The following is a 57671-nucleotide window of genomic DNA, read 5'->3' on the forward strand; positions in this document are numbered from 1 at the left end:
AAACAAACAACAAACACACAAAACACACGCCAACACGAACTCCCACGCAGGGGGTAGTGTTACACAGTGTGAGATTAAATCTCTGTCTACATGAAATGAACCGCCCTCGGAAAAATCCGAGGGCGATCATATTAGGACTTGAAAAGGGAAGCAATCCGCGCGAACAAGCCCGGACCCTGAGCAGCCTTAATTTCTTCCGGCGTATGCTGCTTATCGCACCACTCGCTACGGGGAACACCACGCTTCACCTGGGCAACATGCTGGCCGCAGCCTGCCCACGTAGTCTTGCCACAAATCTTACATTGAACTGGACGACACATAGTAATTTCCTTCGGTATTTTCTTTAAAAATACATATAAACACATCCTTCTGTGTGCTAGTGTAGCAAAGTTTTCACACTCTGGAATAGGGGAGCAGATAAGCGCATGCAGGATTTACGTCAAAGAAGAGTAAAATAAGACTAAAGATATTAAGGAGTAAGCATGCGCGTATCACCACAATACTCAGCAACCTACCGCGTAGAAGTAGATGAAACCCAAGCCAAACTAGCCGACGTAGTAAACGTAGTCACCGGCACCGAAGCCTCCATTACCGGTCTGGACGTAATCGACTCAGACAACGGCGAACTCAGCTTCGACCTCACCTGTAACACTAAAGACTCTGCACATCGTCGTGAAATCCTCGAACTACTGCAAGAACTACACGGTGTAACGGTTGTATCCGTGCAAGATGCGACCTTCCTGGCGCACGTAGGCGGTAAACTCTCAGTCGAACCAAAGACGCCAATCCGTAACCGCGCAGACCTCTCGCGCGTCTACACCCCCGGCGTTGCCCGCGTATGTACCGCAATCCACGACAACCCAGCGAAGTCCTTCTACTTCACCCAACGCGCAAACACCGTCGCAGTCGTCTCAGACGGTACCGCAGTGCTGGGCTTAGGTGATATCGGCCCAGAAGCTGCCCTGCCGGTAATGGAAGGTAAAGCAGCCCTCTTCAAACAGTTCGGCAACGTAGACGCCTGGCCAGTAGTATTAGCAACCAAAGACGTAGACGAAATCGTCAACATCGTCAAAGCTATCGCCCCAGGATACGGCGGCATCAACCTCGAAGACATCTCTGCTCCACGTTGCTTTGAAATTGAAGCGCGCCTGAAAGCAGAACTAGATATTCCAGTATTCCACGACGACCAGCACGGAACCGCAGTAGTTGTACTGGCCGCCCTCATGAACGCCCTTAAAGTCGTAAATAAGCGGATCGAGGACGTTCGCATTGTCGTCTCTGGCGTTGGTGCTGCCGGCACAGCAATCATTAAACTGCTGCTCGCACAGGGGGCGAAAGATATTGTCGGATACGGGCGCACCGGCGCACTCGCCGCAGACGAAACCGAAGGCATGAACCCAGCACGAAAAGAACTCGCCGAAATCACCAACCCACGCCTAGTGCATGGTGACCTCAAGAGTGGTCTAAAAGATGCTGACGTATTCATTGGCGTCTCCCAGGGGAATATTCTCACCGCAGCAGACATCGCCACCATGGCAGATGACGCAATCGTGTTCGCTCTGGCAAACCCAACTCCCGAAGTTGATCCAATCGCCGCTGCCAAGTACGCAACTGTCGTAGCAACTGGCCGCTCAGACTTCCCGAACCAAATCAATAACGTATTGGCGTTCCCCGGGCTATTCCGTGGGCTCTTAGACGCCCACGCAACCACCATCACTACGGAAATCCTGCGCGTCACCGCAGTTGCTATTGCTGAAGTAATCAGTGAAGCGGAACTGTCCAGCCACTACATCATTCCAGGTGTATTCGATGACCGCGTAGTCCACGCAGTACAAAAAGCCGTACGTAAAGCTGCAGCAGACCTGCCAAAGCATCAGATTCCATTCCAGGAACACGCGCAACTGTAACTGTAATAAACTAATCCCCCGTAGAAAAACTACGGGGGATTTGCTATCTAAGTTTAAGTTCAGCGGGTAATGCCCAAAGTGGCGCGTACCTGGTAGGTTACGAAACCGGTTGCCAGTACGAAAGCAGCAATCAAACCACCCATTGCGACAGAGGAAGAAGCGGTGAAAACGCCGCTGAGGATGAAAACAAAGGAAACCGCCAGGGCGAAAGCAAAAACGCGGGCGTAGAACATTTCCATAGAGTTTTCAGAAGAAGTAATCGGGGTGATAATCATGTTTGCTCCTCAATATCTCAATCCGTTGATGATGCGGGAGCCCTCGATCTGTGCTTCCGCACGGACCGTTGTGCTTATCGTTTGATACTTCAATTAGTACGCGGTCTGGGACCTTTGGGCAATCCAATTCAGTTGACTGTGAATGGACAGACCGGCGTGCAAGGCTAACAGTTTTCTGGAAAACAACTGCACGCCTGTGCACGCCGGTGAGTCAGGGGACTAAAAAGCCCGAAATTCCTTAGTCTTCCTCAGGTGGAAGCACAATTAGCTGGTCTTTTGGAGGAGTAATCACTAAAACTGGCACGCAATCAGCGGACAAAGTGCTGAAAGTTTGCGATTGATCAGTGCTGTAACCGTTGGTACTCATATGAAAATCATATGTGATTAATGGGAAGCTGTCAGTCGATAGTGCGGGAAAGATCCGCATCAGTTAGTTTCACGCCCGGAGACTTAGTGATGAGCTTATGGCCCACCCAAAGAGCCAGGAACGCTAACAAACCCACGTAAGTAGAGAAAACAGTGAGCCAGTCGGCGCGCCCCTGCCAGACTTCCAGGTTCTGTCCGGCGATTACCACCAGAACCATTACGAGGGCGACGATTGGACCTAACGGATAGAGTTTAGACCTAAACGGCAGTTCAGACACGTCGTGTCCCTGTAGTTTAAAAGCGCGACGGAAGCGGTAGTGGCTCCATGCAATACCAGCCCAAACAATGAACCCCGCTAAACCGGATACCGTGATTAGCCAAACGTAAGCAGTGCCGTCACCAATTAGGGAAGTTAGGAAAGCGAATCCGCCAATTGCAGTAGTAGCGAGTAAAGCTGGCATAGGTACGCCACGGCTATTTACTTTGGCGAAAATCTTTGGTGCTTTACCAGAGACTGCCATGGAGTAAAGCATGCGTGAAGAGGCATAAAGGCCAGAGTTGCCAGCGGAAAGAATCGCGGTAAGAATTACTGCGTTCATTACGGAGGCGGCACCAAGAATGCCCGCCTTTTCAAAGATGAGCGTGAAAGGGGAAACGCTCACTTCTTCGATTTCGACTGCCAAAAGGTGCGGGTCGGTATATGGCAAAGAGGAAGCCGATAACAGCGATTGCTCCGATGTAGAATAGCGTGATGCGGAAGAATACGGTGCGCACAGCACGAGGGATACTTACCTCAGGGTTCTTAGCTTCGCCGGCGGCAACCGCTAAAAGCTCTGTGCCTTGGAAAGAGAAACCGGCAATCATCATGATTGAGAAAGTGCCGAACCAGCCGTTTACGAAAGGAGCTTCACCGCTGGTCCAATTTGAAAAACCAGGGGAGGGTCCCGCCAGGATGCCGAAAATCATGAGCACGCCAGTGGCAAGGAAGACAATAACGGTTACTACCTTAATGGAGGCAAACCAGAATTCGGTTTCCCCGAAACCGAGTACTGTGAAAGCGTTGATTGCGAAAAGAATTAGGAGGAATAGCCCCGACCAGATGAATGCTGGTACTGATGGAAACCAGTAGCGCATCACGATAGCTACGGCAACGAGTTCTGCGGCGAGTGTGATTGCCCAGTTAAACCAGTAGTTCCAGCCAGAAGCAAAGCCGAAAGAGGGAGATACCCAGCGGCTTGCCCAGGTTTCAAATGAGCCTGATGCTGGCAGCCAGGTGGACATTTCGCCCAGGGATTGCATGAGTAGGTAAACCATGACGCCGATAGTGGCGTAGGCGACGAGGGCGCCTCCGGGTCCGGCTTGGGAGATGGAGCCACCGGAGGCTACCAGCAATCCAGTGCCGATAGCCCCTCCGATGGCAATCATGTTGAGGTGGCGTGCGCTTAAGCGACGCTTCAGGTTGCTTCCTTCTGGGTGGTTAGGTGCAGAGTTCAGTTCTGCTTGAATGTCGCTCATTATCACGCTCCTTCTGAAGTTTGGGAATTAATACGTGATAGTGAAACTACACTCTTAGTTAGTTATGTGCAAAAATCCTTATGAATATTCCACACTTTGAGAACTAAATAAATACCTTTTACTTTAATTTTACTTTTGGGTGGTTTTGCTGCCCGCCCTCAAGAATCGCAAAGAGCCACCCGGCAAAAGCAAAGCACCCAATAAAAATAGCGAACCAGCCACGAAAATCATCCACGCTAAACCGCTCACACCAGTATTAGGAAGAGAAGGTGGCGTGTTACGCTCCGCCGGAGACTGAGGCTGCTCAGAAACTAACCCAGGAGTGTTACGCTCCGGGGTAGGTGAGGTAACAGAACCGCCCTCGGGAACAGTATTCCCAACCAAAGAATCAGCAGACTCTGCAGCGTCACCCGAAGCGGAATCAGAACCAACCTGTGGAATCAAAGGCGTAACCTGATCAGTAGAAACCTCGCCCGGCTTGCCCACCACAAAAGTCAGCGTAGCAGGCTCAGACACAAGCGGAGCAGACAACCCCAAAGAATGCGCAACAGAACGGAAGAAACCAACCGGCTGGGATTCTGGAACCACCGCGCGAACCTGCAGACGATACGTGCCCGGAGTTGTAAAAGCCCAATGCAAATGCATGTGCGTACGCTGCGGGTTCTTAAGAACCAGAGGCTTCTGAGAATCAAAAACAACTTCCCCTAAGCCCCCCAAAGGAGCAGAAGTGAAACCCCACCAGTTTGCGCCCGCAGGAGTTTCCAACGCGGAAAGCTCTAAATCAACTCCCGCGGGGAAACGCTGGTAATCAAAATCCTCAGTTGAAAAACCTGGCCACGCGCGGCCCGCCTGCTGAGTTGCCCCTAAAACAAACAGGGGAGTGCTCTCTTCGCCTAAAAAATCAAAGGACTTATCGCCAAAAATACGCGAGCTACGCTTCACCTGAGCGGCATCCGGAACCGCAATAGAAACAGCCGCAGGGTCACGCAAAACCGTACTAGTAGCGTGTTGACGAGAATCATCCTTAACTGCAATCACCAGTTTATCCCCACTAAAATGTGGACCAATATCTAAATGACCATCAGAAATCGTCACCTTATCCTGGATTAGTTTCAACACGGCAGGTTCCGAGGGCGTTACCTCTGGGGTATCAGTTTCTGCAGAACCATCAGTGCTGCCTGGAGTTTGCGGGTCAGCTGGAACAGTTGGAGTTTCTTCTTCAGCGTCGTCAGAATTAGTAGCTCCAGAAACGAAAGGTGTGTCGGTAAGCTGCAGGGGATGAGTCGCAGATTCACCTGTAGCTGGAGTATTAACTGTTAGTTCCGCGCCGCCGTAGGGAGAACGTGAATCCGGAACTACCTTTAGTTTCAGCGTAGTAATGTCATAACAGTCATCGGTAGAGAAGTTAAATGAACGCACTCCTGGGAAAGAAATGAAGTTTACTTCGCAGGTGGGGTACTCGTCAGCAGGGTCAGCATAGAAGCCACCCGAAACGTGTAGTGGCAAATATGCTTGTGCCGGGCTGACGTTAAGAGTGTAGTGAGAGTCCGTCGCGGCAACGCTAACAGTCACCTGCTTATCGGTAATCACGCGGTCATTGAAGTCAAAAGCCGGCAGAGTGGAATCGACTTGAGGAACCGGATAGGTTCCGGTGGTCTGGGTAGAAAATTCAGCCTGCCCCTGCGCGTAAGACACTGGGGTGGAAACCCAACGTGGGCTTGGGGTGCCGTGCGCAGGAATGAATACTACTTGCAGATTTGCTGGGTCAGCACCTAAGAGTTCTTGCCATTTTGCCTGTCCCTTAGAAACTGGAGTTTCCGTGAGGTAATGACCGTTAATGAAGAAAACGGCGGTACCGGAATCTTTAGCATCACCTGTGGTGAAGCGTAACTCGCTAAGTTTAGCTTCTGCATAGTCACTGGTGTCCGCAGCGGGTTTAACTGTGAAAGTTGGAGAGAAGTCTGTGGAGTCGGTAGTGGCTGGCGCATTGTTGTAGGCAGTCGCTAGGTTGATGGGGTCAGAGTTTTCTGGATTAATGCCACCGACTTGCCAGTAAACGGTTTGGGGGCTGAGGCTACCAGGCGTCCCTGTTTGTCTCGTGCGGAAGCGCGGTAGGTGACTTCGTAGCGACCTGGCTGACTGAAAGTAGTGTGATTGTGGGTATGTAGACCAGGCTTAATCCAGGTGGAACGTAATCCAGGTTCATGGCTGGAAAGTAAGCGCGTAACCGGATTTTCTAGCATGAAAGCAGGGTCTAGTGTGGATACAAACAGGTCCATGCGTCCAGGGCCAGAAAAACCTACTAAGTCAAGTGTGAATGATTGGTCGCGGAATGCTTCTATCGGGATCTCTGTGTCAGCACCAAAACCAATCCAGAGTTGCTTGGAACGTGGAACTACAGTGTTGGGTGCCCAGAATACCTGTGTTCCAACTTTCCCGAGGAATGCTTGGCGTGGGTCAGAGGGAATAGTGTAGTAAAACTCTTGAGTGGAGCGGGATACCACTTTATCTAGGTAGTTAATAGTGTGGTGAAGTGGGTCAAGTGTGTCACCTTTGGCTTTTAAGGTAAAGTTTTGTGCCTGTTGATCCCAGAAGATTTTTGGTGAATCTACGTGCCCTTGCTGGTTTATTATGCGGTTTGTTGGGTTTTCGGAAGCGCTCGCGGAGATTGTGTAACTACTGATTCCGAGGGTAGTTGCAAGGAATGAAATTGCGGTCAGTGAAGTTAGGGTTTGTTTTAAGGTTGGGAGCAGCACGGTAAACTCTCCATTTATTGAGAATGATTATCAGTTTCAATTTACTGGAGAGGGAAACGAAACGCAAATAACAACACCCGGTAATACTGCTAAAATCACATGAGAAAGCGCGTTCGCATATGAGTTTTGTTCCACCAAAACAAAAACTCATATGGCAACCGCTGTTGCCATATGTGAGGTGGAAACAAGGAGGAGTAATGCAGGAAAAAAGTCGCCAGAAAATCCGCCCTCCGAAACTGCCTGCCCGCGACGGACTGCACCCCGTACGCCTAGGAAAACGCATAAACAGTAAAGAAGCACGTGCCCTCAAAGGCAGCCTTGGGGACTGGATTATTAAAAACGTTCCCACTATCGACCCAGAAGAACTACGCAAATACTTTGAAATCGGAGAAGTAGTTGACTGGTGGGGGAATCCGCAAACCTGGGACACCCCAGCCACCGCCCTCGAAAACCCCATCTATATTTACCGACCCGCCACCGACGAAATCGCAGAACACATTCACATTCCAATCGTTCACCGCGGAAACGGTTGGCTCGTCATAAACAAGCCGAAAGATATAGCCAGCACTCCGCGTGGATCCTACATCGTGCGAACTGCCACCATTGCGCTACGTCGCCAAGAAGGAAATGCAGACCTCACCCCCGCACACCGCCTCGACCGCGCCACCTCCGGGCTACTACTTTTTACCGAACGCCCCGAACTGCGAGGCATGTACCAAGACCTCTTCCAAAATCGGCAGGTTACGAAAACCTACCGAGCCACCGCGAAAGCCATTGACTTTAACTACATCAAAAGCTCTGCGCTGGTAAAAATCACCGTAGACCCAGAAGAACAACCCGGCTGGGTAAAAATCGAAAGCCGGATTGAAAAACGCCCAGGCGACCCGGGAGCGCAACATGCCTTCGGAAAAATAAATGCCGTCACTTACCTGCGACCAGTAAAAACTGTCACCATAGAGGGACAACAGTTTGTTGAGTACGAAGTGCAACCGCAAACTGGTAAAACCCACCAGATTCGACTACACTTTGCTAGCTTAGGAGCTCCCCTGGTGGGAGATCCACTCTATGGCGGTTTCAACGCTGCACCATTTGGGCTCGAAAAAGTGCCCGCTGGTTATCAAGAATTGCATTTAGAAGCATGCAGACTTGAGTTTAAAGATCCACAAACTCAAGAAATGGTTAAGATAGAGCTGTAAACCAGAACAAAAAAGGAGTTGGAAATGCTAGTTAGTGAACGCCTAGTTGAGTTAGGTATTGAGCTTCCTGAAGTTGTGCCCCCAGTTGCAGCCTATGTTCCGGCGCGAGTTATTGGTAATACTGTGCGCACGTCCGGTCAGTTACCTATGCGGGCCGGAGAACTGATTGCAACCGGTCGTTTAGGGGTAGTTTCCGTTGAGGATGGTTATGCCGCGGCTCGTCAATGTGCCTTGAATGCGGTGGCTGCAGCGGCAGCAGTAGCTGGTGGTGTAGATAAGCTGGGAGGCGTGTTGAAGGTTACTGGCTTTGTGGCTTCCGAACCTGATTTTTATGCGCAACCAGCAGTTGTGAACGGTGCTTCGGAAATTCTAGGAGAAATTTTTGGCGACCAGCACATCCGCTCTGCCGTGGGGGTAGCAGCTTTGCCGTTGAACGCTTCTGTGGAAGTGGAAGTCGAATTTGCGCTTGTTTAATAGGGTTTAAAGCTTTTCTTGTAAGTTGCGATTCGTGCGTTCCAGATTATCTAAAATGGGTTGGTAATGCTTATTTACCGCAGCGATATATTCCTCTAAATCTCCTTTTTCGAGGGCGGTGAGAATATCTCCGTGTGCCTGCGCAGTAACTTCTAAGTTATCAGGAGTGGAAATTTCTAAAAGCGGGTTAATTACTGAATGAATTTTCCAAAACGCCTCAATAAACTGGGCTTGCATGGTGTTGTCTATGCGGCGAGCTAAAGAATTGTGAAATTCCTGGTCGAAGGCTGAAATATCTCGACCTGTCGCAGCATAGGAAACCATTTTTTCAACCAGTTTTTTCAATTCTGGATTAGAAGTATTTTTGAAGCTTGAGATAAGCTCCGGACCGGCGTTCTTGTCAATAGAACGACGAATCTCAACGATTTCTCTAAGGGTTTTTAGATCGTCCGTTGCTGACATCGCGGCTCGGAAAACTAAAGCGTCCACCAGGGGCTGTAAAGACATCTGACCTACGAAAGTTCCCCGTCCATGTCGTACATCAAGAATGTCTAAAGCAGTTAAGGTGCGGACTGCTTCACGAACTGATGATCGAGAAACATTTAAGATTTCACAGAGCTCAGATTCGGTTGGGATAGCATCTCCGGGCTGTAAATGGCGCTGTAAAATCAAGTTTTTTAGCTCAGTGATGGTAGTTTTCAGGCTAGACATCTTTGTCTTTCAAAATTTAGTAGTCGAATTGTTATCTATTTGAAGTTTAATAAAATACGGGCAGGTACCATAATTGATGTTGTTGGGTGTACTCACATATAGTACACTGGACACTGTCGTATTAAATAGACATCAGACGTCCGACCTTAAAATAGGAGACTTCAATGACGAAATCAATCGGAACCACCGACCGCCGTGGATTCTTGAAACTGGCTGGCACCATCACCGCAGCAGCGGGCATTGCAGCTACTTTGGCAGCATGTGGAAACAAGGCAGAAGAAAAGGGCAAGGCAGCAGAAAAGCCAGCTGAAGAACTACCAAAGGGTGGCACCATCACCGCTGGTATCTCTTACGAATTGGGTACAAACGGTTACGACCCAATGACCACCACTTCTGCACTAACCATTGCAGCTAACTGGCACACCCTCGAAGGCCTCTTCGAAATCATGCCAACCGAAGACCGCACTTGCTACGCAGCGCTGTCTAAGGATGCAGAACCAGTTAAGGTAGATGACACTACCTACGAAGTAACCCTACGTGACGGTGCAAAGTTCCACAACGGTGCTGACGTAACTGTAGAAGATGTAGTATTCTCCTTCGAACGCGTTTTGAACCCAGAAAACAAGTCCCTGTACGCTTCCTTCCTTGGCTTCTTGGAATCCGTAACCAAGAAGGACGACAAGACCGTTACCCTGAAGCTAAAGTACCCATTCTCCCTGGTAAAGGAACGCTTGTCTGTAGTTAAGGTTGTACCAAAGGCAGTAGTTGAAGCCGATCCAAAGGCATTCGACGCTAACCCAGTAGGTACCGGCCCATTCAAGATGACTGATAATGGCGCAGCATCCGCAAAGGTAGTCTTTGAAAAGTTCGCTGACTACAACGGTCCAAAGCCAGCAAACGCTGACAAGATGGAATGGAAGATTCTGCCAGACGCAGCAACCCGCACCAACGCGATCACCTCTAAAGATGTTCAGGCAATCGACTCCGTTCCATACCTGTCCATCGATCAGGTTAAGGGCTCCGCTTCTGTTGAATCCGTACAGGGCTTCGGCTTGCTGTTCATGATGTTCAACAACGGCGATAACTCCCCAATGAAGGACGTTAAGAACCGTCAAGCAGCACTGTACGCACTGGACATGGAAAAGGTTGTAAAGACCGCTCTGCTGAACCAAGCAACTCCAGCAACCTGTTTCGTACAGGAAAACCACCGTGCATACAAGAAGGCAAAGAACGTTTACACCCTGGATGCAGAAAAGGCAAAGAAGACCTTTGCTGAAACCGGTCTAACCAAGGTACGTATGCTGGTTACCAACCATGACTGGGTAAAGCTCTGCACCCCAATTCTGAAGGAATCTTTGGAAGCAGCAGGTCTGCAGGTAGAGTTCACCGAATTCAAGTCTTCTGACCTGTACAACACCATCGGTCAGTCTGCTGACTGGGATATCGTAGTAGCACCTGGCGACCCATCCGTATTCGGTGACGACGCTGACCTGCTACTGAGCTGGTGGTACGGCGGTGACATCTGGACCGATACCCGTATGCACTGGAAGGGTACCGAATCCTACACCAAGGTACAGTCCCTGATGTCTGCTGCTGCACAGACTACCGGCGATGAACAGCTGAAGGCATGGCACGAAATCTTCGACGTAATCTCTGAAGAAGTACCACTGTACCCACTGTTCCACCGCAAGAGCCCATCCGCATGGGATGCAGCATCCCTGCCAGGATTCAAGCCAATCTCACTGACCGGTCTTTCCTTCGTGGACGTAGCAACCACCAAGGCCTGATAAATCAGTGCAGGCTTAATAAAGCCTCCAACTATTGAAGAAATGTGGGGGTCGGATCATTAAATCCGGCCCCCACAGTCTTCACTAAAATCGACATTTAACACGAATGTAACATCAGATCCCGACAATCTAGTTGGGAATAAGCGCAGCAAGTGCAAGGGAGTAACGCAGCGTGTCAAACCTCATCCGTCTTATTGGAAGACGACTAGTTGCCCTACCAATCATGGTATTAGGTGTAACTTTCCTAGTCTTCTTCGTAATGTCATTCTCACCAGCAGATCCAGCGCAGCTGGCACTTGGTGAATCCGCATCACTGGAAGCACTCGAACAGTACCGTGTAGAACATGGCCTGAACGACCCGCTGTTGGTTCGTTACGGTTACTTCCTCTACGGTCTGATCACCGCATTTGACTTGGGAACCTCAAAGGGTAACACCGCAGTAACCACCATCGTGGCAAACGCCTTCCCAATCACCCTGCAGCTGACCTTCATCGGTCTTGGCATTGCACTGGTTATCTCCTTCGTATTTGGCGTTATCGCGGCACTCTACCGCGATCGCTGGCCAGATCAGCTAATCCGTGTATTCTCTATCGCAGCGTTGGCAACCCCATCCTTCTGGCTCGCAATCCTGCTGATTCAGGCATTCGGTACCGTACCAGGTGGTACCGGTACCTTCCCAGCCCTGGTTGGTGAATGGGTACCATTCTTTGAAGATCCAGCAACCTACCTAAATAATATCGCTCTGCCAGCATTCGCATTGGCAGTGCCAGTGGCTGGCTCCCTCACCCGTGTAGTTCGTACCGCAATGGTTGAAGAACTCGACAAGGACTACGTACGTACCGCAATCGGCGCTGGTATTCCAAAGCACGTAGTTATTGGACGTAACGTTTTGCGTAACGCCCTCATCACCCCAATCACCGTAATCGGCCTGCGCGTCGGCTACCTGATGGGTGGTGCAGTCATCATTGAAATCATCTTCAACATCCAGGCAATGGGTCAGCTGATCCTCGACGGCGTTACCCGTAACGACGTCTTCCTGGTACAGGGCGTAACCCTCACCGTGGCACTCGCCTTCATCATCATTAACATCATCGTTGACATGCTTTACGTACTGGTCAACCCACGCATTAGGAGCGTCTGATAATGCGTCGTAAACTAACTGAACGTCTTAGCGTACCAGGACTGAAATTCAATAAGTCCCGCATGCCTCTTGGCTCCCGCATCGCTGTGGGCGCACTGCTAGTAGTAGTATTCCTGGCAGTCTTCGCACCAGTAATCTCCCAGTTTTCCCCACTGGCAACCTCCCTGCCATTCGAAGAAGCCATCGTTGGTAAAGCAGCCGCATCGGAAGCAACCAGCCCAGTAGTTGCACCAAACTCTGTCTTCTGGTTCGGCACCGACGCAACCGGTCGCGACATCTTCGCCCGCGTAATGTACGGTGCACGCTACTCCCTGGTAATCGGTCTGCTCTCCACTGCCATGGCACTGGCAGTAGCAGCAGTCCTCGGTTCCATCGCAGCAACCGCACACAAAGCAGTCTCTGAAGTTCTGATGCGTATCCTGGACATCATCATGTCCTTCCCAGGTATCGCACTGGTAGCCGTATTCGTTGCATCCCTTGGCAAGTCAATCGGCGTTATCGTCTTCTCCATCGGCTTCCTCTACGTTCCACAGCTATCCCGTATCGTCCGCGCAAACGTGCTGGCACAGTTCGGTGAAGACTACGTAGCAGCCTCCCGCGTTATGGGCGCACGCACCTCTTGGATCCTCTTCAAGCACGTAGCTCGTAACTGTATTGCTCCAATCATGGTGTTCGCAACCGTTCTGGTAGCAGACGCAATCGTATTGGAAGCATCCCTATCCTTCATCCAGGCAGGCGTGCAGCCACCAGAACCATCCTGGGGTAACATCCTGGCAGACGGTAAGGCACTGGTAAATTCCGGTTACTGGTGGCCAACCCTCTTCCCAGGTCTGATGATCCTCATCACCACCCTGTCCCTCAACGTTCTAGCTGAAGGCCTGACCGACGCACTGGCAGCTCCACGCGCTCGCGTAAACACCAAGAAGGGCGCCCTCACCCCTGAAGAACTCGAAGCACGCAACCAGGAAATGGTTGAAGCACACCTCTCTCAGGAAGCAACCCTACGCGAACGCCTCGACGCACTGGTAGTATCCGAATCCCACCGCGGTGACCGCCTGGTCCTCTCTGCAGAACAGGCCACACAGGCACCACTGCTGGAGGTAAAGAACCTTTCCATCTCCTTCCCAGCAGCACACGGTGACGTTCGCATCGTCGACAACGTCTCCTTCTCCGTACGTCCAGGCGAAACCATGGGTTTGGTAGGTGAATCCGGTTGTGGTAAGTCCATTACCTCCATGGCAATCATGGGTCTGCTTCCAGAAACCGCCAAGATCGAAGGTGAAATCCTCTTCGAAGGAAAGAACCTGGTCGGTATGGATCCTAAGGAACACAATGCCCTGCGTGGACACAAACTGTCCATGATCTACCAGGACGCACTCTCCTCCCTGAACCCATCCATGCTGATCCGCTCCCAGATGGCTCAGCTCACCAAGCGTGGTGGCACCCGTACCGCAGAAGAACTGCTGGAACTGGTAGGTCTGGACCCAGTACGTACTCTGAAGTCCTACCCACACGAACTTTCCGGCGGTCAGCGTCAGCGTGTTCTAATCGCAATGGCACTCACCCGCGACCCATCCCTGATCATCGCTGACGAACCAACCACCGCACTGGACGTAACCGTTCAGAAGCAGGTTATCGACCTGCTCAACGAACTCCGTGAAAAGCTTGGCTTCGCAATGGTCTTCGTAAGCCACGACCTGGCACTAGTTGCTTCTGTATCTCACCGCATCACCGTAATGTACGCGGGTCAGGTAGTAGAACAGGGTCGCACTCAGGAACTTCTGGGTCAGCCAGTACACGAATACACCCAGGGGCTGCTCGGTGCAGTTCTCTCCATCGAATCCGGTGCAGGACGTCTGCACCAGGTTCCAGGTACCGTGCCATCCCCACGCGAATTCGTTGTCGGTGACCGTTTCGCACCACGTTCCTCCCAGCCAACCGTTGGTCTGGATACCCGTTCCGAAATGGTACACATCCCAGGCACCGAACACGTCTACGGACAGCACCCTGACCGTGAAGATGCCCTGGCTAAACTCAACAACCATATGACCGAGGAGGCAGGCAAATGAGCACTGAAGCTCCAGTAATCGAACTACGTAACGTACACGTAATTCACACCTCCCGTACCGGCAAACTCTTCCGCCCAGACAAGGTACACGCAGTAAACGATGTCTCCCTCACCGTTTCCCGCGGCGAAACCCTGGGTATCGTAGGTGAATCCGGTTGTGGTAAGTCCACCACCGCACGCGTAATGGTCGGCCTACAGAAGCCAACCTCCGGTGAAGTTCTTTTCAAAGGCAACCCAGCGAAGTTTGACGCAAAGTCACGTATGGAAATGGGCCGCTCCATCTCCGTCGTCTTCCAGGACCCAGCCACCGCGCTGAACCCACGTATGATTGTGCGCGACGCCCTCATCGACCCACTTAAGGTCCACGGCATCGGTAACGCAGAATCCCGCCTGGCACGCGTTAAGGAACTTCTCGCCCTGGTAGGTCTGCCACAGTCCGCCCTCGAAGTACTCCCACGTCAGATTTCCGGTGGTCAGCGTCAGCGTGTCGCAATCGCACGTGCGCTGGTACTGGAACCAGACGTAATCATCGCGGATGAACCAACCTCAGCACTCGACGTATCCGTGCGCGCACAGGTACTGAACCTGCTGACCGACCTAAAGGCACAGCTGGGTCTGGGTCTGGTATTCATCTCCCACGACATCAACACCGTCCGCTACATCTCCGACAAGATCGCGGTTATGTACAAGGGCTCTGTTGTTGAAGAACAGCCAACGTACGATATCTTCCACACTCCGCAGGATCCGTACACCAAGATGCTGCTTTCTGCAGTGCCATCCCTCGTACAAGAATTCTGAGATTCACAACCAAAATCTGGAGATTTAAATGACTAACAAGTTCCGTGGCGTCGTCCCACCAGTAGTAACCGCTCTCACCGCAGAAGGCGAGTTCGACTACGCATCCTTCGCAAACAACATCAACCGCATGGTTGACGCAGGCGTAGACGGCCTGTTCGTACTAGGCTCCTCCGGTGAAGTAGTATTCTCCACCGACGCTCGCCGCCGCGAAATCATCTCTGCAGCAGTCGAAATCGCAGCCGGTCGCGTACCAGTACTGGTAGGTATCATCGACACCGAAACTGCTCGCGTAATCGAACACGCAAAGGTAGCTAAGGAACTCGGTGCAGACGCACTGGTAGCCACCGCACCTTTCTACGCACTGCAGGGCCAGGCAGAAATCGAACGCCACTTCCGCCTCATCCACGAAGCAGTTGACTTGCCACTGTTCGCATACGACATCCCAGTTTGCGTACACACCAAGCTAGACCGCAACATGCTGATCCGCCTGGGCGTAGACGGCGTACTTGCAGGTGTTAAGGACTCTTCCGGCGACGACGTATCTTTCCGTTTCCTCTGCCAGGACAACGAACGTGCTGGCCACCCACTGACCATCCTCACCGGCCACGAAGTAGTCGTAGACGGTGCATACATGTCCGGTGCTGACGGCTGTGTTCCAGGCCTGGGTAACATTGACCCAGCTGGCTACGTTCGCCAGTGGCGTGCATTCCAGGAAGGCGACTGGGAAACCGTACGCAAGGAACAGGATCGCCTGTCTGACCTGATGCGCATCGTATTCGTACCACAGGGCATCCAGGGCTACGGCGCTGGCGTAGGCGCATTCAAGGGCGCTCTCAAGGCACTGGGCGTATTCGAATCCAACCGCATGCCAGAACCAGTACGCACTCTGAATGAAGAAGAAATCGCTGGAATCGCAGAAGTTCTGAAGCAGGCTGGTCTGCTGTGAGCAATCACCTCACTGTTGCCGTCGCAATCGACATTGGTGGCACCAAAATTGCCGGTGCCCTGGTTGATAGCGACGGCAACGTCGTAGCTAACCACAAAGACCACGCCCAGTGGACTTGCCCCACACCCCGTATCGGCGGTAACGATGTAGCTAAAGCAGTAGCTAAAATTGTCGCCCTCGTGAATGAAAAAGCGCAGGAACTGGGATACGCACCCGTCGCCTGCGGAATTGGAAGTGCTGGCGTAATCGACCCGAGCGGACGCTTCATCGCTTCAGCTACCGAAGCCATCCCCGGATGGACGGGCACGCAGCTTGCTGACATTGTGGAAGCCGAAACCGGTCTGACCACCATCATTGAAAATGACGTGCACGCACACGCCCGTGGCGAAGCCTGGCTGGGAGCCGGAAAAGGCCACAAGTCAGTTCTCATGGTCGCAGTAGGCACGGGGATTGGCGGAGCTTTCATCGTCGATGGGGAAATCGTGCGCGGCGCAGCTGGCTTGGCAGGACACGTTGGACACCTGGTAACTTCCGTAGGGCGGGGCTTCGAATGCTCTTGTGGAGTTGATGGCCACCTTGAGGCAATCGCTTCCGGACCCGGCATGGTACGCCTCGCAAACCACCGCGGAGCAACCGTAACTGACGGTTACGACCTGGTAGCCCAAGCAACTGCTGGTAACGAAATCTGCATGCAGACCATTACTGACGCTGCCACCGCAACCGGTGAAATCATTGCTGGCTTAGTGAACTGTTTTGACCCAGAAATCGTGATTTTGGGGGGCGGTATCGCTAATGCAGAAAATGAACTGTACTGGAATGCTCTGGTTAGCGCCTACGGTGAACAGCTCATGCCAGCGTTGAAGAAAGTACCAATGGTAGTAGCTTCTCTGGGTGGAGCAGCTCCACAGGCTGGCGCAGCACAGCTAGCTTTCGCGCACGTGGCTAAGCGCGCGGGCTAAAAGATTAAGAAATTAAGGAAAATCATGGCAGATCAAGTAGATATCACCATTGACGGCATTATCGCCGCTTCTAAAGGCCTGATTGTTTCATGCCAGGCTTACCCAGGTGAGCCACTGCGCACCCCAGAAGTTACTGCTCGCATGTGCCAGGCAGTAGTTGAAGGTGGAGCAGTAGCTGTTCGCGTTCAAGGCGTGGTGGATATTGCAGCAGCCCGTCAGGCTGTTACCGTGCCGGTCTTAGGCTTGATTAAGTACGGTCACGACGGCGTTTACATCACTCCTTCTGAAGCGCATGCTCGCGCTTGCGCAATGGCAGGAGCGTCTATCGTGGCAATCGACGCAACTGGTCGTGAACGCCTCTCTGGTAGCTTCGCTTCCGCATGCAAAGCTATTCACGATGAGTTCCCAGGCGTAGCCGTAATGGCTGACTGTGGTTCCTTAGAAGACGCTTTGCGCGCAGAAGACGCTGGCGCTGACCTGATTGGCACCACTCTGGCAGGTTACACCGGTGATCGTCCTAAGACCGCTGGTCCCGACTTTGAGTTGATCGACCAGGTTTGTGAACGAATCACTAAGCCAATCGTAGTGGAAGGTCGTATTCACACGGTTGAGCATGTTCGTCAGGTATTTGAACGCCCAATCCACGCTGCTTGTGTGGGCACGGCGATTACGCACCCAACGACGATTACTCGTTGGTTCGCTGACGCCATCTGAGTACTAACTAAAATGAGGAGTTAATAAGGACGCCCTCGGAAAAATAGGTAAAGAGTCGGGATGTTTCTAAAACACCCGACTCTTTACGTTTACGCACATGAAAACCTAAGTTTTCGTATTGGTAAACGTAAACGGTAAACAGATACCAATACGAAAAAGCGATTGCTCATGTGAAAGAACGTGAACCAGGTAGACTGAAAATATGGCTTACACAGATTTAACCCCCGCAGAACTCTACCAGTACCGTTCGGACGTAAAAGAACCCGCAGACTTCCTAGAATTCTGGAATGACACCCTAACAAAAGCACGCGAACAAGCGCAACCACTGCGCCTCGAAAAAGTAGAAACCCCCTTCCCACAACTAGACTTCTACGACGTGACTTTTAGCGGCTTCAACGGAGACGAAATAAAAGCCTGGCTCAGCGGCCCAAAAGATTTCATGAAAGCACATAACCTGCCAGTAGTCGTTGAATACATCGGCTACGGAGGTGGACGAGGCAAAGCCGGACACCAAATTAAGTGGCCATCCGCAGGATACGTCCACTTCCACATGGATACCCGTGGACAAGGTGGTGATTGGGGCGTAGGAGGCGATACATTCGACCCACACCCCACTTCACCAGCAGCATTAGGACACTTAACGAACGGTATTGAAAACCCTGAAACCCTCTACTACCGTCGCCTAATTGCCGATGCGGTACGAGCCATCGACGAAGTACTAGAACTACCCTGCATTGATCCTAAAAAGGTCGTACTAACTGGCATCAGCCAAGGAGGCGGTCTGGCACTCACAGCAGGCACACTCCACCCACAAGTGAAAGCGATTCTGCCAGACGTAGCATGGCTATGCGACTACCACCGCGGAGCGACCCTCATCGACGTTCCCCCTTATCGAGAACTACGCCGCTACCTCATGTCATATCCGGAACGTGTAAACACCGCCCTCGGGAATCTCGCGTACGTGGACGGCGTAAACTTTGCCCGCCACTCCCACGCGAAAGCCCTTTTCAGCGTGGCACTTATGGACGACTGCGTACCACCATCCACCACCTTTGGCGCATTCAACGAATACCAGGGGGAAGCTGAAATGGTCCTCTACCCATTTAACGGGCACGAGGGCGGCACCTACCACCACTTCCTCAAGCAAATCGAATGGCTAAAGCAGGTACTGGCATAAAATACCCGAAATCGTTTATTCGCGAAGCCTAAAATCAGTAGCTTGCTTATTCCTGAGCGAATAAGCGCGACCACAGTATTCCGCGGCCCATAGAAGCCAAAAGTTCACGCTTTAGCTCTTCAGAATACTCTCTGCCGTGAGTGAGGCTGGCGCGGACAATATCGCGCGCTCCAATAGTCTTAAATACTTCATGAACTTCATTAGATGAGCTGTGAAGTATATCCACCGAGTACCCAATTGGAATGGAACGCAGGTAGTAAACAAGATTCGTTGCTCGCTCGTCAAACACTGGAATTGCAGGACGCAGGAAACGCGGCGCAAAAAGGGTAAGTTCATAGAGCTTGTTGTAGTTCGGAACAATATCTTCTTTAACTAATTGCTCTGCGGACGTAGCCGCAGCCACCCCGTTGAACTGCTGTCCTTCAGTTGCCAAAGGACGGGGAACAAACCCGCAACCATTACCAAGCGTGATATTAGGATACGTGTTTAACAAATCGAGAGTATCCGGGTGATTCGACGAAACTTCTAAAGAAACGAAAACCGTAGCCGGAATAAGCTGTTCGCTGAGGAAATCAAGCAAACTCCAGTCAACTTCAAAGCCCGTGTGCGCACCTAAATCAAAAGTTAGGTAGGTGCTTTTCTTACCCTGATGGTTAAAAACGTAGTCAAGATTTTGGTTAAAACTATGAACTTCAATCTGAGCGGCTTTTTCTAAAGCTTCCTCAATGACCGCTTCATCTAATCGTGAATCAAGCGGTAACTTTTTGAAAAAACTCGGGGACTTTACTTGCCCGTAAGACAAATCATAATCAGGTGGCGTAGCGTTTTTATAGATTTTTACGCCACCGTAAGTTGCCCCCGCAAGTACGATGATAGTTTTAAAGAAAAGTCGTCGCCCCAAAGAAATTGCCGGTTTTGAAGTTTTTACATCAGTGGTAGCAGGTTTAGTTGGAACAGGTGTCTTTAGATCACTAGGTGCAGGGAGAACTGACGTTGAGGGAGCTGGCTGGTAAATGTCATCTAAAGTCTGGTCGTTTCGGATGGCAGGGCCAGAAATTGCAGAGCCGTTAGAAACTCTTGAACGACTGTTGCCACGCCAAAACCAGCTGCGTGACTCGTTATGCGAAATCGGAGAGTCATATGATTCGGAGGAATTAGTAGCCATTACCTGTCCCTGGCATAGAAGTACCTTACTTTACAAAGATTATTTTTCCGAGGGCGGAGAGTTACGCTTCATCCAAACGAGCGAAAGACACTCCGCGAGAAAGTGCTTCAGTTACCCCAATTCGCAGCCCTTCAGCGGTAGAACCACCCGGCTGATTAGCGTGAGCAATAATAATATCGCCAGCTACAACTGTGCTCATTTCCAAAACAATCTGCTCCACGTTAAAAGTTGCTCCACCGTCAGCATTCACACTGAATCCCACAGGGACTTCCTGCAGTGCAGTAACAATAGAAATACCGACCTCGTCATAATGTGCCGTTCCAGAACGGAAAAACTGCGGATCGTGACCGGTTAAAGCAAATAATGCCAAATGATTATCAGCAACCTCATGCGCCGCTGCAGAAGCATCAGCGGTTCCCGCAATGCCATACGCGTCTCGACCATTCACTGTAACCGGTGCATGAGCCGTACCGTGATTAGCAATCAGAAACAAGCTATCAGCGGTTAAATCCATAAAAAGCTCTGGGTTAGCCTGCAACCACCGGTTATTCACAAAAATAGTCGCCGGCACCTGCTTTTCACGTAAGAACGCAATTAAATCAGTATCCAGATTCGCCCCATTTGGACCACCGCATAAGTCCAAGGTAAGGAACGCATGTGAACTTTCCTTACGCTGCAAAATCCCCGGTAAGTCAAGACCAAACGCTACAGGGACTCTGCCGGCGTGGTTAGAAATCACTTGTTGAACCAGTTCAGCATTCACGTTACTAACTGGAGCTACAGGTGATGGAGCAGGGGAGGGCGCTGGCGTAGGTGTAAATAGTTTCGGTGTGTTACGCTTCGCGACAGGAGGCACCTGGTTTTTTAAGTGATACCAGTAGGAAGCGCCACCCCCAATCGTGCCAGCCACAATCCCCGTACCCAACAGCTGCAGGAATCGTCTACGCGAAGTTCCACCCATCTTCTATCTCTCAGACCATGAACCTAGAAACGAATCGCATCAATCGGTTTAACACGAACTGCGATAGTTGCGGGAATAATACCTGCCAACGCACCCACACCTGCAGCGATTAACACACCCAGTAACGCAGCCTGCATAGGATACGCCAGAGAATTAATATCCACCGGAACCTGCATCCAAGAAATCAGTGGAGAAATGCGGATAGTGAGAATCGACAAAATCACACCGATGAAACCAGCCACCGTAGTTGCCACCACAGATTCCATGAAAACTGAGAGGAAAATACGTTTAGCTGACGCGCCCATCGCACGGCGAATACCGATTTCACGAACGCGAAAACGCACTGTAACGATAGAAACAGTGAGTAACCCCAGTGCACCCAAAGCAATCACAACACCACCGATAGCAGCGATAATGCCTGTGACTGCATTTTCCAAATTTCCAAGACCATCGAAACCATTATCCTGGTCATTAATAGTCCACTTTGGCCCTAGCTGCCCCTTTAAAGTCGCAACAATCGCTTCAGTAGCTTGCTTCTGTTTACCCTCAGGAGCAACCACAAGAAGAGTTCGACCCGCAGTTTGGGCTAGTAATTCATCCGGCAAAGAAGCCATGAAAGTCTCATAGTTTGTGTAGATCATTGGTTGATCCCACTCAGTTTTAGACTTAATTACACCAACTACCGTGTAGGAAATGTTCTGGTCCGCACCTAAACGAAAACGAGGGAAAGAATTTAAATCGGGCTTATTCATAAGCTCCCAAACAATTTCATTCACAACCACTGGATTCATCTGAAGCTGAGCGTCCCGCTCATTTAAAAAACGACCTAGTAAAAGTTCATGTGAAAAAATCTTCACATAACCAGGGTCGATTCCATAAAAACTTGGACTCTGTTCGGCGCATTCGCCATGGCGCTCAACACACTCAAGCATATTCGGAGCCTGAATCCTCACGCCCCAAACATTAACTTCTCTGCTCCAGTAGTTAGACTTCAATAAATCGACAGTACGTAAAGCCGCGTCAGCGAAAGGATCAATCACCTGCCCATTAATATCACGCAAATTCGTAAGCTCTGAAGTAGGCTCAGAGAAAGACGGTTCCGAAAACTCATCAGCAAAAACACCGCCGCCCTCGGGTCCAGATGTTTCCTCTGAACCACCCGGCTGTGCGAACACGCGAACCGTGCCCGAACGGCCATTCCACTGAGCAAAAGTTTTTTCCTGCACATCAGAAATAATGCCACCTAAAGCAATAACAGTAGCCATCGCCCAAACAGCTGCAGCTACGCCAGTAAGAGACAGTATCACGCGTCCCTTATTGATAATCAGCTCTTCCCAAGCCTCAATAATCGCTCCCCACACGGAAAGTGGGTTAAAAGACTTAAAGTTAGGCTTCTGCATCAGCGACCCCCTCAATAACTGCAGCTACAGGAGCAACATTGTCTGCCTCATCAACTACCTCAGATAGTTGAGAAGATTCCAACTGGTTTAACGCAGACTCAGCAGTAACCCTATGTAAACGTCCGTCGATAATCTCATACACTGTGTTAGCGCGGGCAGCTACACTCATATCGTGAGTAATCACTATTAGAGCAGCATTCTGTTCAGCAGCAACCTCTTCTAGTAACTCCATAACTAGCTTGCCAGTATTTAAATCCAACGCACCCGTAGGTTCGTCCGCAAGAATTACTTTAGGCCTACGTACCAACGCGCGTGCGATTGCTACGCGCTGCTGTTCACCGCCAGAAAACTCGCTTGGCATAGAATCTAAACGATCCCCCAGCCCCACTCGATCTAGCATTTCTGCCGCTAACGCATGGCGTTTCAACAAGCGTAAATCACTAGCATAAAGCAAAGGCACCTCAACGTTACTCAGAGCTGAGCGCGTCATAAACAAATTGAATTGCTGGAAAACGAAACCGAAAGAATCACCGCGCAAAGTTGCGCGAGAACTCTCAGAAGTAGATGCCACATCCTGACCGTTGAAAAAATAACTACCAGAATCAGGTAAATCCAGCATCCCAATGATATTAAGCAAAGTAGACTTACCAGTACCAGACTGACCGACAATTGCTACGCGCTCGCCCTCAGAAACCGATAAATTTACACCTTTTAAGATCTCTAGAAAAGATCCATTGGGAAGTGCAACGGTGCGCGTAACATCCTTAAGCTCAAGCAAACTGCTCATTTTCCGAAACCTTCATCAGAACCCTGCTTATTCTGATCATCTTTATTAGACGGAGCAAACTCAAGGACAGTATCGCCTTCCTGCAAGCCCTCCAGAATCTGAATGAACTTACCATCAGTAATACCCAGCTTCACAGTCTGCTTCTTAGGCTTCGACTTACCGTCCTCGGAAGGGAAATAAACGAAACCCTCACGGAAACGACCCTCAACCGCGGAAGTCGGCACCGTCAAAACACCCGTCGCAGAACTACCCGCAATCCGCAGGCTCGCCTTCACACCATCAAAAACCTTCTGGTTAGCAGGAATCGCGCAACGCAACTGCGGACCCGAAGCACTCGCCTGCTCACCCTCCTTAGCTGGAGCAGAAGCAGAAGAAGTAATCGTCTGCAAGCCAGTACACTCAAACGGAGCGGGACCATCCTTAATGGAAACAGTCGCTACATTCGGAATGCCCTCCAGAGAATACAACTGTTCAGGATTAACTGAAACCTGCGCATGGAAAGTCGCTGGCACAATCGAACCCACCGAAGAACCAATCTCAACCTGCTGACCAACCAAAGCATCCAAACGCAAAGTGCCAGAAGCCGGCGCATAAATATCATGCCAAGACTTCACCTCAACCTGCTCTGCTTCACCGGGAACAACATTGCCTTCCTCATCCTTAGTAGGCTGGCCCTGGACTTCCTTCATCGTCTTCTTAACGACCTGCAGAATCGGTGCCCCCTGCTGCACAGCAGTACCATCAGCTACGTAAATCGTTTCAATCTCACCAGACTCAGTAGACTTAACCGGCTTAGATTCATCCCGCAGAATCGTCGCATTCAAATCAATCGAGTTCTCAATATCGCCAATCTCTGCAGTTACAGTCGGCAGCTCGAAAACCCCCTGCGGGTGTAGTTCCTCAGCAGTTTCCTGCGTCGGGAAGAAAGCAAACTTCACCATAGAAGCAGCAATAATCGCCCAAAAAATCAGCTTTAATACCTGGAAAACAGTATTACGAGTAGTATGCGGTTTCATGAGGTTTCCTAACTTGAATACAGTAAGACTAACCTAAGTGTAACCTGTAACACTTAAAAGGGGCTATCAGGGAAAACCCTGATAGCCCCAACAAAACTAAAAGCTACTCAACCGCAATACTCTGCTCAGCCTTCTGCCAATCCAATACATCACCATCAGCCCCAGCCAACGCCTGCTGTCGGCCTAACACCAGTGAATACAAAAGGAAACCAGTTAAAGCCAAAACGCCAATACCGACGCGCACAAAAGTAGGTAAACCAGACGGAGTCACAAAACCCTCAATAAACCCAGCCACCGCTAAAACCGCGATCAAACCTAAAACAATCGTCATAACTGAACGCCCCACTCGCGCAAAATTCTCAAAGGGGCGCATCGGCCCCGGAGAAACCCACGACCAGAACAATCGGAAACCTGCTCCACAAGCAACGAATACAGCAGTCAGCTCTAACAAACCATGAGGCAAAATCAAACCCCAGAACAAAGTTCCCTTACCGTAGTAAGTCATCAAAGCAGCATTTACGCCCAAACTCAACATATTGTTAAACAAAACGTAAACAACATGCACGCCAGAGACACCAAAAACAATCGCCTGTGCCGAAACCCAAGCATTATTCACCCACACAGAAGCCGCAAAATGAGAATGCGCGTACTCAGAATAGTAAGCCTCAAAATCATGATTCACCAGCTGCTTAATCTGCGCTGGAGAGCCAATCAAATCATGTAACTCCGGATGGAAATAAATCCACAAAGCCACGATGAACGCAAATAGGTAAGAAACAGCCATAGTGCCCAGCCACCACTTACGCATCAAATATAATTCAGCTGGGAAAGACGAAACAAAGAAATACTTAATCGACGCGAAAAAAGACTCCGAAGAAGTCCCCAAACGCCGCCGCGACCGAGCCACAATCGACGACAGTGACATCACCAAAGTAGGATCAGGAGCCTGTGAACGCAACGTCGACAAATGCGTCGCCGTCTGCTGATACAACTTCACCAAACGGTCAGCTTCAGCAGCCGTCAAAGAATGCTGGCGCGACAGATAATCCAACTCTTCCCAAGTTGACTGGTGAGTAGCAACAAAAGCATCAAGATCCATAACAACAGATTAACTTAAAAAACCGAAAAACCAGGGCATAAAAATACCCGAGGGCGTTTTCACCAGTCTAAAAGACCAGATCAAACGCCCTCGGGAAAACAAACTACTTTTCAGACAAACGAACGATATTCATCGTACGTAAGTTAATAAACCAAAACGAATAAGCAATCTCGGAATAAAACGCCACATAAATATGGCAGCAGAACCATTCAATACATTCAAACCAAAAGGCTGCCCGTGTGAGGAGGAACAGGCACTAACAGTGTGCCGTTCTTAGTTGTGTGTGGTTTAGAAATTACGCGAGTTCGAGCAAATACCATCCAAATTTTTGAAGGAACCTGGTTCCAGGTTAGGTTCGGTGAAATCACCATGACTTTGTATTGAGTACATTCTGGTTACTTTTGTAATACCACTGCAGCAGTATGCCCAGCAATGACAGTAAGAGGGAAAGCGATAACAGTGTAAATGTAGTCAAAACAGAGTGTTACGCTTCGAAAGTCTAAAGCTCACGCACCAGGCAAATATAAAATGTGTCTGGCGAAAGTCTTACGACTCTCACCAGACACATTTTATTTACACTATATTACTTGGTGACGATAATAACCCACAGAGTACGTGGTCCGTGGACCCCATCAACACGAATCAGCTCGATGTCAGAAGTCGCAGACGGACCCGCAATCCAAGTAGTTGGACGCTGCGGGTTTGACTTCAAAATCTCTACCGCTTGAGGAACAGTAGGATAAACGGTGTCCGCATCCACCACTACCACGTGACGGTCTGGAACCAAAGTAATCGCACGGCGACCCTGATCTGGTTCACCATCCAAAATGATGGTGCCGGTATGGCTGACAGAACAACGAGAGTAAGTAACAACAGCGTCAGTGTTATCCAACTCTTCGTGAGTCAGCTGTGCGTCTGGCAGGTCAACGCGAACGTCAACACCTTTCAGAGCAGACAGCCACTCCTTATCCAAGCCCTCAGGAACAACTACGGAAGAGCAACCTTCCAAAGCTTCCTTAACGGCAGCTGGAATACCATCAGCCTTGGTGCGCAGTACGTGTGCCTTGTAATCAACCAAAGCGCCTTCAAAAACATCCAGCACATGGTCAGAGCCAGCAGCATGTTCAGAAGAAGAAATGTATTCGCGAGGAACTTCAATATCTTCAACCTTGCTCTGGTTCAAAGCATGCTTCACGCGGCGAAGGATCTCTGCCTTGGCCTGTGCGTCCTTAACACTACGGTTAGACATCAGTGTGCTTCCTTTCCAAGATCCTTACCTTCTTCCTGCCACCACTGACGGAAGGTCTTAGCTGGTGGAGCAGGAACATCGTGTGCAGCAGTCCAAATGCTTGCGATAGGCAGTGGAATATGACCAATGCGCTTAGACTTACCACCCAAGAAACGACCCTTGGTAGCAGCCTTACCAGCCAACTCCATATTCTTACCGGAGCTCATCACCACGGAAGCAGCCTTCATGGAAACATCCCACAGGTTTGGAATGCCACCACGGTTAGCGTCCTGGTAAGCACGACGACGGTCCACGATAATACCTGGCAGGTCAATGTGAGCAGGGCAGGCATCTGCACAAGCATTACACAGAGAACATGCGAATGGTAGGGTGGAATCTGGGTCGTGGTGGTCAGTTGCTTCCTTCAGCTGAGGAGTCAAACAGATACCGATTGGACCTGGGTAAACAGAGTTGTAAGCGTGGCCACCGACCTGTTCGTAAACAGGACAGATGTTCAAGCAAGCACCACAGCGGATACAGGACAGAGCTTCGTGACCAACTGGGTCAGCCAAAACCTTAGTACGGCCGTTATCCAGCAAAATCAAGTGGAATTCCTGTGGGCCGTCACCAGGGGTAACACCAGTCCAGCCAGAAGTGTATGGGTTCATACGTTCACCAGTTGCGGAACGACCCAGCAACTGTGCGAAGACTTCCAAATCTTGGTAGGTAGGAATCAGCTTTTCGATACCCATGATGGTAATCAGAGTCTGAGGCAGGGTCAGACACATACGACCATTACCTTCAGATTCGTAAACATACAGGGTACCGGATTCAGCTACCGCCATGTTTGCACCGGAAATAGCTACTGGAGAAGTCAGGAACTTCTTACGCAGGTGGGCGCGAGCAGCCATGGTGAGGGTACGTGGTTCAGTAGTCAGGTTCTCTGGTACTGAAGGCATCTTAGCCTGGAAAATAGCACGAACTTCGGCGCGGTTACGGTGCAGTGCAGGAACCACGATGTGGGAAGGCATATCTTCACCGAGCTGAACAATAAGTTCTGCCAAGTCAGTTTCCCACAGGGAGATACCGCGCTTCAGCAGGTATTCGTTCAAGTTGATTTCCTGGGTAACCATAGATTTAACCTTAACGGCTTCGTCTACGCCCTTTTCAACTAGCAGTTCGTGAACGATTTCACAGGCTTCCTTAGCGTCGCGAGCCCAGTGGACAATACCACCACGTTCGGTGATGTTCTTTTCCAGCTGTTCCAGCAACTCTGGCATATTTGCCTGCACCTTCTGCTTAATTGCAGAAGCAGATTCACGCAGGTTCTCCCAGTCTGGCATTTCCGCTACACGCAGTGCGCGCTTGTTACGAATCGCAGTGGTTGCACGGCGAATGTTACGACGCAACTGAGTCTTAGGAAGCTGTTCACGAGCAGACTCAGTGAAGAACTTACCCCAACGCAATGGATCTTCTGGGATTTCTGCGCCAGGAGACCAGCCCAGTTCAGCTTCAGTGCGAACTGGCTTGGATGCAGACTTTGCAAAAGGATTCTTTAGCATTAGGCACCTACCTTAGTAGTGTGTTCTGGTGGGAACCATGGGTCGTCCTGGGTTGGAGCCAGCACTTCAGCGAGGTGCATGACGCGAACGCCGGAACGGTTACGGGACAGGCCGCCACCAATGTGCATCAAACAAGAGTAATCGCCAGCAACTAGGATTTCAGCCTTGGTAGAGATTACGTTAGCCATCTTCTGAGCCAGCATTGCGGTGGAAACATCTGGGTTCTTCAAAGAGAAGGTACCACCGAAGCCGCAGCAGGATTCTTCTTCAGGGAGTTCTACGAAGTCGATACCGCCAACGTTCTTCAGTAGACGGTAAGGAGCGTCGCCCACCTTAGCAATACGCATGGAGTGGCAGGTTGGGTGGTAGGTTACGCGGTGTGGGAAATATGCGCCCACATCGTCGGTGCCCAGCACGTTAACCAGGAACTCAGAGAGTTCGTAGGTCTTAGCAGCGATTTCCTTAGCGCGACGAGCCAGTGGTTCGTTGCCTTCATGCTTAGCAACGATTTCCTGCTGGTGGCGCAGGGAGCCGGTGCAAGAACCGGATGGAACAACGATTGCATCCCATTCGCCATCCAGAACTGGTTCGAAAGTACGTACGTGGTTTTCGATCAGCGGCATTGCTTCTGGGTAGTAACCGGTGTTGATGTGCATCTGCCCACAGCATCCTTGCTGTTCTGGGAAGACTACTTCATGGCCGAGGCGACGCAGCAAGTGTACGGTTGCCTGCGGAGCCTGTGGAAACATGACGTCGGAGATACACGTTGCGAAAAGTGCGATTTTCACGAGTCGTTTTCCTTTCTGTTTGTTTTGGGTTTAGAGGAATATGACCGAGGGCGGATTGTGAAGGTTTCCGCACCGCCCTCGGGAAAAATCAGGACAGGGTAGAGGTCAGGCCCACAATCAGACACAGAACTACCAGCAGAGCAGCGGAGATTGGAGCTGCCTTGCGCAACAGTTCAGGTTCAGCGCCTTCCTTGCCGATAGCGCCGGAAGCGATAGCCAAGTTCTGAGGGGAAACGATCTTACCGATACCGCCACCAATAGCGTTAGCGCCAACCAGCAGGTTAGGGTCAGCACCAATCTGCATAGCCGCAGTGTTCTGCAGGCCAGCGAACAGTGCGCCAGCGGAAGTTGCCGAACCGGTAACCGCAGTACCAATCCAACCCAGAACTGGGGAGATGAAGACGAATGCGGTACCCGCGCCAGCCATCCACAGGCCGATTGCGCCAGTCTGGCCGGACAGGTTCATTACGAATGCCAGTGCCATGATGGTGGAAATCGTCAGGATTGCGATACGCAGGTTGTAGATAGTGGTTGGCAGCAGCTTCATACCTTGACCGAAGGAGAATGGGTACTTGCCACCGGAAGAAGTTGCTCCGTAAACAATGGAAACGATGATGGCAGTGAGAATAATCAGAGTGCCAGGAGAATTCAGGGTGGACAGGGTGAAGGTGGTTGCCTTAACTGGTTCGCCTGCGGCAGTCAGCAGGTTGCCGTCCAAGCCTGGCCAGCCGAACTTGTAGTCAGTGGACTTCAGCAGAGCTGGGAGGTCAACACCAATCTTCCACAGCTTGGCGACACCGAAGACGATAACCACCAGCCAGTAAGGCATCAGACCTAAAGCTGCGCGAGAAGCGGTGAGGCCCTCAGCCTTGTCAGCCTTAACGTCGTCTGGGGTAGTTGGGGTCCAGAACTGCATGAGGATGGCGATGGAAGCCAAGCCCAGCAGGGAAGCGATAACGGCAGTGAGTTCGTAGGTGAAGAAGTTAGTTACCCAGTAGTGAGAACCAGCGGTTACTGCACCAACCAGCAGAGCTGCTGGCCACAGCTGCTTCAGACCACGCATGCCGTCAGCAATAACCAGCAGAATCATTGGCACGAAAGCCGCAATGAATGGGGTAATGTGACCCATCTGAGCTGCTACGGTAGCTGGTTCCAAACCAACGGAGGTTGCTGGGGTGGTAACTGGGATAGCGATTGCACCGAAGCCCACGTTGATGGCGTTACCAACGATGGTGAGGATAGCTGCCTTGATAGGGTCGAAGCCGACGGTAACCAAGATAGCTGCCACGATAGCAACCGGAGCACCGAAGCCAGCCAGACCTTCCAGCAGACCACAGAAGGAGAAGCCGATCAGCAGTGCCAGAACACGCTGGTCGCCTTTACCAACTAGGTTGAATGCCATACGAACGTCTGCGGAACGACCGGAGCGTTCAGTCAGGTTGTAGAGCCAAACTGCGGCGATGATGATGTAGAGGATAGGCATCAGACCCAGGGCGATACCTTCGGTACCTGCCAGCAGAGCGTAGGTTACTGGCATCTTGAAACCAAGAACAGCTACCAGCAGGGAAACACCCAGGGAGATGATTGCACACCAGTGGGTCTTAACGCCGAATGCGCCTAGCAGTACGAAGAAAACTAGGAGAGGCAACAGACCCGCCATGGCGGAGAGGAAAAGGGAGCCACCGAGCAGGTGGCTACCTGCCGTAAACGTCATTGTTGCTAGCAAGATACTTCCTTTTATATACGATTTTTTACTCACTCTTCTGCCGTTAAATGCAGGGAAAGTGATTTTGGATGGCTAAAAACTACCAGAGAGTCCAAATTTTGTAGAGCATGCCAGTGTTTGCAAGGAAAAGTAGGTGCCTAGCGTCTGGGTTTTTATGCACACGGCTGTTTTCTAAATGAACGGATGTAAAAAAATAGGATGAAAGCACTAGAAGAAAACGGGACCCTAGACCCGTTTTTAACCGAAGCGTAACTCGCTGAGGTCGCGAAAAAACCCGAAGAAACAACTTAAAAACCCCAAAAACTTTTCAGTAACTGCAGTAAAAACTCGACTCAAAAAGTGGCTTTCAGAAAAGAAGATAACGATTCGATTAAACCCCTCCCAAGAACTAGTGACGCGGGCTATACTCAATCGAATTTTCGTTTAGATTTTCCCCTCGATGATGATCGGAAAGTTAGGTCACGATGAAAAATAAAACCACCCCACCTGCACCCCTGGGACGCCGACTCGGCGGAGCCACCCTGGCAGGTTTAATCACCCTCACACTCAGCGTAACCCCCGGAATTACGCCAGTTCACGCAGCTGGAAACGCTGCCTTCCTGGTCGGAGACTTCCAGCAAGAATTCGGCTGCTCCAAAGACTGGGACCCAGCTTGTACCAACACCCGAATGCAAGCAAATGCAACGAAACACCAGCTGGAAGTAAATGTCCCTGCAGGTAAATGGAACTTTAAGGTAGCACTCAACGGCACCTGGGATAAGAGCTTCGGAAACGAAGGCAAAGACATCCCCCTGGTCCTCAAAGCAGACACGAAGATTCTCTTCACCCTGGATGAAGGCACCGGCAAAGTCGGTATCCAACTACCAGACCTCGGCGGAGCCTACGATGAAGCAACCGACCAAGTACTAATCCAGAAACCCGCCACCCACAACGGCGCCGGACAACAGTTCTACTTCGTCCTCACCGACCGCTTCAACGACTCTGACAAAGACAACAACCAAGGTGGTTTAACCGGAACGAAGCTGGAACACGGCTACGACCCAACCGACAAAGCCTTCTACCACGGCGGCGATATTAAAGGCATCACCGAAAAACTCGACTACCTACAAAACCTGGGCATCACCGCTGTATGGCTGTCTCCATCCCTGAAGAACAAGCCAGTACAAGGTGAAGGCGACCAGGCAACCGCAGGCTACCACGGCTACTGGATTACCGACTTTGAACAAATCGACCCACACCTGGGCACTAACGAAGACCTGAAAGCACTCATTGACGCAGCCCACGCACGCGGCATGAAAGTCTACTTCGACATCATCGTTAACCACACGGCAGACATGGTGGACTATAAGGAAGGCAACCGGACCTACCGCCCTCTGGAAAACTACCCGTATAAGGATGCTAACGGAACCCCCATCGACCTGGCTAAACTAGCTGGAAAACCAAAGTCGCAGTGGCCAACCCTGGACGTCAATAAATCCTTCCCATACACCCCAAAGTGGATTAAGGAAAGCGAAAAAGACACCCTTAAACCAGCTTGGTTAAATGACCTCACCCTTTACCACCACCGCGGTGATAACCTCTGGAAAGGCGAATCCGTAACCTACGGTGACTTTGCCAGCCTCGATGACTTAATGACCGAACACCCAGACGTCGTTAAAGGCATGGTAGATATCTACAAGAAGTGGGTAGACACCGGCCTGGACGGTTTCCGCATCGACACTGTTAAACACGTGAATAAAGAATTCTGGGTGGAATGGTCGAAGCAAATCAACGACTACGCCCAGGCAAAGGGGAAGTCAGATTTCTTCACTTTCGGTGAAGTATATGACGCTGACGCAGGTCTGCTGGCCCCATATTTACGTGAAACCGACATGAGTGCCGTTTTGGACTTCGACTTCCAAGCAAAAGCTCGTGAGTGGGTAAATGGAGCTGACTTTAGTGGCAGAAATCTTTCCGCCATGTACCGCGCCGATGACCTTTACACTACCCCAACCTCTAACGCGGGATTCCTGCCAACCTTCCTTGGCAACCACGACATGGGGCGTATCGGCTACTTCGTAGGTGCCGGTAAGGACGCGAACGCCGGAGCGAAAGCCCAGCTCGCGCACTCCCTCATGTACCTGACCCGCGGCCAGCCAGTTGTCTACTATGGTGACGAACAAGGCTTCGCAGGTGAAGGCGGCGATAAGGACAGTCGCCAAGACATGTTCGCTACACAAACTGCGGACTTCCTAGGTGAAGTTAAGGTAGATGGCAAACAGATTGCCGCCACCGACCAGTTTGATGAAAACTCCTACATGTACCGTCACATTGCCGAACTTGGTAAGCTCCGCGCCGCCCACCCAGGGTTACGAAATGGTGCGCAGCTGGAACGTTGGAATGAAACCAGCACGGGCGTTTACGCATTTTCTCGCGTGGACCGTGACCAGAAAGTCGAATACCTGGTTGCGCTTAACAACGCGGGCGAAGCACGTACTATTACCCCGTTTGCATTAACAGGTGACGCACAGTTCAACAAGATTTATTCTTCTTCCGAGGGCGTTGCACCAACTGTCAACTCTCGCAATGACGGTCAAGTTTCCCTCACCATTCCCGCCTACGGGGCAGTGGTCTACCAGGCAACTAAGCCAATCACAGCAGGTGAACTACCAGAAATTAAGGTAACGCCAAATGGTGGGAAACTAACTGGAACCGCTGAAATTACCGCCAATACTCCAGGCACTCACTGGAGCGAAACCTCTTTCGCAGTACGCGAACTGGGAACTTCCGAATGGGAACACCTGGGCGTAGACACCGGCGACAATGCACGCGTATTCCACGATATTCCAGCCTCCTACCCAGCCGGTACAGTGCTGGAATACCGGGCAGTAACCGTTGACGCTGCCGGAAAGAAGGTCGCAGACTCCGGGTTCGGCGTAGTTGGCGTTGATCTTTCTTCAGAAGTAGATCCAAACGCATTAGACAACAACTTCGTAACCCTCCCAGGTACCTTCAACTCTGAACTAGGCTGTACTGGTGGAGCCTCCGGCGACTGGGACCCAGCCTGCCGCGCCATCCAAATGGATAAAGACCCAGTCTCTGGCTGGTATGTAAAAGAACTAGAAATCCCAGTAGGCGACCACCAATACAAGATCGCCCTCGCTGGAACCTGGAAAGAAAACTACGGTGTCGGTGGCTTAAATGGAGATAACTCTAAGTTCACCGTGACCGGCAGCCCACAAAAAGTGAAGTTCTACTTCGATCCAAAGACCAAGTACTTCTTCAACAACCTGCAACACCCAGAATTCACGATTCCAGGTAACTTCGGGGACGCCCTCGGCTGTGGAAACTGGAAACCAGAATGTTTAGTCACCCTCATGCGGAAGGAAGCAGACGGCACCTACGTATTTGAAACCGACAAGATTCCAGCTGGTGACTACCAGTTCAAGATCGCAGACAACCTTGACTGGAATGGCACCAACTACGGTGACCCACACGGTCCAGACGGAAACCGATTCGTCCGCGTCGAACCAAATAAGACCGTGCGCATCACCTTCAAAGACGGCGTCATCAACGTCGAACAGGTAAATAAAGTCCTGCTCGGCGAAAAAGAAGCCCGCGCACAATGGATTGACGCAGACACCTTCGCAATCACCTACAACCAGCTAGACGGACGCAGCCTCGTTGACGTAGAAGCAACCCTGCTCATTAACGACGCAGGCGGCATTAACGTAGTCGGCTCACAGCCACAACACACCACTAAAACGGTGAAGCTAGAGCCAAGCGCCCTCGATAATGCCCAAGCCCAAAAATGGCCACACCTGCGCGGCCACGCCATCTACCGCATCCCAGCCGGAACGGAACTTGACCGCGCCACCGTTCTGCGTGGCTCCCTCAAAGTCCTCACCAGCGCCGGAGGCGAAGCCATTGGCCTCACCCGCGTGCAAATCCCCGGCGTACTGGACACCCTCTACGCCAACGCCGCAAAACCAGAACACCTAGGTGTCTCTTGGAACGGAGAAAACCCAACGCTGAAACTCTGGGCACCCACCGCTAAAAACGTGAAACTTCAGCTGTGGGACAACGAAGCCGGCACCGGAAACCCAACTGAACTGGCCATGACCCGCGCAGATGCCACCGGCATCTGGGAAGTCACCGGCCAGGCAGACTGGAAGAACCGCGCCTACAAGTACGCCGTGGAAGTATTTGTACCAAACCTCGACCGCGTCGAAATGAACTACACCACTGACCCATACTCAACCGGTCTCACCCCAGGATCCACCCACTCGGTAATCCTCAACCTCCAAGACCCAGAGTTAAAACCAGCCGGCTGGGATAGCCTCCGCATCCCAGAAGTACCACGAGCAGTAGACCAAACCATCTACGAACTCCACGTGCGCGACTTCTCAATCACCGACAAGTCCGTACCAGAAAAGTTTCGCGGTACCTACAAGGCATTCACCGTAAAGAACTCCAACGGCATGCAACACCTGCAGCGCCTGGCGGACGCTGGAATTAACAGCATCCACCTGCTGCCAACCTTTGACATTGCCACCATCCCAGAACCACGCGAAACGCAGAGTATCCCACAGATTACAAAGCCAATCGCTGACCCGGCTTCCGAACAGCCACAGGCAGCAGTCGCCGCCGTAGCCGGAGAAGACGGGTTCAACTGGGGCTACGACCCATACCACTACCAGGCACCAGAAGGCTCCTACGCAGTCGATCCAAGCGCTCGCGGACGAGTCCTCGAATACCGTGAAATGGTAGCTGCCCTGGCAAACACTGGGGACAACGGTTTGCGACTCGTTGCCGACCAAGTCTTTAACCACCTGGCAGAATCAGGTCAAAGTGCGAAAGCCGTCTTTGACAAGGTCGTACCAGGCTACTACCACCGTCTCAACAATGACGGGCGCGTAGAAACCTCCACCTGCTGTGAAAACCTGGCAACCGAACACGCCATGATGGAAAAAGTCATGGTAGACACCGTGAAAATGTGGGCGCGAGACTACAAGGTCAGTGGCTTCCGTTTTGACCTGATGGGCCACCACTCCGCCGACAATATGAAAGCCATTAAGGCTGGATTAGCTGAACTCACCCTAGAAAAGGACGGCATCAACGGTGCCAACATCCACATGTACGGTGAAGGTTGGAACTTCGGTGAAATCGCTGACAATGCTCGTTTCATTCAGGCAACCCAAGGACAGTTGGATGGCACCGATATTGGTACCTTCAACGACCGCCTGCGTGACGGTGTCATGGGTGGACACCACAACGGTTTTGACACCAGCCAGGGTTTTGGCTCCGGACAGTTCACCAACCCGAACCCAGACGGAGGCAACAACGCTGACTACTGGGCACTCTCACGCAATGCTGACCTGGTCCGCCTTGGTATGGCCGGCAATCTGCGTGAATACGGTTGGGAAACTACTGACGGCTACCGTACCGGCAAGGACATTAAACAGGGCGGTAGGGCGGCAGGTTACGCGTTGGAGCCAGGAGAAAACGTCAACTACATTGACGCTCACGACAACTCCACGCTGTACGACCTGGCTGTTGCAAAACTCCCAGTCAACACCAGCATGGCAGACCGCGTCCGCTACAATACCCTGCAGTTAGCCACCGTTACCCTGGGACAGTCTCCATCCTTCTGGCATGGGGGTACTGACCTGCTGCGTTCCAAGTCGCTGGACCGCGACTCCTACAACGCGGGTGACCACTTCAACGCTATTGACTGGGGACGCCAAAAACACAACTTTGGTGTGGGCCTACCTTCCTACGAGAAGAATGAAAAGGATAACCACAACTGGAACAAGATGCGACCACTGCTGCGTAACACCGCACTAAAAGCATCCCCAGCTGACTTGGATAAATCCCACTTCATGGCACTAGACCTGCTGAAGCTTCGTAAGAATACTGAGCTGATGCGCTTGGGAAGCACCGAACTCATCAAAGAAAAAGTTAAGTTCCCTAACCAGGGTGCTCACTTCTACGGTGGCATGATTGCCATGCACATTGATGACACCGTAGGTAAAGACGTGGATAAGAAACTTGACCACGTACTGGTAGTCATTAACGCTGACACTAAGACCGCCTCCTGGTCTTTCGAAAACCTGCGGGGCATTGAGTTCAAACTCAATGACATTCAAAAGAACTCCACCGCAGATGAACGCGTTAAGGAAACTAAGTGGGAAGCTGAATCCGGTAAAGTCACTATCCCAGCACTTACCGTCGCTGTGCTTTACGCAGAGCAAAAGACCATGGCTGAGAAACATCAGCCAGTCTACGCAGACCAAAGCGTAACACGCGGAGTCTACCCAGAAACCCTGGGAAACACTGAAATCCCAGCCGGAACCGTGACTAAAGCAGGTGCAGCTGGACAAGCTCCAAGCGCTGCAGCTGATACTGATCCACTGCCGAAGGGAATCGTTTACACCCTGGGTGAAGATGCCCCAACCTGGGCGCACGTAAACCCAGAAACTGGTGTGATTACCGTATTCCCCGGTGCAGACGTGCCAGCTGGTGACGTACAGGTCCCAGTGAAAGCAACCTACCCAGATAAGTCCCAGGACGTTCTGAACGCGGTAGTTAAAGTAGCAGAAAACCAAGCAGAGAAAACCAACCCACAGTACCAGCCAGTCAAGGCAACTGTCGGCGAAGCAGTTCCTGCTAACCCAACGGTAACCACTGAAATCCCAGCGGGAACCCAAGTTACTGTAACCGGCGCGCCAGAAGTAGCCGGATTGACTGTTACTGCTGATGCTGCAACCGGTGCACTCACCGTAAACGCAACGGAACCAGGCGTAGACGCAACAGGAAATGGTGAAGAAAAGACTACTACCGCAACCGTCACCTGGACTTTCCCAGATGGCTCCACCGCGGTACGTGAAGTAACGGTAACTGTTCCAGCTAAGGAAAAAGCACCGGAACCACCAGTAGACCCGAACCCACCCGTTAATCCAGAACCACCGGTAGGTCCAAACCCACCAGATAACCCAACGCCACAACCACCAAAACCACAACCACACAAACAGAAGTACCCGGTAGCATATCCCGGTGAAACCCTGGAAACAGGTGCCACCCAGCCAGTCGTAAAACACGAACTGCAAGCAGACAGCACCTGGACTCTAAAGCGTGAACCAGGACTACTTCCAGTTGGAACGAAAGTGACGGTAGTAGCGCCCTCGGAAATCAAAGAAAACTGGACCGTAACCGTAGCTGGGCAGGACGCGCCAGCCGGCGTGCAACCAGCCCTCACCGCCAGCGGATTCCGTTTCCGCATGGCCACCGTGGAAGCCAACGACCCAGAATTCGGTGCCGTAACCGTGACCGCGCCAGCAAATGCAGCCACCGGTGAAACCAGCATCTTCGATGTTGCCTACACCTACCCAGACGGCACCACCGACGTAACTCGCTTCGAAGTAAGCGCAGTCGCGAAGCCACAGGTAGACGACGGCAATGGGCAGCCAACTCCTCCGGACACCAACCCACAACCAAGCCCAGGAACCGGAGACAACACCGGAACCGGTGAAGGTACTGGAGAAGGCAACGGAACCGGTGAAGACAATGGTTCTGGCGACAACCAGCCAGGCACTGGTGATGACGGCAAAAACGACCAAAAGCCAGGCGAACCAGTACCAGGAAAGTCTGAACCAGGTACGCAAAACCCAGGCCAACAGAAGCCAAATACGGTAGTTCCGGTTAAACCTAAGACCCCAGGCAAAGAAACTGGCAGTGCCAAGGGACTAGCGAACACTGGTGCGGATGCGCTTAGCGTAATGGGCGTAGCAACTCTACTAGCTTTGGCTGGTGCGGTTGCGATTCGCCAGCGTCGCCAGCGCTCATAAGGCGCGGACGCTAGTACCCTAACCCCCGAAGCGTAACACGCCGGGAACAACCCCAAAATAGCGGAGCGTAACACTCCTGACTCACTCAAGTCAGCGTGTTACGCTCCGCTATTTTGCATACGCTTTCAAGAAGCTGGACTTCCTGAGGTGAGTTACGCTTCAAAGAAAACAGGGGAAAGAAAAAGGAATCGGAGAGTTACGCTTCGGGAAAAGAAAACGAATTTCTGGAGGACGAAACCGGTAAACTCAACAATATGAATGAAACAGTATGGGATGAAAACGCACCAGAAAACGCTTTTGAAAAAGCCACCGCCGAATACTCGGCACTGCGTCCCGACTACCCATACGAATCAGTCCTAGCAGCACTACAAGGACCAAACCAAAACCTTCTAACCACACAAACCCTTACCGTCGCAGATATTGGGGCTGGAACCGGGAAACTTAGTGCACAGCTGACCGCCCTCGTGAAAAACCTAACCGCCGTGGAACCCGCGCACGCCATGCGCACCCAATGTGACACCTACCTACGCGCCCAAACCCACCCAAACAACCCGAAAAACTGGGAAATCCTTGACGGAACCGCAGAAAAAACCGGGCTGCCAAACCAGTCGCAAGACGTCATCACCTACGCGCAATGCTGGCACTGGGTAGAACCCGAAGCCGCCGCTAAAGAAGCCAAACGCATCCTCAAACCCGGCGGCCACATCGCAATCCTCTACAACCAAATGGACGTGACAATACCGTGGGTGCAACGACTCAGCCGCATCATGCGTTCAGGAGATATTCACTCGCACGACAAACCCCCGCGCATGACCACCACCTACCATGATCCGAAAACCGGATATCCAACCGGCGAATCAGTGAATCTGTTTACAGAATTCAGCCTCCACCAAGCGCGTTTCAGCGTTGAAATGGCGCCACAGCAGGTGCTGGGACTAGGGCGGACCCGTTCATCCTACCTTAAATCAACCGCGAAAAACCGCGAAAAAATGCAGGAAAACCTGCGCTGGTACCTGTATGAACACTTGGGATACCAGCCGGGGGAAACAATCAGTATCCCGTATTACACTCTGACTTGGATGGCGAACGTTCGCTGAAAACTACGGTTAGCTTTGGTATGCTCAAAAATCGTAATAAATATTAAGAATGAGCTCTATAACGGGTTTACATAAGATCGGAAGAGCATGCCAAAACATAACCCACGGGTAATCCTAGTCATCGGGCTGGCACTATTTGCCCTCTACTTCGGAGCCGGCAACCTCATCTTCCCAGTCATGCTAGGCGCGGAAGCAGGAAACAGCCTCACTCCCGCCATGATCGGGCTAATCTTCACCGCCGTAGTCCTGCCAGTCCTTTCCCTACTAGCGTTAGCAACCGCCAGTGGAGGCATCACCGGCATCGCCAGCCGCATCGGAAAAATCCCCGGACTGCTATTTACCTCCGTCATTTTCCTCTCTACCGGTATGCTCTACGCAATTCCTCGTGTAGCCACCGTCAGCTTCGAAATGGCAGTGAAACCAGTACTCACGCTCATCAATAAGCCAATGGCGGATTCCGTAGTAACGGTTCCCCTGTACATGCTGTTCTTCCTAACCCTCGCAACGATTCTGACGATTCGCCCCGGTAAAATGACACAGGTTATCGGCGGGTGGCTCACCCCAGCTTTACTAGCACTGCTCACCATTCTCATCATCGGCGTTATCTGGGTGCAACCGGTAGTAAACGTTGAACCGGCGGGAGATTTCGCAACCGCGCCACTAGCATCCGGTTTGGTGCAGGGCTATTTCACGATGGACGCGATTGCTTCCCTGGTTTTCGGAGCGATTGTGATCGACGCTTTCCGCCGTCGCGGCTACACTAACGACCAGCAGATTTTTGGTGGGGTAGCACTTTCTGGTGTGGTTGCTGGGTTGGCATTGGCGCTGGTTTACGTGGGCCTGGCAGAAGTCGGGCAGCGCGCAGTTATCGAGGGCGAAACCAATGGTGCTCAAGTTCTAGCGAATGCTGCCACCGCTATTTTTGGTTCTTACGGTCAGGTGCTGTTTGGCTTTATTGTGCTGCTAGCCTGCCTCACCACTACGGTTGGTTTGCTTTCTGCTTCGGTAAAGTACTTCTCTCAGCTGATTCCACACGTTAGTGAAACTCAGGTACTGGTGGTACACCTGCTGGTTTCTTACATCTTGGCAAATCTGGGTTTAAGCGCAATCTTGGGGTTCGTAGCACCACTGAACCAGTTGATTTACCCGGTGGTTATAGCCATCGTAGTGGTTACCCTTTTGGAAGCATTCTTTGACTTCCCATTCAACTGGTCTTACCGGACTACTGCGGGTTTAGCAGCGTCAGTGGCCTTATTTGAAGCCCTGTGGTCAACGCAGTTTGCAGTCTTTGCGGGTTTCCGTGATTGGTTGGATTACCTACCTGCGGGGCCGCTGCATTTGCCTTGGATTGCTCCGGCACTTGTTGGTTTAGCAGTGGGGGTTTTTGTAGACCACCGGCTTTCCAAACGCGAAGCGTAACACGCCGCAAAACCTGAAAGGTACCACGCTGAGATTGGAAAACCGTTGAAGCGTAACACGCAAGACAGGTTTCAGCGTCGAAAAACTAATTAATAAAGCGGAGCGTAACACGCCGCAGATGAGTATCTGGGCGTGTTACGCTCCGCTTAAAGAATCACCAAAAAAGCAGTGAAAAAAAGGAACTGCGCTAAAACAGCTGCCCACAAAGACGCAAACATTCGACGCAATCCAAAAGCTGGGAAAGTTAAGAAAACCCCCGCTAACAGCATGAAAAGCGCATTAGAAGAAGAATCAGCAGTAGCTGCAATTGGAATCATCCAAAAGAAAGTCAAAATCGCTGACGCCAGCAGCGGCCAACGTTGACGCTTAGTAAACCGCCGCACCTCAGCAACCACTAAACCACGTAACAAATACTCCTGCGCCAACGCTAACATCCACGCTGCGAAAGTACCTGCTAGGACGCCCTCCAGAGTAATCTCCAAATTCGAAAGCGAAACAATAAAGACCATCGCCACCGCGAAAATCACCAGCATGCCAGCTAGCCACCACAAACGGGAAACCCGCGGCTGAATATTAATCTCAAACATGGGCTCAGGCTCATGTGAAAGCGCCGAAGCAAAAAACAAGTCATCGTACGTATCCAAAGGTGGTGCCACAATCGGAGCTTTCCCACCCAAACGCGGGGAAACATACTCAGGTTCTTGCCACACCACGTACTCTAAACCTCGCCGGTGAATTAGAAAACGCGTCAGCAGAATACAAACCAGTGCCGGGATAGCCACCTGCGTAATCGAAGTAATCGGATCATGCAGTTTAGAAAGTGCGGGAACATCCTGGTCCGTGAACCAGACAGAAAGAAAAAGCCCCACTCCAGCACACAAAATGGTTACCGCGTACACCAGAAAAAATTCTGCCGCGACACGGAAAATACCATTACGTTGCGGAGTGGGGATCATTTCCTACCTCACTTTGAGGACTTAAACTTTAATACTACTAAAGCTAGGATAACCCCAAAGAGAGCGACAAATAACCAACCCGGAACAGCGGCGAAAGCTCCTGCGACGGAACTTTCCAACTGAATCTGCTGTTCGCCGGACAGGATGGATGGCAAGCCTACGTGACCGTTGAATACCATCAAAATCAGGCCAAGGATTATGAAAATCGTACCCGAAACCACGTTCATAACCGTGGTCCAACGGCCGAAAATCTGCAGTGGGCGTGGACGCAGCCAAACACGCTGGTTGCCACCCAAAGAATCCCACAACAGAGCCAGTAAAGCTACGGGGAATGCCATGCCTAAGCCGTACCAGACCATCAGCATGATTCCGCCGAATACGGAGCCATTCAAAGAACCATAGGCTAAAACCGCGCCAAGGATCGGGCCGGAACAGCCAACCCCAGCCAGCGCGTACCCCAAGCCCAGCAGAAAAACAGCCAGTGCGGAAGGAGCAGAGTTGGCAGATTCAGTTTCCGAGGACGGGTCGCTAGCTGCCACCGCAGGAGCAGAAGTTGTACGAGTCATCAAGGAGGAAGCAAACTTAGGCACTGGGAAAGCCAGTGAGAAAATCTGCATCACACCCAGGATGAGAACTAAAGCCCCGGCAACTACAGAGAAAGTAGTGGAGTTAGTGCGGAGGAAAACACCGAATGAACCAGCAAAAGCTCCGAAAGGCAGTAGCGCTAAAATCACGCCCACCGCAAAAACCGCGGTACGAGCCAACAGTACGCGACTGGAAGAGAAAGCGTACGCAAAGAAGGAGGGGAGCAACATAGCCGCACAGGGTGCGAAAAGGGTTAATGCCCCGCCTAGAAAGGCAATCAGAGCTGAAACTTGCATTATTACTTAGCTTCCACTGCCTGCTGGTTAATGGTGTTAATGAAGTACTCGGTAGGGTACGCGCCAGAAACAACTGCGTTGTTAATGATGAAGAATGGCGTACCAGTCAGACCCAGCTTTTCACGCGCATGCTGAGTTTCAGCCTGCACAGCCTGAACGATTTCGTCAGATTCTAAAGCCTTTTCGAAAGCGGACAGGTTTTCTACACCCGCCTGCTTAGCGATATCCAGAACTAGTTCCTTAGTGTAGTTAGGGTGGTTGCCGTTAGCAGTTTGAGCGAAAGCCTTATCAACGAACTCCCAGAACTTACCCTGCTGAGCGGCAGCACGCGCCCCCTGGTGAGCCAGCTGAGAATTGTAGTTAGGGAAGATAACCATATCGCGGAATTCCAGGCGTAGCTTACCTTCATCAACTAGTTTCTTCAGCGCAGGGTGAGTGTTCGTATTGAAAACTCCACACATTGGGCAAGAGAAATCTTCGTAGGAAACCAGTACAACTGGAGCGTCTGGGGAGCCCAGGGAACGCAGGTCGTCCTTATCGCGGTGAATCTCAGCTGCCATGAGCTTCAAAACTTCAGGGTCAGTCTGGCTTGGAGAATAATCCTGGCCAGCAACTAAGTTAGGGTCAGCCACAGGAGCATCCTTAGATTCGGCAGACATTTCAGTCTTTTCAGCAGTCATAGCGGCAGTGCTAGGGGGCTTCTGAGAAGTCATTTCAGCAGAAGATTTACCAAAATGCATACCCATGTAAAAGGCAATAATAATAGCTAAAACGGCAGCTACAGCTACCAAAATCAGTTGTAAACGCTTATTAGTTTCCATAAAAAGCATATTTTCACAGAATCCGCGTGCACGCACCCGGACGACCAAAATTTAGACTAAGTCACGTTTTTGCAGATTATTAAGTGCAAACCAACCTAGCGGGGCGCGTACATAAAAAGTTACTAACCGGAAAGTTAAAGTCGCTGAAATTGCGATAGATGCGGAGATATGGGCAATCCGTAAACCTGCTACTAAAGCGCCCTCGACTGGGCCAATCCCACCCGGAGCCGGCACCGCTGAACCCACGGAAGTCGCTACCAAATATGTCACTGCCAAAGTGGTTAAAGTAAGCCGCTGATTAAAAGCCAACAGGGTCGCACCAAAAGCTGCCACGTAGGAAACTGTCGTTAAAATATTGCCGAACACGCCTAAAACCAAGCGCTTCGGGGAAGTCAAAACCCAACGAAAATGCGTCACTGACTGCGTCCAAGTTGGCTCAATACGCACCCAAACCCACTGGCGTAAACGTGGGAAAACCCCTAAAACACCGGCAAAAATAGCTATAACAACAACACTAATTGCCACCGCTTTACCTGGGAAAGAAACCCCTGTGGAATAGTCGGTGATGAAAATAATTACTGCCAGTAAAACCACTGTGGAAATAAACTGCGTGACCTGCACGATTGTTACGGTAGCTGCTGCTGTGACCGCTGAGATTCGTTGCTTCGTGAGGAAACGCAGGTTAAGGGCAGCTGGGCCGATTCCTGCAGGCGCCACCAGCGTGACTACTGACGCTGCCACCTGCGTTAAAATCACGTCCCACAGGTGCAATTTTTGGTTAGAAAATGCGACCAGCGGAATTGCGGCACCCACGTAGCTTAAGAGGGCGAATCCGAAGGCGGCGAGTAGCCAGAGGGGATTGGCATTCTCGAGGGCGGTTTGCAAAATCTCGAAGTCCAAAGAAACGTAGAGGTAAATGCCGATGCCAACCGCGAAAACCAGCATGATAGCGGTTTTAACCCGGGCTACGTTAAGAGACTTAACGAAGGTCCCGGACTTAGATAAAGCCTGGGACCAGCTGGGCGGGTTGGTGAAAGGAAACGGCATAGTAATTAGTTTAGGGTTACAGGTAGAGAATCTACTATCGGCGCGCCCTAGGGAGATTCTGAACCCGAAGCGTAACACGCCGCACCGGCGTACCGTAACACGCGCACCCGGATTTTGCCGAAGCGTAACACGCCAAATCCGCGAAGCGTAACACTCCTGAGAGGAAACCGACACCGGCTCGCCCTCGAAAAAGGTGGAAACCCTGGCAACGACCAAGTAGGCTGATTTGAGAACTGTAATAAAAGAAAAGAGAAAAAGTGTTAGCACAGATTATGGACGCGGCAGCAGCCGACCCAATCTGGTTTGAAACCATCCTTGAATGGTTCAAAAACCCAGAAACCCTGCTCCTAGCCTTAGGACAATGGGTACTCGCTGGCGTAGCGGCCATCGTCTTCATCGAATCTGGCGTCCTATTCCCAGTCCTCCCCGGCGACTCCCTAGTATTTTCTGCCGGTTTGCTCCACACGCAGTTAGGACTCAGCCTCATCGTCCTCGTCGCAACCATTGTTGTCTGCGCCCTGGCCGGCTCTGAAGTTGGCTACTGGATTGGCGCAAAATTTGGTCGCAACCTCTTTTCAGATGACGCTCGCATACTCAAAACCGAACACCTAGTGCAAGCCGAAAACTTCTTCGCCCGCTACGGTGGTCGCTCACTAGTAATGGGTCGTTTCGTTCCATTTGTACGCACTTTCGTGCCAATCGCAGCAGGAATCGCCGGTTACAACCATGCCTCTTTCCTACTGTGGAACCTGGTCGGAGCAGTCGCTTGGGGTGGCGGCCTAACGCTACTGGGATCACTATTAGGTGGCGTCTCTTTCATTCATGATAATCTCTCAGCTATCATCCTTGTAATCGTATTCGTATCCCTCCTACCAATGGTTATCGAATACTTCCTGCATAAACGTCGCAACGCGAAAAACCCTGAAGCGTAACACGCCGACCACGCGCAAAACCTACTAAAACAACCGGAGCGTAACACGCCTGACTCACCAAGTCAGCGTGTTACGCTCCGAAGTAATTTAGACACACGAAAACGCCCAGTGAAAACAAAAACAGTCACTGGGCGCCCTCGGGAAAAATAACTAGACTACTTAAAACGACGCAAACGCAAGGAATTCGACACCACCAGCACCGAAGAACAAGCCATCGCCGCCCCCGCAATCATCGGGTTCAACAAACCCGCCACCGCCAGCGGAATCGCAGCCACGTTATAAGCAAACGCCCAAAACAGATTCTGCTTAATCACCCGCAGCGTCGCCCGCGAAATCCGAATAGCAGTTGGCGCACTCGCCAAATCAGAACCAATCAGCGTAATATCAGCCGCCTCAATCGCTGTGTCCGTGCCCGACCCCATTGCGATTCCCAAACCCTGCACGCCTGCCTGTGCCAGTGCAGCCGCATCATTAACGCCGTCGCCAACCATTGCTACGACCCTATCCTGCGCCTGCAAATCAGCAATCCGATCACGCTTTTGCTCAGGCAAAACCTGCGCAAAAACGGTTTCAATTCCCACTTCAGTTGCAACCCGACGAGCACTTTGCGGATTATCCCCCGTAATCATAATCGGCTCAATCTGAAGCTCACGTAGCTGACTAATCGCCTGCGCGCTCGTCGGCTTCACCTGGTCAGCAATAAACAAAACAGCACGTAACTGGCAGTTTTCAGGTTGCTGCGCTGCCAGAATCGTAGGTGCCTCCACCCAAAAATCGTGGGCGCGGGAAACTGGTTTCGGCGTGTTTTCTACATTTTCGAGGGCGGTGCTAGACAGCACCTGCGCAGAATATCCAGCTTTTACGATGGTTTCTACTAGCTCGCTTCCATCTGCAGAATACTCTGCAGCTGGAAGCGTAACACGCGCAGTTTCCGTAGCTAGGTTAACTTCAGCTTTAACTCCGGGAAGTTTCCCAAGTTTACGTTCCACTCGGCGAACGCAAGAAGCACAAGTCATCCCTTGGAGGGAAAGTTCAAACACCTGCTGCGGAGCGTAACTCTCCGCACTGGTAGATTCCGTGGTTTCAACTGGGAGTTTTTCAGGGTTCTGCTTTAGATGCGGCGTGTTACGCTCCGGCGTATCAAGCTTATCCGCAGGGAAAACGCTTAGAGGTACAGTACCGACCGCAATCACCGTTGCACCAGAAGACAACCCTGCAGACAGGTTTTGTGCAACAGCGGAAAAATCAAACCCTAAATCCTGTAAAAACTGCGGACTGCCAACAAAAACACGGTTGCTACCAACAGTGGCAGACGCTCCGAAACCAGCATGGTTTACGAAATCAACACTAGTGGGGAAGACACTGGACGGCGTGTTACGCTCCGAAGATTGGGAAAGCCACTCAGCAGCATCCGGCGTGTTATGCTCCGCGGTAAGAGAAGCAAAATCAACCACCGCAGCTGCAATCGGATGAGAAGAATGAGCTTCAACGGAAGCAGCTAACGCAACGCCCTCGGAAAAAGCCAACTCCCCAAGATCCCCGCTAACTGCACCAGACGCAGAAACCAAGAACCCGCCCGTCACGCGCATCTCGCCCGCCGTAATCGTGCCCGTCTTATCCAACAAAATCGTGTCAATCTGGCGGGTCGACTCCAAAATCTCCGGACCCTTAATCACAATCCCCAGCTGCGCCGCCCGGCCAGAACCTACCAGCAACGCAGTTGGAGTAGCCAAACCCAACGCGCACGGACAAGCAATCACCAAAACCGCCACCGCAGCAGTAAACGCCGCCTGCGTAGACGCGCCCGCCAGCAACCAGCCAAGCAAAGTTAAAGCAGAAATCCCTAAAACCACAGGCACAAAAACGCCTGAAACCTTATCTGCCAACCGCTGCACCGGAGCCTTCCCCAGTTGCGCTGCAGTAACCATCGCGCCAATCCGCGCCAAAGTCGTCTCAGCCCCCACGCGAGTCAAACGCACCTGCAAAAGACCATCAGTATTAATCGTCCCACCCGTAACCGCGTCACCTGCACTCATGAAAACCGGCACAGATTCGCCTGTTAAAAGGGAAGTATCAACCGCTGCGGAGCCCTCAATCACCACGCCATCTGCGGGAATCTTCTCACCAGCTTTTACTAAAACCACGTCATCAACCAGCAGAGACTCTGCACTTACCTGCGTCACATTACCTGCAGAATCAACGCGTAAAGCCTGTTTTGCACCCAGCTCTAACAATGAACGCAGAGCGTCACCCGCCTGCGCCTTCGTATGCGCCTCTGCAAAACGGCCCGCCAGTAGGAAAGTCGTGACCACCGCTGCGGTTTCAAAATATAGCTCCGGGTGCGCATCCGACGCGTGCTGGGGCAGAAAAGTCATATGCATGACGTGACCCCAGGTGCCAGCTTCCGTGAAAAATAACGCCCACAAAGACCAGCCCATTGCCGCGATAACGCCCAGGGAAACTAGCGTATCCATAGTGGAACCACCATGCCGCCCTGCTTGGAAAGCCGCCTTATGAAATGGCCACGCTCCCCACGACACTACGGGCAGAGCTAGACCCGCCATAATCCACTGCCAGCCAGGAAACTGCAATGCTGGAATCATAGAAATCAGCATCACTGGCAGTGTTAAAACCGCAGAAACCAGTAGTCGAATGCGTAGCTGGCTGATGCGGGTGGATTGGTGCGACATGACGACTCCTTAAAACTAGCGGAGCGTAACTCGCCGCGGAAAACCTGTTCGACGTGTTACGCTCCGATGATTATCAAGCAGAAACGGAAACCAGTTCGTATCCGGCTTCATCAACTGCATCAGCAAAAGCTGCTTCACTTACTTCTGCGTCTGCTTCAACGGTGGCTACGGAAACTGCTTCTTTACCGGCATTTAGTTCCACATTCACCGTGGTAACGCCAGCGATTTCAGAGATTTCCTCAGTTACAGAAGCAACGCAGTGTCCGCAGGTGAGGCCGCGAATTTCTAGCTGGTAGGTGCTCATATTTAGTTCCTTTCATTTAGGGGGAAAATATTTGGGTGCGGCGTGTTACGCTCCGAGAATTTTTCCTGCTTCCGAGGGCGCTTCATTTAACCCGCCATGCGAGTGCGGCGTGTTACGCTCCGCTGTATCTTGGCGCGTCTGCGTAACTTTCACTAGCACTGCCGCAATCAAAGTTGTCAGAGGAATCGAAATAATCAAACCAATCGACGCAATCAACGTGCGTACGATTTCTTCCGCAATCTCTTCCGTTACCGCAATCTCATACAGAGGGCGGTCAATCATCATCGCTAAAAGTAACGCCGGTAAAGCCGTACCAGAATAAGCGAAAGCCAAAGTGTAAACCGTTGACGCAATATGATCCCGGCCAACTCGCATGGCATGCGCAAAAATCTGCATCTGCGACATCTGCGGGTTAGCAGCATGAAGTTCCCACACGGTAGAAGCCTGCGTAATAGTCACGTCATTTAACGCACCCAAAGCTGCAATCACAATGCCGCAAACCAGAAGAGCCTGCAAAGATACTTCAGGAAGATAACCAAAAATCAAACGACCTTCTTCGGAAGCAGCACCAGACAAATGCACTGACTGCACCTGCCATAAAGCCATCACCACCGTCAAAGCCATGCCACCGAAAGTACCCAGTAGCGCTGTCGTAGTGCGAATCGAAATCCCATGCGCGAAATAAACGGAAGCAAACAGCATCGCAGAAACACCGCACAACGTCACCAACAACGCGGGCTTACCCACCATTAGTGCCGGCATCACAAAATAAACCAACACGAGGATAGACGCGGTTAAACCAGCAATCGCAGCTAAACCACGCAGCCGGGCTACCACCACAACCATGACTAAATACAAGGTAAGTAGAATCCACAGGGGAGAAGTACGCTGAATATCCCAATACGCGTGGATAACCCCACCTGAGTCACCAGTTTCAGTACGGAGAACAGTTAAAGTATCGCCCTCGGAAATAATCGGGAATTTTTCCGGCGGAATCTGAAGCAAAACGACTAAACCAGCCGACTTCCCATCCAAGATTTCCGCGCACAAATTTCCCAACTCAAAAGCGCGATTATTCTCGCCTGCCTGGGGTACGGGTGCTTCCGGAATCCCACCGACCGGCGCGCACTTATCCAAGTCGAAGCCAATGACGCGGGCGCTCGCGGTGGACGTTCCCGACGCATAAGGGTCAATAGAACCAACTACAGAATTTCCCGAGGACGGCCATAAAAGTAGCATTCCCAGTACAGTCGCCAACGCCAGGGGGGCGACCACTGCGGTAAGGAAAATACGGATCTTCCGCAGGCGCTGCTGCGATAATTCTAAAGGTCCGTGGCTGTGAGAATGCGTCATGCATACAACTTTAGCAACTTTTTGGTTTAACGCATTTTGGGACGTGTGGATAACCGAAGCGTAACTCGCCGAGGTGGCCAATTGTCCCGCCACTCGCACCAAAAATTCCCTTACAATGGAAACAGTCGGGTCAGCGGATGACCCACTGTTTGCAAACAACTGTGAGAGGAAACCTCATGACTTACAAGCTCGTACTGCTGCGTCACGGCCAGTCCGAATGGAACGCCCTGAACCTGTTCACCGGTTGGGTAGACGTTCCACTGTCCGACCTGGGCAAGGAAGAAGCAGCACACGGCGGCGAACTGCTGAAGAAGGAAGGCATTCTGCCAGACGTACTCTTCACCTCCATGCTGCGGCGCGCAATCATGACCGCAAATCTGGCTCTGGACGCTTGTGACCGCCACTGGATTCCAGTACAGCGCGACTGGCGCCTGAACGAACGCCACTACGGCGCTCTGCAGGGCAAGAACAAGAAGGAAATCCGCGACGAATACGGTGACGACCAGTTCATGCTGTGGCGTCGTTCCTACGACACCCCACCACCAGCAATCGAACTGGGCTCCGAATTCTCTCAGGATACTGACCCACGTTACGCTGGCGAACCAATCCCAGCAACCGAATGTCTGAAGGACGTTTTGGAACGTATGCTCCCATACTGGGAAGAAACCATTGTTCCAGTAATCAAGACCGGCAAGACCGTTATGATCGCTGCGCACGGTAACTCCCTGCGTGCAATCGTGAAGCACTTGGATGGTATTTCTGACGAAGATATCGCAGAAGTAAACATCCCAACTGGTATTCCATTGCTGTACGAATTGGATGAAAACCTGGTTCCACTGAAGAAGGGTGGCACCTACCTGGATCCAGATGCACAGGCGAAGATTGATGCTGTAGCAAACCAGGGTAAGTGATTTAATAAATCCTTATTAAGTGAGGCTTCCGCTTTGGCGGGGCCTCACTTTTATGTTTTTATTGGGTTTTCTTTTCCGGAGGGCGGTTTTTTGGTTGCTTTTCCGCGGAGCGTAACACGCTGAGCTGGTCATAGAACTCGGAGCGTAACACGCGGGGAGCAGGTTGTAGAGTGTTACGTTGTGGTAGTGTCGGCGAGTTACGCTTGGGTGAATTCCCCTTGATTGAAGGGCGCAACTGGTAAAATAGAAGTGGTTTTGTCCATTGACAGGAGACCGTAATGACCTTTCACATTGGTGAAACTATCGTGTACCCACATCACGGGGCAGCCACTATTGAAGAAATTAACGTTCGCGAATTCAAAGGGGAAAAGCGCACGTATTTAACTTTGCGAGTGGCACAGGGGGACCTAACGATTCAGGTGCCTGCTGATAACGTGGAAATGGTGGGCGGTCGCGACGTAGTAGATGAGGGTGGCTTCCAAGAAGTCGTTGACATTTTGCATGAAGATTCCACGGATGAGCCGGCTATTTGGTCGCGTCGATACAAGCAGAATCAAGAAAAAATCGCTTCCGGGAGTATCCGCAGTGTCGCGGAAGTAGTCCGCGATTTAACTCGCCGTGACGCGGTGAAGGGGCTTTCCGCGGGAGAAAAATGCATGCTTTCGAAAGCTCGGCAGATTCTTACTTCTGAAGTGGCGTTGGCGCGGGGTATTGATGAAGCTGCAGCGCATATTTGTTTAGATGAGATTTTAGAAGAGGTTGCTGGCGCGCATCAGCCGCAGGAATAGCTATGGGGAAACGAGTTTACGCTGTTATTACAGCAGCTGGAACGGGTACGCGCCTGGGTTACAATCAGCCGAAGGCGCTGGTTCCGTTGGGTGATAAAACTATCGTGGAGCATGCGGTGGAGCGGTTCTTGGCTCACCCGCGGGTGGCGGGCGTGGTAGTGACGGCTTTGGATGATGGGCATTATTTCGCGGATTTTCAAAAGATTTTGGAGGGCGATGCGCGTATTCTCGTGGTTCCTGGTGGGGGTAGTCGACAAGAAAGTGTTTACCGGGGCTTACAGGCGGTACCGGGGTTAGCGCAGCAGTTGGAGCAGGACTTTGTGTCTGCAGAGACTTTGGTGTTGATTCATGATGCGGCTCGTTGTTTAACTCCGGTGGAAGTAGTTGAACGCGTTGTTATGGGGTTGGAATCTGAAGCTAAAGCGGTTATTCCGGCGCTACCGGTGGTGGATACTTTAAGTGAATTTAAAGTCTTGGAAACTGAGGGCTTAGAATTCTCTGGTGAAACTGTTGACCGCGCAAAGTTGCGTGCCGTACAGACACCGCAGGGATTCCACTATGACGTGATCATGGAGGGGCACGCCCTCGGGAAAGAAAAGAGTACGGAAGAAGAGTTTACGGATGATGCTTCGCTAATGCGGCTTACTGGGGAGCCGGTGCTGATGGTCCGCGGAAGTGAGTTGAGTCTGAAAGTGACCACGCCGTTTGATTTGCGAGTAGCCGCGGCGCTGCTGGCGGATCAAGGGGTTTAGAGTAGGAACTTTGCTTAGTTTTCGATAAAGTAGAAAACACAAATAAGTTCAAATCTTTAAGGAAGATTTTGTGAGTGCATTAAACAACAAACCAGCAGGTACAGCCAAACTGCTGAACAAGAAAGTAATCTCCTGGGCAATCTGGGACTGGGGCTCAGCCGCATTCAACGCTGTAGCCACCACTTTCGTATTCTCCACCTACCTGGTTTCCAAACTCTTCGGCGACCACGACGCCTCATCCCTAAAACTATCCTGGGGCCTCACCATCGCCGGCATCATCATTGCCCTCACCGCACCAATCAGCGGACAACGCGCAGACCGTAAAGGCCGCGGCACCTTCTGGCTAGGCGCCAACTCCTTCGTAGTCTTCCTCGCCCTGCTCGGCATGTTCTTCGTCCGACCACAATCCACCCTCGGCACCGAAGGCGCACTCTGGCTCGGCATCTTCCTCATCTCCGTAGGCAACATCTTCTTCGAATTCGCCTCCGTAAACTACAACGCGATGCTCTCACGCATCTCCACCCCAGAAACCATGGGACGCATCTCCGGCATCGGCTGGGCATCCGGCTACCTCGGCGGCATCATCCTACTCTTCGTACTACTCATCTTCTTCCTCGGCGACAACCCAGTAGTAGCAGTATCCGGTGAAGACGGGCTCCCAGTCCGCCTCGCCATGCTCGTAGCCGCCTTCTGGTTCGGACTCTCCGCCCTCCCAGTCCTCTTCGCTCTACCAGGACGCGCCGTTGAAGGACACGAAAACGACGAAAAAGAAACCCTCCGCGACTCCTACAAGCGCCTCTGGAAAACCGTGAAACGCCTCTACGCAGAAGCACCCCACACTCTCTCCTTCCTCGGCGCATCCGCAGTATTCCGTGACGGCCTCGCAGGCGTATTCACCTACGGCGCTATCCTCGCAGCCGTAACCTTCGGCTTCACCCCCGGCGAAATCATCATCTTCGGTGTCGCCTCCAACGTCGTAGCCGGCGTCGTCACCATCGCCTTCGGCTGGGTAGATGACTTCTGGGGACCAAAACGCACCATCATGTTCTCACTCTCCGTCATGGTCGCTATGGGGCTAGTCGTATTCTTCTTCCACGACCAAGGAAAAATCGTCTTCTGGATCGCTGGCCTAACCCTCGCTGGCTTCGTTGGCCCAGCACAATCCGCATCCCGTTCCTTCCTCGGACGAGTCATTCCAGAAGGACGCGAAGGTGAAGTATTCGGACTCTACGCCACCACCGGACGCGCAGTATCCTTCCTCGCGCCAGCCATGTACGGTCTAAGCGTAACCATCGGACAAAACTTCGTAGCAGACGGAGAATCCGCCACCCACTTCGGTATTCTCGGCATCATCTCCATCCTGCTCCTAGGCCTACTCATCCTCATTCCAGTTAAAGAAGAACACGCATACCTAGATTCCTTCGACGGAAAATAAAACCCCACACGGAGCGTAACACTCCGCACAGGTGAAACACATAGAAAAACAACTAAAGCCGGAGTGTAACACGCCGTTTTAGGAAAACAAGCGTGTTACACTCCGGCTTTACACACAAAACCTCAACGCGCAATCAAAGCAGAAGCAATCCCCATAACACCTTCGCCACGACCCGCAAAACCCAAATGATCCGTCGTTGAAGCACCCAAATTAACCGGCGCCCCAATAACCTCAGACAAACGATCCTGCGCCTCCTGACGACGAGCCCCAATCCGAGGACGATTCCCTAAAACCTGCACCGAAACGGAAAGAACCCGCCAGCCGCCCTCGGAAATCAAACGCAACGTCTCCTTCAAAAGCGCCTCACCCGACGCCCCCGTCCACTCCGGGCGAGAAGTACCAAAATGAGTACCCAAATCACCCAAACCGGCCGCCGCTAAAAGCGCGTCACAACAAGCATGGGCAGCAACATCCGCATCAGAATGCCCCTCCAAACCCACCTCACCGGGCCACTCTAAACACGCCAACCACATTGGGCGCCCAGAATCAGGAGCAGTAAAAGCATGCACATCAGTGCCAATACCAGTACGAATCTCAGGAAAATCAGTCATAACCCTAATTCTAAATGACTCTTCCACCAACAATCAGCCAAACACCGGAGCGTAACACGCCAATCTCACCCACCACAGCGTGTTACGCTCCGAAAACCCAAACAAATGGGGAAGAAGAATCGGCGTGTTACGCTTCGGCGGTAGAAGAACACCAGCAAAAACCGTTACCCTAGAAACGTGAATCTTCATTTATACAACTCAAAAACCCGTACCGTAGAACCACTGACCCCCGTACAGGAAGGCCACGTCGGCATCTACCTATGTGGAGCAACAGTTCAAGGAAGCCCACACATCGGACACATGCGCTCAGCCGTCGCCTTTGACACCCTCATCCGCTGGCTCAAGCGCAACGGAATGAAGGTCACCTACGTCCGCAATATCACCGACATCGACGACAAAATTCTCCGTAAATCAGCTGAAGTTGGCGAACCATGGTGGGCATGGGCAGCGAAATTTGAACGCGAATTCAGTGCCGCCTACGATGCTTTAGGACTACTCCCAGCAACCTTCGAACCACGCGCAACCGCGCACATCACCGACCAGCTGAACCTCATCAACCGTCTAATTGAACGCGGCCACGCCTACGCCGACGGACAAGGAAACGTCTACTTTGACGTACATTCCCTGGACGATTACGGTTCACTAACCCGCCAAGACCTGGCGAATATGCGCACCACCGAAGACGAATCCCAGATTGACTCCGCCACCGAAGCAGGGAAGCGTGACACGCGGGACTTCGCCCTCTGGAAATCTGCAAAACCAACCGAACCAACTACCGCAGCCTGGGATTCCCCATGGGGACGCGGCCGCCCCGGCTGGCACCTAGAATGCTCCGCCATGTCCGAACGCTACCTGGGTGAAACATTCGATATTCACGGTGGCGGCATCGACCTGCGCTTCCCACACCACGAAAATGAGCAAGCACAATCTCACGGAGCTGGCTGGGGATTCGCAAACCTATGGGTACACAACGCTTGGGTTACCCTCAAAGGTGAAAAAATGTCTAAATCACTGGGGAATTCTCTGGTAGTGGCAGATATTTTAGAAACTGTTCCAGCCCCCGTGTTACGCTTCGCGTTGGGAACCGTACATCACCGTTCCACTGTTGAATACGGTGAGGAAACCCTCGCAGCAGCACAGGCAGCTTGGGATCGTTTGGCAGGTTTCGTAGTCCGCGCAACCCAACTACTGGCAGAAAACCAGGTGGCAGAAATTTCCGAGGGCGAACTGGCACAACACCCATTGCCAGAGGCTTTCGCAGCTGCAATGAATGACGACTTGAACGTAGCTGGTGCACTAGCATCAGTATACGAGCGCTTAAAAGCCGGTAACTCAGCATTAACTGCTGGCGATACAGAAACTGTGCGCGTAGCTTTATGCGATGTGCGCGCAATGCTATCAATCCTCGGTTTAGACCCAGCCTCCACGCAGTGGGCGCCGTTCGTTTTCGGTAACGGTTCTTCTAATAATGGAGCGCAACACGCCCTGGACACCCTCGTATCCGCAGTTATTGAGGAACGTGCGCAAGCACGCGCTGATAAAGACTGGGGTCGAGCAGACGCACTGCGAGACCGCTTAACAGTTGCGGGAATCGTAGTTGAAGACTCAGCTGACGGAGCTCGCTGGCACTTGGCCTGATTAACTAATAGTTTTAGGGGAGCGTAACCCGCCGAAGAAGCAGTGTAACTGCGTGACTTCGGCGTGTTACGCTCCGCTTTTACATGAGAGGTAGCTCCCTCGGGAAAATCCTTTAACCCAAAAGGCTTAAACTTTGCGTAACCAACGTGGGCGAGCAATGCCCAGCCGCGCACAAACCAAATCCACTAACTGCGGATCCCAAAACTCATCCGTACAAAACCGCACCACTTGCCAACCTAAACGGCGAATCTGCTTCGCGCGATACTTTTCCTTCAACTTAAACGGATCAGCAACATACTTTCCCTGGCCGTCCGCTTCCAAAACCGTACCTAAGCGCGGTAGCGCACCATCCGTATAGTATGTGGTTCGACCTGTATTAATCGGAAACTGCTGGGTATATGAAGTCTGGCGTAGCTGACGCATTACCACATGTAATACGGATTCCAACGGCGACTCCGAACCAGCAGAAAGTAGCCTAATCCGACGTAAAACCCGTGCCTGATAATAGTCAGAAATGTAGGTTCGCGTGTAGTACTCCAATATTCCGCGCACGTATGCTTCGCGGATTTCTTGGGCTTCATCCGGGGTGCGACGGGCTTCTACAAGGCATCGGAAAATAGCTTCCGCAGTTACGAAAGCTGCAAACGAGTTGCGTAGAGTTAGGAAATCAAGAAGCAGAAATGGGAGTGACAGTAGTGGCTGCTTGTCGATGAAAATTACAGCGTGGGGTGGGAAATCGCGGAATTTGCGGCGGACGGTGACTCCGTTTCCGAACTTGTCTTTTCCAACTACGGTGGTTGAAAACGTGCGTTGGCGGAAATAGACGAGTTGGATTTCTTGGGGGATGCTCCAAATTGGCAGCCCGTATATTTGTGCTGCTACATAGAGAGTGAGTGCTACTTTCGAGGGCGTTCGGTGCAACACTTCTTTGGCGAGCTGAAGTACTCGGCTGGGAGAGTGTAGGAGTGATGGCTGGTGGGGTTTATCGAGGTCAAAGTTGCGGGTTCTCATGTCTAAATCCTGGCAGTTACGGGGATTTAAGGACATGAGGTGGGATAAAAACTGTGGATAACTATATGGGGTGTAGTGTCCTGTGTACACGCCATTCGCAGCGTAACACTCTGTAGCGGAACACTAAACTAAAAGCGTAACTCGCCAAGATGAATCATCTTGGCGAGTTACGCTTTGAAAAGTCGCGGCTTAAGCCATTTGTAGTGGTGTCGGCGTGTTACGCTTCGGCGCGCTTAGAAGCAACTTCGTATAGTGCAATACCGGTTGCTACAGCAGCGTTAAGAGACTCTACTGCGGAAGAAATTGGAATGGAAACAATCTGATCGCAGGTTTCACGTACCAGGCGAGACAAGCCCTTACCTTCTGCGCCGGTAACTACTACCAGCGGACCGGTTGCTAAGTCCAGGTCGCGGAGGGAAACGTCTCCGCCACCGTCAAGACCAACTACGAAACAGCCAGCTTCTTTGAGTTCGCCTAATGCGCGGACTAGGTTGGTTTCCCGAGCGACTGGTACGCGAGCAGCTGCACCAGCAGAAACCTTCCAAGCAGCAGCGTTTACGGATGCGGAACGGCGTTCTGAAATGAGTACGCCGGTGATTCCGAAAGCACCACCGGATCGTAAAACTGCACCGAGGTTGTGTGGGTCGGTTACTTGATCTAGGGCTACGATCAGCGGA

At 51.7% G+C, this 57671-nt stretch carries 46 protein-coding genes and 1 pseudogene (1 of these 47 running past the window's edge); 20 read left to right on the plus strand and 27 right to left on the minus strand.

Translation table 11 applies throughout. The annotated features are described in order from the left end of the window. Positions 1-131: 131 nt before the first annotated feature. Entirely contained in the window at positions 132-320 is a 189-nt protein-coding gene (locus HMPREF0044_RS04305) for a hypothetical protein (protein ID WP_040312962.1), read from the minus strand. Positions 321-482: 162 nt separating this feature from the next. Here HMPREF0044_RS04305 and HMPREF0044_RS04310 point away from each other — a divergent pair, with 162 nt between their 5' ends. Continuing rightward, entirely contained in the window at positions 483-1907 is a 1425-nt protein-coding gene (locus HMPREF0044_RS04310) for an NAD-dependent malic enzyme (RefSeq protein ID WP_006546894.1), read from the plus strand. Between the two features lie 59 nt (positions 1908-1966). Here HMPREF0044_RS04310 and HMPREF0044_RS04315 read toward each other — a convergent pair whose 3' ends face one another. The 5 genes and pseudogenes from HMPREF0044_RS04315 to HMPREF0044_RS04330 all read right to left on the minus strand — a co-directional run bounded on the left by HMPREF0044_RS04315 (position 1967) and on the right by HMPREF0044_RS04330 (position 6819). After that, positions 1967-2182 (minus strand): hypothetical protein, encoded by a 216-nt coding sequence (locus HMPREF0044_RS04315; RefSeq protein WP_006546895.1) that lies wholly within the window; start codon positions 2180-2182, stop codon positions 1967-1969. A 238-nt stretch (positions 2183-2420) separates the two neighbouring features. Further along, on the minus strand, positions 2421-2549 hold the full coding sequence (locus HMPREF0044_RS08365; RefSeq protein ID WP_006546896.1) for a hypothetical protein: 129 nt from the start codon (positions 2547-2549) through the stop codon (positions 2421-2423). Positions 2550-2580: 31 nt separating this feature from the next. Next, positions 2581-4063 (minus strand): annotated as a pseudogene (locus HMPREF0044_RS04320) (amino acid permease). A gap of 129 nt (positions 4064-4192) precedes the next feature. Further along, the gene (locus tag HMPREF0044_RS04325; RefSeq protein WP_006546899.1) at positions 4193-5758 is read right to left on the minus strand and encodes a choice-of-anchor M domain-containing protein; all 1566 of its coding nucleotides are present in this window, start codon (positions 5756-5758) and stop codon (positions 4193-4195) included. A gap of 308 nt (positions 5759-6066) precedes the next feature. Continuing rightward, positions 6067-6819 carry a choice-of-anchor M domain-containing protein gene (locus tag HMPREF0044_RS04330; protein ID WP_006546900.1) on the minus strand — a complete coding sequence of 251 codons (753 nt, stop codon included), beginning with the start codon at positions 6817-6819 and terminating at the stop codon, positions 6067-6069. A gap of 197 nt (positions 6820-7016) precedes the next feature. Between HMPREF0044_RS04330 and HMPREF0044_RS04335 the strand changes: the two genes are divergently transcribed. After that, entirely contained in the window at positions 7017-8015 is a 999-nt protein-coding gene (locus HMPREF0044_RS04335) for a pseudouridine synthase (RefSeq protein ID WP_050754356.1), read from the plus strand. A gap of 24 nt (positions 8016-8039) precedes the next feature. Continuing rightward, positions 8040-8489 (plus strand): RidA family protein, encoded by a 450-nt coding sequence (locus tag HMPREF0044_RS04340; RefSeq protein WP_006546902.1) that lies wholly within the window; start codon positions 8040-8042, stop codon positions 8487-8489. Positions 8490-8495: 6 nt separating this feature from the next. Here HMPREF0044_RS04340 and HMPREF0044_RS04345 read toward each other — a convergent pair whose 3' ends face one another. Next, positions 8496-9200, minus strand: a complete 705-nt coding sequence (locus tag HMPREF0044_RS04345; RefSeq protein ID WP_006546903.1) for a FadR/GntR family transcriptional regulator — start codon at positions 9198-9200, stop codon at positions 8496-8498. Between the two features lie 164 nt (positions 9201-9364). Between HMPREF0044_RS04345 and HMPREF0044_RS04350 the strand changes: the two genes are divergently transcribed. From HMPREF0044_RS04350 to HMPREF0044_RS04385, 8 genes are all read left to right on the plus strand, one after another. Continuing rightward, on the plus strand, positions 9365-10987 hold the full coding sequence (locus tag HMPREF0044_RS04350) for an ABC transporter substrate-binding protein (protein ID WP_006546904.1): 1623 nt from the start codon (positions 9365-9367) through the stop codon (positions 10985-10987). A 172-nt stretch (positions 10988-11159) separates the two neighbouring features. Then, complete coding sequence (locus tag HMPREF0044_RS04355; protein ID WP_040312964.1) at positions 11160-12128, plus strand: ABC transporter permease; 969 nt, start codon at positions 11160-11162, stop codon at positions 12126-12128. Then, positions 12128-14197 (plus strand): dipeptide/oligopeptide/nickel ABC transporter permease/ATP-binding protein, encoded by a 2070-nt coding sequence (locus HMPREF0044_RS04360; RefSeq protein WP_040312966.1) that lies wholly within the window; start codon positions 12128-12130, stop codon positions 14195-14197. The genes HMPREF0044_RS04355 and HMPREF0044_RS04360 overlap by 1 nt, the downstream gene beginning before the upstream one ends. Next, positions 14194-14994, plus strand: coding sequence for an ABC transporter ATP-binding protein (locus HMPREF0044_RS04365; protein ID WP_006546907.1), 801 nt, complete (start codon positions 14194-14196; stop codon positions 14992-14994). The genes HMPREF0044_RS04360 and HMPREF0044_RS04365 overlap by 4 nt, the downstream gene beginning before the upstream one ends. 28 nt (positions 14995-15022) lie before the next feature. Continuing rightward, entirely contained in the window at positions 15023-15940 is a 918-nt protein-coding gene (locus HMPREF0044_RS04370; RefSeq protein ID WP_006546908.1) for a dihydrodipicolinate synthase family protein, read from the plus strand. Then, the gene (locus HMPREF0044_RS04375; protein ID WP_006546909.1) at positions 15937-16899 is read left to right on the plus strand and encodes an ROK family protein; all 963 of its coding nucleotides are present in this window, start codon (positions 15937-15939) and stop codon (positions 16897-16899) included. The genes HMPREF0044_RS04370 and HMPREF0044_RS04375 overlap by 4 nt, the downstream gene beginning before the upstream one ends. Before the next feature lie 24 nt (positions 16900-16923). Next, on the plus strand, positions 16924-17613 hold the full coding sequence (locus tag HMPREF0044_RS04380; protein ID WP_006546910.1) for an N-acetylmannosamine-6-phosphate 2-epimerase: 690 nt from the start codon (positions 16924-16926) through the stop codon (positions 17611-17613). Positions 17614-17815: 202 nt separating this feature from the next. Then, a complete protein-coding gene (locus HMPREF0044_RS04385) occupies positions 17816-18790 on the plus strand; it encodes an acetylxylan esterase (RefSeq protein WP_006546911.1) in 975 nt (324 codons plus the stop codon). 46 nt (positions 18791-18836) lie between these two features. On the opposite strand, the gene HMPREF0044_RS04390 is transcribed toward HMPREF0044_RS04385, so the two are convergent. The 10 genes from HMPREF0044_RS04390 to HMPREF0044_RS04435 all read right to left on the minus strand — a co-directional run bounded on the left by HMPREF0044_RS04390 (position 18837) and on the right by HMPREF0044_RS04435 (position 30510). Continuing rightward, positions 18837-19955, minus strand: a complete 1119-nt coding sequence (locus HMPREF0044_RS04390; RefSeq protein ID WP_040312968.1) for a polysaccharide deacetylase family protein — start codon at positions 19953-19955, stop codon at positions 18837-18839. 61 nt (positions 19956-20016) lie between these two features. Continuing rightward, positions 20017-20916 carry a polysaccharide deacetylase family protein gene (locus tag HMPREF0044_RS04395; RefSeq protein ID WP_006546913.1) on the minus strand — a complete coding sequence of 300 codons (900 nt, stop codon included), beginning with the start codon at positions 20914-20916 and terminating at the stop codon, positions 20017-20019. 23 nt (positions 20917-20939) lie between these two features. Continuing rightward, complete coding sequence (locus tag HMPREF0044_RS04400; protein WP_006546914.1) at positions 20940-22316, minus strand: ABC transporter permease; 1377 nt, start codon at positions 22314-22316, stop codon at positions 20940-20942. Continuing rightward, positions 22303-23103: an ABC transporter ATP-binding protein gene (locus HMPREF0044_RS04405; protein ID WP_006546915.1), complete on the minus strand. Its 801-nt coding sequence runs from the start codon at positions 23101-23103 to the stop codon at positions 22303-22305. Before HMPREF0044_RS04405 ends, HMPREF0044_RS04400 begins: the two co-directional genes overlap by 14 nt. Then, the gene (locus tag HMPREF0044_RS04410; protein ID WP_006546916.1) at positions 23100-24119 is read right to left on the minus strand and encodes an efflux RND transporter periplasmic adaptor subunit; all 1020 of its coding nucleotides are present in this window, start codon (positions 24117-24119) and stop codon (positions 23100-23102) included. Before HMPREF0044_RS04410 ends, HMPREF0044_RS04405 begins: the two co-directional genes overlap by 4 nt. Before the next feature lie 103 nt (positions 24120-24222). Next, positions 24223-25218: a stage II sporulation protein M gene (locus HMPREF0044_RS04415; RefSeq protein WP_006546917.1), complete on the minus strand. Its 996-nt coding sequence runs from the start codon at positions 25216-25218 to the stop codon at positions 24223-24225. Between the two features lie 583 nt (positions 25219-25801). Continuing rightward, positions 25802-26467: a LutC/YkgG family protein gene (locus tag HMPREF0044_RS04420; RefSeq protein ID WP_006546919.1), complete on the minus strand. Its 666-nt coding sequence runs from the start codon at positions 26465-26467 to the stop codon at positions 25802-25804. After that, on the minus strand, positions 26467-28008 hold the full coding sequence (locus HMPREF0044_RS04425) for a lactate utilization protein B (RefSeq protein ID WP_006546920.1): 1542 nt from the start codon (positions 28006-28008) through the stop codon (positions 26467-26469). Before HMPREF0044_RS04425 ends, HMPREF0044_RS04420 begins: the two co-directional genes overlap by 1 nt. Further along, positions 28008-28796 (minus strand): (Fe-S)-binding protein, encoded by a 789-nt coding sequence (locus HMPREF0044_RS04430; RefSeq protein WP_006546921.1) that lies wholly within the window; start codon positions 28794-28796, stop codon positions 28008-28010. Before HMPREF0044_RS04430 ends, HMPREF0044_RS04425 begins: the two co-directional genes overlap by 1 nt. Positions 28797-28884: 88 nt before the next feature. After that, positions 28885-30510, minus strand: a complete 1626-nt coding sequence (locus HMPREF0044_RS04435) for an L-lactate permease (protein WP_040312971.1) — start codon at positions 30508-30510, stop codon at positions 28885-28887. Positions 30511-30986: 476 nt separating this feature from the next. Between HMPREF0044_RS04435 and pulA the strand changes: the two genes are divergently transcribed. The 3 genes from pulA to brnQ all read left to right on the plus strand — a co-directional run bounded on the left by pulA (position 30987) and on the right by brnQ (position 40864). Next, on the plus strand, positions 30987-38348 hold the full coding sequence (gene pulA, locus HMPREF0044_RS04440) for a pullulanase-type alpha-1,6-glucosidase (protein WP_006546923.1): 7362 nt from the start codon (positions 30987-30989) through the stop codon (positions 38346-38348). A 254-nt stretch (positions 38349-38602) separates the two neighbouring features. Further along, positions 38603-39445, plus strand: coding sequence for a class I SAM-dependent methyltransferase (locus HMPREF0044_RS04445; protein ID WP_006546924.1), 843 nt, complete (start codon positions 38603-38605; stop codon positions 39443-39445). An 87-nt stretch (positions 39446-39532) separates the two neighbouring features. Then, positions 39533-40864, plus strand: a complete 1332-nt coding sequence (gene brnQ, locus HMPREF0044_RS04450; RefSeq protein WP_006546925.1) for a branched-chain amino acid transport system II carrier protein — start codon at positions 39533-39535, stop codon at positions 40862-40864. Between the two features lie 146 nt (positions 40865-41010). Here the strand turns inward: brnQ and HMPREF0044_RS04455 are convergent, their stop codons facing one another. Genes HMPREF0044_RS04455 through HMPREF0044_RS04470 form a run of 4 tightly spaced genes read right to left on the minus strand, consistent with a single transcriptional unit; the run spans position 41011 to position 44569 of the window. Beyond that, positions 41011-41820 carry a hypothetical protein gene (locus HMPREF0044_RS04455; protein ID WP_006546926.1) on the minus strand — a complete coding sequence of 270 codons (810 nt, stop codon included), beginning with the start codon at positions 41818-41820 and terminating at the stop codon, positions 41011-41013. A gap of 8 nt (positions 41821-41828) precedes the next feature. Beyond that, entirely contained in the window at positions 41829-42701 is an 873-nt protein-coding gene (locus HMPREF0044_RS04460) for a cytochrome c biogenesis CcdA family protein (protein ID WP_006546927.1), read from the minus strand. Between the two features lie 2 nt (positions 42702-42703). Then, positions 42704-43522, minus strand: coding sequence for a DsbA family protein (locus HMPREF0044_RS04465; protein ID WP_050754357.1), 819 nt, complete (start codon positions 43520-43522; stop codon positions 42704-42706). Between the two features lie 51 nt (positions 43523-43573). Further along, positions 43574-44569: a lysylphosphatidylglycerol synthase transmembrane domain-containing protein gene (locus HMPREF0044_RS04470; protein WP_006546929.1), complete on the minus strand. Its 996-nt coding sequence runs from the start codon at positions 44567-44569 to the stop codon at positions 43574-43576. A gap of 272 nt (positions 44570-44841) precedes the next feature. Between HMPREF0044_RS04470 and HMPREF0044_RS04475 the strand changes: the two genes are divergently transcribed. Then, a complete protein-coding gene (locus HMPREF0044_RS04475) occupies positions 44842-45501 on the plus strand; it encodes a DedA family protein (protein ID WP_006546930.1) in 660 nt (219 codons plus the stop codon). A 155-nt stretch (positions 45502-45656) separates the two neighbouring features. Here the strand turns inward: HMPREF0044_RS04475 and HMPREF0044_RS04480 are convergent, their stop codons facing one another. The 3 genes from HMPREF0044_RS04480 to HMPREF0044_RS04490 form a co-directional block, all read right to left on the minus strand. Next, positions 45657-48191, minus strand: coding sequence for an HAD-IC family P-type ATPase (locus tag HMPREF0044_RS04480; protein WP_006546931.1), 2535 nt, complete (start codon positions 48189-48191; stop codon positions 45657-45659). Between the two features lie 73 nt (positions 48192-48264). Then, complete coding sequence (locus HMPREF0044_RS04485; RefSeq protein WP_006546932.1) at positions 48265-48495, minus strand: heavy-metal-associated domain-containing protein; 231 nt, start codon at positions 48493-48495, stop codon at positions 48265-48267. A 45-nt stretch (positions 48496-48540) separates the two neighbouring features. Next, positions 48541-49848: a YibE/F family protein gene (locus tag HMPREF0044_RS04490; RefSeq protein ID WP_050754358.1), complete on the minus strand. Its 1308-nt coding sequence runs from the start codon at positions 49846-49848 to the stop codon at positions 48541-48543. A 176-nt stretch (positions 49849-50024) separates the two neighbouring features. Here HMPREF0044_RS04490 and HMPREF0044_RS04495 point away from each other — a divergent pair, with 176 nt between their 5' ends. The 4 genes from HMPREF0044_RS04495 to HMPREF0044_RS04510 all read left to right on the plus strand — a co-directional run bounded on the left by HMPREF0044_RS04495 (position 50025) and on the right by HMPREF0044_RS04510 (position 53734). Beyond that, positions 50025-50759: a phosphoglyceromutase gene (locus HMPREF0044_RS04495; protein ID WP_006546934.1), complete on the plus strand. Its 735-nt coding sequence runs from the start codon at positions 50025-50027 to the stop codon at positions 50757-50759. 278 nt (positions 50760-51037) lie between these two features. Then, positions 51038-51547, plus strand: coding sequence for a CarD family transcriptional regulator (locus HMPREF0044_RS04500; protein WP_006546935.1), 510 nt, complete (start codon positions 51038-51040; stop codon positions 51545-51547). 2 nt (positions 51548-51549) lie between these two features. Further along, positions 51550-52299 (plus strand): 2-C-methyl-D-erythritol 4-phosphate cytidylyltransferase, encoded by a 750-nt coding sequence (gene ispD / locus HMPREF0044_RS04505; RefSeq protein ID WP_006546936.1) that lies wholly within the window; start codon positions 51550-51552, stop codon positions 52297-52299. A gap of 70 nt (positions 52300-52369) precedes the next feature. Continuing rightward, positions 52370-53734, plus strand: a complete 1365-nt coding sequence (locus tag HMPREF0044_RS04510; protein ID WP_006546937.1) for an MFS transporter — start codon at positions 52370-52372, stop codon at positions 53732-53734. A 122-nt stretch (positions 53735-53856) separates the two neighbouring features. Here HMPREF0044_RS04510 and ispF read toward each other — a convergent pair whose 3' ends face one another. After that, complete coding sequence (gene ispF, locus HMPREF0044_RS04515) at positions 53857-54345, minus strand: 2-C-methyl-D-erythritol 2,4-cyclodiphosphate synthase (RefSeq protein WP_006546938.1); 489 nt, start codon at positions 54343-54345, stop codon at positions 53857-53859. Positions 54346-54522: 177 nt separating this feature from the next. On the opposite strand from ispF, the gene cysS reads away from it, so the two are divergent. Beyond that, positions 54523-55983 (plus strand): cysteine--tRNA ligase, encoded by a 1461-nt coding sequence (gene cysS, locus HMPREF0044_RS04520; protein WP_040312974.1) that lies wholly within the window; start codon positions 54523-54525, stop codon positions 55981-55983. A 126-nt stretch (positions 55984-56109) separates the two neighbouring features. On the opposite strand, the gene HMPREF0044_RS04525 is transcribed toward cysS, so the two are convergent. Both HMPREF0044_RS04525 and rlmB read right to left on the minus strand, forming a co-directional pair. After that, on the minus strand, positions 56110-56994 hold the full coding sequence (locus tag HMPREF0044_RS04525) for a hypothetical protein (protein WP_006546940.1): 885 nt from the start codon (positions 56992-56994) through the stop codon (positions 56110-56112). Positions 56995-57211: 217 nt separating this feature from the next. Further along, positions 57212-57671, minus strand: partial view of a 23S rRNA (guanosine(2251)-2'-O)-methyltransferase RlmB gene (rlmB, locus tag HMPREF0044_RS04530; protein WP_006546941.1) — the 3' end only. It continues 509 nt past the right edge of the window; the window shows 460 of its 969 coding nt (coding positions 510-969); its start codon lies beyond the right edge, outside the window; it ends in the stop codon at positions 57212-57214.

Source organism: Gleimia coleocanis DSM 15436 (assembly GCF_000159015.1).
GTDB lineage: Bacteria > Actinomycetota > Actinomycetes > Actinomycetales > Actinomycetaceae > Gleimia > Gleimia coleocanis.

What these genes read in the sequence shown, in the direction of transcription:
- HMPREF0044_RS04305 (WP_040312962.1), bottom strand. Translation starts at nt 320, where the DNA reads ATGTGTCGTCCAGTTCAATGTAAGATTTGTGGCAAGACTACGTGGGCA.
- HMPREF0044_RS04310 (WP_006546894.1), top strand. Translation starts at nt 483, where the DNA reads ATGCGCGTATCACCACAATACTCAGCAACCTACCGCGTAGAAGTAGAT.
- HMPREF0044_RS04315 (WP_006546895.1), bottom strand. Translation starts at nt 2,182, where the DNA reads ATGATTATCACCCCGATTACTTCTTCTGAAAACTCTATGGAAATGTTC.
- HMPREF0044_RS08365 (WP_006546896.1), bottom strand. Translation starts at nt 2,549, where the DNA reads ATGAGTACCAACGGTTACAGCACTGATCAATCGCAAACTTTCAGCACT.
- HMPREF0044_RS04335 (WP_050754356.1), top strand. Translation starts at nt 7,017, where the DNA reads ATGCAGGAAAAAAGTCGCCAGAAAATCCGCCCTCCGAAACTGCCTGCC.
- HMPREF0044_RS04340 (WP_006546902.1), top strand. Translation starts at nt 8,040, where the DNA reads ATGCTAGTTAGTGAACGCCTAGTTGAGTTAGGTATTGAGCTTCCTGAA.
- HMPREF0044_RS04345 (WP_006546903.1), bottom strand. Translation starts at nt 9,200, where the DNA reads ATGTCTAGCCTGAAAACTACCATCACTGAGCTAAAAAACTTGATTTTA.
- HMPREF0044_RS04350 (WP_006546904.1), top strand. Translation starts at nt 9,365, where the DNA reads ATGACGAAATCAATCGGAACCACCGACCGCCGTGGATTCTTGAAACTG.
- HMPREF0044_RS04365 (WP_006546907.1), top strand. Translation starts at nt 14,194, where the DNA reads ATGAGCACTGAAGCTCCAGTAATCGAACTACGTAACGTACACGTAATT.
- HMPREF0044_RS04370 (WP_006546908.1), top strand. Translation starts at nt 15,023, where the DNA reads ATGACTAACAAGTTCCGTGGCGTCGTCCCACCAGTAGTAACCGCTCTC.
- HMPREF0044_RS04380 (WP_006546910.1), top strand. Translation starts at nt 16,924, where the DNA reads ATGGCAGATCAAGTAGATATCACCATTGACGGCATTATCGCCGCTTCT.
- HMPREF0044_RS04385 (WP_006546911.1), top strand. Translation starts at nt 17,816, where the DNA reads ATGGCTTACACAGATTTAACCCCCGCAGAACTCTACCAGTACCGTTCG.
- HMPREF0044_RS04390 (WP_040312968.1), bottom strand. Translation starts at nt 19,955, where the DNA reads ATGGCTACTAATTCCTCCGAATCATATGACTCTCCGATTTCGCATAAC.
- HMPREF0044_RS04395 (WP_006546913.1), bottom strand. Translation starts at nt 20,916, where the DNA reads ATGGGTGGAACTTCGCGTAGACGATTCCTGCAGCTGTTGGGTACGGGG.
- HMPREF0044_RS04400 (WP_006546914.1), bottom strand. Translation starts at nt 22,316, where the DNA reads ATGCAGAAGCCTAACTTTAAGTCTTTTAACCCACTTTCCGTGTGGGGA.
- HMPREF0044_RS04405 (WP_006546915.1), bottom strand. Translation starts at nt 23,103, where the DNA reads ATGAGCAGTTTGCTTGAGCTTAAGGATGTTACGCGCACCGTTGCACTT.
- HMPREF0044_RS04410 (WP_006546916.1), bottom strand. Translation starts at nt 24,119, where the DNA reads ATGAAACCGCATACTACTCGTAATACTGTTTTCCAGGTATTAAAGCTG.
- HMPREF0044_RS04415 (WP_006546917.1), bottom strand. Translation starts at nt 25,218, where the DNA reads ATGGATCTTGATGCTTTTGTTGCTACTCACCAGTCAACTTGGGAAGAG.
- HMPREF0044_RS04420 (WP_006546919.1), bottom strand. Translation starts at nt 26,467, where the DNA reads ATGTCTAACCGTAGTGTTAAGGACGCACAGGCCAAGGCAGAGATCCTT.
- HMPREF0044_RS04425 (WP_006546920.1), bottom strand. Translation starts at nt 28,008, where the DNA reads ATGCTAAAGAATCCTTTTGCAAAGTCTGCATCCAAGCCAGTTCGCACT.
- HMPREF0044_RS04435 (WP_040312971.1), bottom strand. Translation starts at nt 30,510, where the DNA reads ATGACGTTTACGGCAGGTAGCCACCTGCTCGGTGGCTCCCTTTTCCTC.
- pulA (WP_006546923.1), top strand. Translation starts at nt 30,987, where the DNA reads ATGAAAAATAAAACCACCCCACCTGCACCCCTGGGACGCCGACTCGGC.
- HMPREF0044_RS04445 (WP_006546924.1), top strand. Translation starts at nt 38,603, where the DNA reads ATGAATGAAACAGTATGGGATGAAAACGCACCAGAAAACGCTTTTGAA.
- brnQ (WP_006546925.1), top strand. Translation starts at nt 39,533, where the DNA reads ATGCCAAAACATAACCCACGGGTAATCCTAGTCATCGGGCTGGCACTA.
- HMPREF0044_RS04455 (WP_006546926.1), bottom strand. Translation starts at nt 41,820, where the DNA reads ATGATCCCCACTCCGCAACGTAATGGTATTTTCCGTGTCGCGGCAGAA.
- HMPREF0044_RS04460 (WP_006546927.1), bottom strand. Translation starts at nt 42,701, where the DNA reads ATGCAAGTTTCAGCTCTGATTGCCTTTCTAGGCGGGGCATTAACCCTT.
- HMPREF0044_RS04465 (WP_050754357.1), bottom strand. Translation starts at nt 43,522, where the DNA reads ATGGAAACTAATAAGCGTTTACAACTGATTTTGGTAGCTGTAGCTGCC.
- HMPREF0044_RS04470 (WP_006546929.1), bottom strand. Translation starts at nt 44,569, where the DNA reads ATGCCGTTTCCTTTCACCAACCCGCCCAGCTGGTCCCAGGCTTTATCT.
- HMPREF0044_RS04475 (WP_006546930.1), top strand. Translation starts at nt 44,842, where the DNA reads ATGGACGCGGCAGCAGCCGACCCAATCTGGTTTGAAACCATCCTTGAA.
- HMPREF0044_RS04480 (WP_006546931.1), bottom strand. Translation starts at nt 48,191, where the DNA reads ATGTCGCACCAATCCACCCGCATCAGCCAGCTACGCATTCGACTACTG.
- HMPREF0044_RS04485 (WP_006546932.1), bottom strand. Translation starts at nt 48,495, where the DNA reads ATGAGCACCTACCAGCTAGAAATTCGCGGCCTCACCTGCGGACACTGC.
- HMPREF0044_RS04490 (WP_050754358.1), bottom strand. Translation starts at nt 49,848, where the DNA reads ATGACGCATTCTCACAGCCACGGACCTTTAGAATTATCGCAGCAGCGC.
- HMPREF0044_RS04495 (WP_006546934.1), top strand. Translation starts at nt 50,025, where the DNA reads ATGACTTACAAGCTCGTACTGCTGCGTCACGGCCAGTCCGAATGGAAC.
- HMPREF0044_RS04500 (WP_006546935.1), top strand. Translation starts at nt 51,038, where the DNA reads ATGACCTTTCACATTGGTGAAACTATCGTGTACCCACATCACGGGGCA.
- ispD (WP_006546936.1), top strand. Translation starts at nt 51,550, where the DNA reads ATGGGGAAACGAGTTTACGCTGTTATTACAGCAGCTGGAACGGGTACG.
- ispF (WP_006546938.1), bottom strand. Translation starts at nt 54,345, where the DNA reads ATGACTGATTTTCCTGAGATTCGTACTGGTATTGGCACTGATGTGCAT.
- HMPREF0044_RS04525 (WP_006546940.1), bottom strand. Translation starts at nt 56,994, where the DNA reads ATGAGAACCCGCAACTTTGACCTCGATAAACCCCACCAGCCATCACTC.